At 62.4% G+C, this 56,857-nt stretch carries 53 protein-coding genes and 3 pseudogenes (1 of these 56 only partly in view); 25 read left to right on the plus strand and 31 right to left on the minus strand.

Annotated features, from left to right (window positions below; genetic code table 11):
• Positions 1–197: 197 nt before the first annotated feature.
• The 4 genes from BMX07_RS16315 to BMX07_RS16330 form a co-directional block, all read right to left on the minus strand.
• On the minus strand, positions 198–1,382 hold the full coding sequence (locus BMX07_RS16315) for a DUF5305 domain-containing protein (protein WP_090619978.1): 1,185 nt from the start codon (positions 1,380–1,382) through the stop codon (positions 198–200).
• Between the two features lie 165 nt (positions 1,383–1,547).
• Positions 1,548–2,729, minus strand: coding sequence for a signal peptidase I (locus BMX07_RS16320; protein ID WP_090619604.1), 1,182 nt, complete (start codon positions 2,727–2,729; stop codon positions 1,548–1,550).
• Positions 2,730–2,860: 131 nt separating this feature from the next.
• A complete protein-coding gene (locus BMX07_RS16325) occupies positions 2,861–4,024 on the minus strand; it encodes a CARDB domain-containing protein (protein WP_090619607.1) in 1,164 nt (387 codons plus the stop codon).
• 55 nt (positions 4,025–4,079) lie between these two features.
• Positions 4,080–4,607, minus strand: coding sequence for a hypothetical protein (locus BMX07_RS16330; protein WP_245742137.1), 528 nt, complete (start codon positions 4,605–4,607; stop codon positions 4,080–4,082).
• A 556-nt stretch (positions 4,608–5,163) separates the two neighbouring features.
• Between BMX07_RS16330 and BMX07_RS16335 the strand changes: the two genes are divergently transcribed.
• From BMX07_RS16335 to BMX07_RS16360, 6 genes are all read left to right on the plus strand, one after another.
• The gene (locus BMX07_RS16335; protein WP_245742138.1) at positions 5,164–7,779 is read left to right on the plus strand and encodes a vWA domain-containing protein; all 2,616 of its coding nucleotides are present in this window, start codon (positions 5,164–5,166) and stop codon (positions 7,777–7,779) included.
• A 56-nt stretch (positions 7,780–7,835) separates the two neighbouring features.
• Entirely contained in the window at positions 7,836–8,885 is a 1,050-nt protein-coding gene (locus BMX07_RS16340; RefSeq protein ID WP_090619612.1) for a hypothetical protein, read from the plus strand.
• A 213-nt stretch (positions 8,886–9,098) separates the two neighbouring features.
• Positions 9,099–9,671, plus strand: a complete 573-nt coding sequence (locus BMX07_RS16345; RefSeq protein ID WP_090619617.1) for a DUF7344 domain-containing protein — start codon at positions 9,099–9,101, stop codon at positions 9,669–9,671.
• A 1-nt stretch (position 9,672) separates the two neighbouring features.
• Positions 9,673–10,971 carry a hypothetical protein gene (locus tag BMX07_RS16350; protein ID WP_090619619.1) on the plus strand — a complete coding sequence of 433 codons (1,299 nt, stop codon included), beginning with the start codon at positions 9,673–9,675 and terminating at the stop codon, positions 10,969–10,971.
• A 91-nt stretch (positions 10,972–11,062) separates the two neighbouring features.
• Positions 11,063–11,377, plus strand: coding sequence for an EMC6-like membrane protein (locus tag BMX07_RS16355; protein ID WP_090619621.1), 315 nt, complete (start codon positions 11,063–11,065; stop codon positions 11,375–11,377).
• Position 11,378: 1 nt separating this feature from the next.
• On the plus strand, positions 11,379–13,193 hold the full coding sequence (locus BMX07_RS16360; protein ID WP_090619624.1) for a ribosome biogenesis/translation initiation ATPase RLI: 1,815 nt from the start codon (positions 11,379–11,381) through the stop codon (positions 13,191–13,193).
• A gap of 47 nt (positions 13,194–13,240) precedes the next feature.
• Here BMX07_RS16360 and BMX07_RS16365 read toward each other — a convergent pair whose 3' ends face one another.
• A complete protein-coding gene (locus BMX07_RS16365; protein ID WP_090619627.1) occupies positions 13,241–13,762 on the minus strand; it encodes an archaemetzincin family Zn-dependent metalloprotease in 522 nt (173 codons plus the stop codon).
• A 39-nt stretch (positions 13,763–13,801) separates the two neighbouring features.
• Between BMX07_RS16365 and BMX07_RS16370 the strand changes: the two genes are divergently transcribed.
• The 3 genes from BMX07_RS16370 to BMX07_RS16380 all read left to right on the plus strand — a co-directional run bounded on the left by BMX07_RS16370 (position 13,802) and on the right by BMX07_RS16380 (position 15,899).
• Complete coding sequence (locus BMX07_RS16370) at positions 13,802–14,209, plus strand: UPF0146 family protein (RefSeq protein ID WP_175480176.1); 408 nt, start codon at positions 13,802–13,804, stop codon at positions 14,207–14,209.
• Between the two features lie 80 nt (positions 14,210–14,289).
• A complete protein-coding gene (locus BMX07_RS16375; RefSeq protein ID WP_090619630.1) occupies positions 14,290–14,955 on the plus strand; it encodes a metalloprotease family protein in 666 nt (221 codons plus the stop codon).
• A gap of 62 nt (positions 14,956–15,017) precedes the next feature.
• Entirely contained in the window at positions 15,018–15,899 is an 882-nt protein-coding gene (locus BMX07_RS16380; RefSeq protein WP_090619633.1) for a TIGR01548 family HAD-type hydrolase, read from the plus strand.
• 55 nt (positions 15,900–15,954) lie between these two features.
• Here the strand turns inward: BMX07_RS16380 and BMX07_RS16385 are convergent, their stop codons facing one another.
• The 3 genes from BMX07_RS16385 to BMX07_RS16395 all read right to left on the minus strand — a co-directional run bounded on the left by BMX07_RS16385 (position 15,955) and on the right by BMX07_RS16395 (position 18,548).
• Positions 15,955–17,235 (minus strand): RNA-guided endonuclease InsQ/TnpB family protein, encoded by a 1,281-nt coding sequence (locus tag BMX07_RS16385; protein ID WP_090619635.1) that lies wholly within the window; start codon positions 17,233–17,235, stop codon positions 15,955–15,957.
• A gap of 195 nt (positions 17,236–17,430) precedes the next feature.
• Complete coding sequence (locus BMX07_RS16390; protein ID WP_090619638.1) at positions 17,431–17,880, minus strand: response regulator; 450 nt, start codon at positions 17,878–17,880, stop codon at positions 17,431–17,433.
• A gap of 116 nt (positions 17,881–17,996) precedes the next feature.
• A complete protein-coding gene (locus BMX07_RS16395) occupies positions 17,997–18,548 on the minus strand; it encodes a Rieske (2Fe-2S) protein (protein ID WP_090619640.1) in 552 nt (183 codons plus the stop codon).
• A gap of 126 nt (positions 18,549–18,674) precedes the next feature.
• Between BMX07_RS16395 and BMX07_RS16400 the strand changes: the two genes are divergently transcribed.
• The 4 genes from BMX07_RS16400 (at position 18,675) to BMX07_RS16415 (ending at position 22,175) form a co-directional block, all read left to right on the plus strand.
• Complete coding sequence (locus BMX07_RS16400; RefSeq protein ID WP_090619643.1) at positions 18,675–18,914, plus strand: hypothetical protein; 240 nt, start codon at positions 18,675–18,677, stop codon at positions 18,912–18,914.
• Between the two features lie 123 nt (positions 18,915–19,037).
• Positions 19,038–20,696, plus strand: coding sequence for an acetate--CoA ligase (locus tag BMX07_RS16405; protein WP_090619646.1), 1,659 nt, complete (start codon positions 19,038–19,040; stop codon positions 20,694–20,696).
• Between the two features lie 94 nt (positions 20,697–20,790).
• Positions 20,791–21,213 (plus strand): universal stress protein, encoded by a 423-nt coding sequence (locus BMX07_RS16410; protein ID WP_090619648.1) that lies wholly within the window; start codon positions 20,791–20,793, stop codon positions 21,211–21,213.
• Between the two features lie 128 nt (positions 21,214–21,341).
• Positions 21,342–22,175, plus strand: a complete 834-nt coding sequence (locus BMX07_RS16415; protein ID WP_090619651.1) for a GNAT family N-acetyltransferase — start codon at positions 21,342–21,344, stop codon at positions 22,173–22,175.
• A 70-nt stretch (positions 22,176–22,245) separates the two neighbouring features.
• Here the strand turns inward: BMX07_RS16415 and BMX07_RS16420 are convergent, their stop codons facing one another.
• The 5 genes from BMX07_RS16420 to BMX07_RS16440 all read right to left on the minus strand — a co-directional run bounded on the left by BMX07_RS16420 (position 22,246) and on the right by BMX07_RS16440 (position 27,425).
• Positions 22,246–22,752 carry a DUF2391 family protein gene (locus BMX07_RS16420; protein ID WP_090619654.1) on the minus strand — a complete coding sequence of 169 codons (507 nt, stop codon included), beginning with the start codon at positions 22,750–22,752 and terminating at the stop codon, positions 22,246–22,248.
• Between the two features lie 50 nt (positions 22,753–22,802).
• A complete protein-coding gene (locus BMX07_RS16425) occupies positions 22,803–23,543 on the minus strand; it encodes a hypothetical protein (RefSeq protein WP_090619656.1) in 741 nt (246 codons plus the stop codon).
• A 51-nt stretch (positions 23,544–23,594) separates the two neighbouring features.
• Entirely contained in the window at positions 23,595–24,980 is a 1,386-nt protein-coding gene (locus BMX07_RS16430; protein ID WP_090619659.1) for a sodium:calcium antiporter, read from the minus strand.
• Positions 24,981–25,049: 69 nt separating this feature from the next.
• Positions 25,050–25,715, minus strand: a complete 666-nt coding sequence (locus tag BMX07_RS16435) for an AIM24 family protein (RefSeq protein WP_090619661.1) — start codon at positions 25,713–25,715, stop codon at positions 25,050–25,052.
• 114 nt (positions 25,716–25,829) lie between these two features.
• Complete coding sequence (locus tag BMX07_RS16440; protein ID WP_090619988.1) at positions 25,830–27,425, minus strand: GMC family oxidoreductase; 1,596 nt, start codon at positions 27,423–27,425, stop codon at positions 25,830–25,832.
• Positions 27,426–27,581: 156 nt separating this feature from the next.
• On the opposite strand from BMX07_RS16440, the gene BMX07_RS16445 reads away from it, so the two are divergent.
• Both BMX07_RS16445 and BMX07_RS16450 read left to right on the plus strand, forming a co-directional pair.
• A complete protein-coding gene (locus BMX07_RS16445; protein ID WP_090619664.1) occupies positions 27,582–28,610 on the plus strand; it encodes an LEA/WHy family protein in 1,029 nt (342 codons plus the stop codon).
• The gene (locus BMX07_RS16450; RefSeq protein WP_090619670.1) at positions 28,607–29,068 is read left to right on the plus strand and encodes a pyridoxamine 5'-phosphate oxidase family protein; all 462 of its coding nucleotides are present in this window, start codon (positions 28,607–28,609) and stop codon (positions 29,066–29,068) included. Before BMX07_RS16445 ends, BMX07_RS16450 begins: the two co-directional genes overlap by 4 nt.
• A gap of 102 nt (positions 29,069–29,170) precedes the next feature.
• Here BMX07_RS16450 and BMX07_RS16455 read toward each other — a convergent pair whose 3' ends face one another.
• Together BMX07_RS16455 and BMX07_RS16460 are read right to left on the minus strand one after the other, a co-directional pair.
• Entirely contained in the window at positions 29,171–30,553 is a 1,383-nt protein-coding gene (locus tag BMX07_RS16455) for an FAD-dependent oxidoreductase (RefSeq protein ID WP_090619673.1), read from the minus strand.
• A gap of 446 nt (positions 30,554–30,999) precedes the next feature.
• Positions 31,000–31,836, minus strand: a complete 837-nt coding sequence (locus BMX07_RS16460; RefSeq protein ID WP_090619675.1) for an ion transporter — start codon at positions 31,834–31,836, stop codon at positions 31,000–31,002.
• A gap of 301 nt (positions 31,837–32,137) precedes the next feature.
• On the opposite strand from BMX07_RS16460, the gene BMX07_RS16465 reads away from it, so the two are divergent.
• The 5 genes from BMX07_RS16465 (at position 32,138) to BMX07_RS16485 (ending at position 37,911) form a co-directional block, all read left to right on the plus strand.
• A complete protein-coding gene (locus BMX07_RS16465) occupies positions 32,138–32,776 on the plus strand; it encodes a class I SAM-dependent methyltransferase (RefSeq protein ID WP_090619677.1) in 639 nt (212 codons plus the stop codon).
• A 693-nt stretch (positions 32,777–33,469) separates the two neighbouring features.
• Complete coding sequence (locus BMX07_RS16470; protein WP_090619680.1) at positions 33,470–34,720, plus strand: hypothetical protein; 1,251 nt, start codon at positions 33,470–33,472, stop codon at positions 34,718–34,720.
• 371 nt (positions 34,721–35,091) lie between these two features.
• Positions 35,092–35,436: a hypothetical protein gene (locus BMX07_RS16475; protein ID WP_217643697.1), complete on the plus strand. Its 345-nt coding sequence runs from the start codon at positions 35,092–35,094 to the stop codon at positions 35,434–35,436.
• A gap of 486 nt (positions 35,437–35,922) precedes the next feature.
• Positions 35,923–36,885, plus strand: coding sequence for a GDP-mannose 4,6-dehydratase (locus tag BMX07_RS16480; RefSeq protein WP_090619682.1), 963 nt, complete (start codon positions 35,923–35,925; stop codon positions 36,883–36,885).
• 24 nt (positions 36,886–36,909) lie between these two features.
• Positions 36,910–37,911 (plus strand): lysylphosphatidylglycerol synthase transmembrane domain-containing protein, encoded by a 1,002-nt coding sequence (locus BMX07_RS16485; RefSeq protein ID WP_090619684.1) that lies wholly within the window; start codon positions 36,910–36,912, stop codon positions 37,909–37,911.
• Positions 37,912–37,958: 47 nt separating this feature from the next.
• Here BMX07_RS16485 and BMX07_RS16490 read toward each other — a convergent pair whose 3' ends face one another.
• The 8 genes and pseudogenes from BMX07_RS16490 to BMX07_RS16515 all read right to left on the minus strand — a co-directional run bounded on the left by BMX07_RS16490 (position 37,959) and on the right by BMX07_RS16515 (position 45,581).
• Entirely contained in the window at positions 37,959–38,978 is a 1,020-nt protein-coding gene (locus BMX07_RS16490; RefSeq protein ID WP_090619687.1) for a glycosyltransferase family 2 protein, read from the minus strand.
• Positions 38,979–39,140: 162 nt separating this feature from the next.
• A complete protein-coding gene (locus BMX07_RS16495) occupies positions 39,141–40,691 on the minus strand; it encodes a glycosyltransferase family 39 protein (RefSeq protein WP_090619689.1) in 1,551 nt (516 codons plus the stop codon).
• Positions 40,692–40,704: 13 nt separating this feature from the next.
• Complete coding sequence (locus tag BMX07_RS16500; protein WP_090619692.1) at positions 40,705–41,466, minus strand: glycosyltransferase; 762 nt, start codon at positions 41,464–41,466, stop codon at positions 40,705–40,707.
• A 405-nt stretch (positions 41,467–41,871) separates the two neighbouring features.
• On the minus strand, positions 41,872–44,145 hold the full coding sequence (locus BMX07_RS16505; protein ID WP_217643698.1) for a DUF2298 domain-containing protein: 2,274 nt from the start codon (positions 44,143–44,145) through the stop codon (positions 41,872–41,874).
• Between the two features lie 286 nt (positions 44,146–44,431).
• A pseudogene (locus tag BMX07_RS25675) lies at positions 44,432–44,524 on the minus strand (hypothetical protein); the annotation flags it as partial.
• Between the two features lie 15 nt (positions 44,525–44,539).
• A pseudogene (locus tag BMX07_RS25680) lies at positions 44,540–44,683 on the minus strand (hypothetical protein); the annotation flags it as partial.
• 80 nt (positions 44,684–44,763) lie between these two features.
• Positions 44,764–44,931, minus strand: a pseudogene (locus BMX07_RS25685) (hypothetical protein); the annotation flags it as partial.
• 158 nt (positions 44,932–45,089) lie between these two features.
• The gene (locus tag BMX07_RS16515) at positions 45,090–45,581 is read right to left on the minus strand and encodes a hypothetical protein (RefSeq protein WP_139210929.1); all 492 of its coding nucleotides are present in this window, start codon (positions 45,579–45,581) and stop codon (positions 45,090–45,092) included.
• A 262-nt stretch (positions 45,582–45,843) separates the two neighbouring features.
• Here BMX07_RS16515 and BMX07_RS16520 point away from each other — a divergent pair, with 262 nt between their 5' ends.
• Both BMX07_RS16520 and BMX07_RS16525 read left to right on the plus strand, forming a co-directional pair.
• Positions 45,844–46,137, plus strand: a complete 294-nt coding sequence (locus tag BMX07_RS16520; protein ID WP_245742139.1) for a WYL domain-containing protein — start codon at positions 45,844–45,846, stop codon at positions 46,135–46,137.
• A gap of 2 nt (positions 46,138–46,139) precedes the next feature.
• Entirely contained in the window at positions 46,140–46,493 is a 354-nt protein-coding gene (locus BMX07_RS16525; RefSeq protein ID WP_090619704.1) for a hypothetical protein, read from the plus strand.
• A 40-nt stretch (positions 46,494–46,533) separates the two neighbouring features.
• Here the strand turns inward: BMX07_RS16525 and BMX07_RS16530 are convergent, their stop codons facing one another.
• Positions 46,534–47,565, minus strand: a complete 1,032-nt coding sequence (locus BMX07_RS16530; protein WP_090619991.1) for a DUF7961 domain-containing protein — start codon at positions 47,563–47,565, stop codon at positions 46,534–46,536.
• 492 nt (positions 47,566–48,057) lie between these two features.
• On the minus strand, positions 48,058–48,276 hold the full coding sequence (locus BMX07_RS16535; protein WP_090619706.1) for a hypothetical protein: 219 nt from the start codon (positions 48,274–48,276) through the stop codon (positions 48,058–48,060).
• Between the two features lie 297 nt (positions 48,277–48,573).
• Between BMX07_RS16535 and BMX07_RS16540 the strand changes: the two genes are divergently transcribed.
• Complete coding sequence (locus BMX07_RS16540; RefSeq protein WP_090619709.1) at positions 48,574–49,263, plus strand: glycosyltransferase; 690 nt, start codon at positions 48,574–48,576, stop codon at positions 49,261–49,263.
• Between the two features lie 11 nt (positions 49,264–49,274).
• Here BMX07_RS16540 and BMX07_RS24580 read toward each other — a convergent pair whose 3' ends face one another.
• Entirely contained in the window at positions 49,275–49,412 is a 138-nt protein-coding gene (locus BMX07_RS24580; RefSeq protein WP_175480178.1) for a hypothetical protein, read from the minus strand.
• Between the two features lie 98 nt (positions 49,413–49,510).
• On the opposite strand from BMX07_RS24580, the gene BMX07_RS16545 reads away from it, so the two are divergent.
• The gene (locus tag BMX07_RS16545) at positions 49,511–49,897 is read left to right on the plus strand and encodes a pyridoxamine 5'-phosphate oxidase family protein (RefSeq protein WP_281246975.1); all 387 of its coding nucleotides are present in this window, start codon (positions 49,511–49,513) and stop codon (positions 49,895–49,897) included.
• A 130-nt stretch (positions 49,898–50,027) separates the two neighbouring features.
• Here the strand turns inward: BMX07_RS16545 and BMX07_RS16550 are convergent, their stop codons facing one another.
• A complete protein-coding gene (locus BMX07_RS16550; protein ID WP_090619715.1) occupies positions 50,028–51,134 on the minus strand; it encodes an NAD(P)/FAD-dependent oxidoreductase in 1,107 nt (368 codons plus the stop codon).
• Positions 51,135–51,310: 176 nt separating this feature from the next.
• Here BMX07_RS16550 and BMX07_RS16555 point away from each other — a divergent pair, with 176 nt between their 5' ends.
• A complete protein-coding gene (locus BMX07_RS16555) occupies positions 51,311–51,628 on the plus strand; it encodes a nucleoside triphosphate pyrophosphohydrolase (protein WP_090619717.1) in 318 nt (105 codons plus the stop codon).
• A gap of 82 nt (positions 51,629–51,710) precedes the next feature.
• Here the strand turns inward: BMX07_RS16555 and BMX07_RS16560 are convergent, their stop codons facing one another.
• The 4 genes from BMX07_RS16560 to BMX07_RS16575 form a co-directional block, all read right to left on the minus strand.
• Positions 51,711–52,778, minus strand: a complete 1,068-nt coding sequence (locus tag BMX07_RS16560) for a deoxyhypusine synthase (protein ID WP_090619994.1) — start codon at positions 52,776–52,778, stop codon at positions 51,711–51,713.
• Positions 52,779–53,043: 265 nt separating this feature from the next.
• Positions 53,044–53,811 (minus strand): Nif3-like dinuclear metal center hexameric protein, encoded by a 768-nt coding sequence (locus tag BMX07_RS16565; RefSeq protein WP_090619720.1) that lies wholly within the window; start codon positions 53,809–53,811, stop codon positions 53,044–53,046.
• Between the two features lie 162 nt (positions 53,812–53,973).
• Positions 53,974–56,439 carry a cbb3-type cytochrome c oxidase subunit I gene (locus BMX07_RS16570; RefSeq protein WP_090619722.1) on the minus strand — a complete coding sequence of 822 codons (2,466 nt, stop codon included), beginning with the start codon at positions 56,437–56,439 and terminating at the stop codon, positions 53,974–53,976.
• A gap of 351 nt (positions 56,440–56,790) precedes the next feature.
• Positions 56,791–56,857: the final stretch of a glycerophosphodiester phosphodiesterase gene (locus BMX07_RS16575; protein ID WP_090619725.1), read on the minus strand. 764 nt of this gene lie beyond the right edge of the window; the window shows 67 of its 831 coding nt (coding positions 765–831); its start codon lies beyond the right edge, outside the window; its stop codon occupies positions 56,791–56,793.

A 56,857-nucleotide genomic window follows, 5' to 3' on the forward strand; every position in this document is an offset into this window, starting at 1 on the left:
CTATTCGGTCACACGAGTTCGAATCGGGGCCGAATTCACGGGCAGCGGACAGGTTCGGGGAGTACTCCTCCCGGCCGTCCGGTGCCGTCGGCACGCACTCACTGACCCAGTTCGTACCGCTGTCCCTTCCTGGTCGCGAACGGGTATCGGCTGCGAGAAGGGTTCCGCGCGGCGACCGCACACTCGGGACGACGAGCCTACAGCTGTTCCCAGACCGCTTCGTCGTCCTCGAACCCGTCCGGATCGTCGGGGGACGCGAACTCGTCGCTCGGATCGAGTCCGGAGAGCTCGTCGGCCGACAGCTCCCCGTCGCCGTCGATGACGGCCGACTGCTCCTCCAGGTCCATCTCCGGCCAGGCGGTCTCCTCCCAGAGGCCGCGATCGCTGTAGTAGTAGACGACGCCGTCGTTGACGACCGCGAACAGCCCCCGTTGGTCGTCGTGGACGACGCGCTCGTTGGTGTCGATCGCGACGTCGACGACGTCCTCGAGCGTATCGAGCGAGACGTGGTAGTCGCCGATCCACATCGGGATCGAGCCCCGCGAGATCCACTCGGCGTACCGCTGTTCGTGGACGGCCCGGCGAGCGGCTTCGATGTCGGTGGGCGACCGGCGAGCGACGAGCGCCGCTCCGGCCAGCGAGAGCGTCCCGAGCACCGACAGTCCGCCGACGAGCGCCGGACTCCGGGACTCCGTCGTCCGCTCGGTCCCGCTCCGATGGCTGTCCGAGGCCGAATTGGACAGCGAGCCGTCCAGCCAGTAGGCCTCCTCCGTGATCTCTACCGGCGCCGAACTCGTGAGCGTCCCCTGATGGCGTCCGGTGTCGTACTCGACGCGAAGCACCATCGTGAGCGTGACCGACCCGATTCCGCTCACCTCCCGCTCGAGGTGGCGCTGTCGCTGCCGGTAGGATTCCATATCGATCGTCGCCTCCGAGGTCGCGACGCCATTCTCGACCGACGGCGTGTCGCGAAGCACCCGGTGGGTCTCGTTCCAGAACGAGGCGTCGTCGCGAGTCGCTTCGAAGCGGAGCAGGAGTTCGTGGCTGACGTTTCCTTCCTCGATCGGCGTCCCACCGGTTTCGTTTCGCAGCCTCGTCACGGGCGCGACCGTCAGTTCCGGCGAGGCGTTCAGCACGTAGACGGAGCTGTCGGTGAGCCGCTCGCCCTCGGTCCAGAGCGTCCCGTTTTCGGTGACGAGGGCGCTCGTGTGTGTGTCGGTCGTGACGCGCTCCTCGCCGAACCGAGGCGTGGTCGTCGTCTCGGGGTTCGCGACGGCCCAGCCGGTCGCGGCGATCGCGAGCACGCCGACGACGACGAGCGCGATCGCGATCGCCCGCCCCTGCTTCGCGAGCAGTAACTCGAGACGCGGACTATCGATCATCCGGTATCCCCCGAACCCTGCTCCCCCACCCGAACGCACCCGCTGGCCGAACCATTCGTTTCCGAACGAGTCGGTCATCGGGACAATTCATGTGCGACTGGACGAAATCGACCACAATAAGGGTAGTGGCCCGATCGATACCGTTCGGGTCGAGACCGGCGACGATTACTCTCGGTTTCGAAACCAGTTCCGAAGCTTCCGCTCGAGTCGGGTCGAGAACGGGACGTGTGCACCCGCGGACCGAAACCGGATATCCCCGCTGCCGAAGATCGCGAGAACGATCGCGACGGCCACACCGACGATGACGCCGTTCACCGCCGCGATGGCGGCGAGCGGGTGGACGCCATGCAGCCAGACCAGGACCGACGGCGGCAACACGGCGAGATAGCGATACTCGCCGAGGTGGCGCGTGTAACTGCCCGTCTCCTCGGGTGCCGACAGCGTCACCGTCGTCTCGCCGCGGTCGCGTATCCCGACCGTCTGTCGGTCGGGATCGGTCTCAATGCCACCGCTCTCGGGTTCGTGAACGACGACGATGGGGAGGTAGCCGGCGTTATCGACGGTCCGGGTCAGTTCGGTCGTCGCTCCGGGCGCGACGATCTGGGGGTTGTCGTCGGGCGTTTCCGTGCTGACGAGTTCGTACTCGGATGTCCCCGACGGAACGACCATCGCCGCGGTCGCGAACGTGACGAATACGAGCAAGACGAGCGCGAGTGCGGTCCAGAACGCGATCACGTTGTCGCGCGACCGCGACCGGGTCACGTCGCGCCGCGCGGGGCCGAGCCGCTCGACCAGCGTTCCGAACCCGAGCATGGCGACGCCGACCGCGACCAACATGGAGCCGAGGCCGTTCGAGGACGCGGTGGACGTCAACCCGAACGCCGACGCGATCGTCCCGTACGCTCGCGCTGTGAACTGCTGTACACCCATAATGGCGGTTCCGAGATGAGGAACGGTGACGACCTCGCCGTGTATCTGCAGGGCTTCGGCGACGATCTGCCCGTCCGTGACGTGGGGCTCGCCGCCGTCCTGATCGGTAAACGGATTCGCGTCGCCTTTCGTCACGTACCCTTCATCCGTCTCGTCGACCACGCGGTGTGTCGTCAGTCCGCCGCCGTGGAGGTCCCGCGCCTGAAACACGACGACGTCACCCTCCTCGACCGGTCCCGTAACCGCGCTGGGAATCGCGACGAACCCGTCTCCGGCGTCCATCGTCGGCTCCATACTCCCGGTCGCGACGTACCCAAGCAGAATCGGCTGGCCGAGGAGTTGCCCGACGAGCAGGAGGATCACGACCAGGGCAACGACGAGCGCGACACTCCGCTTGACGAGCGCGGTCGCGGTCATCGGTCGATTGAAAGGACGATCATGGCTGACTGACAGTTCGACTGGGATACGTTTCGTTTGCAGGCGTATAAAGCTCGCGAGGGAACACACCGCGAGTCGGTCGCCCGACCCGACGGGGGCACCACTCCGTCCTATCGAACGAACGCCCACCGGCGGTTCGCGGCCACCGCGAGGAACAACAGTCCCGCCGTCGCCGGCGGCGCGAGCGCCGCCGTCGTCGCCGCCGAGAGCTCGCGGTTCCGGATCGAGATGCCGGCTCGCTCGTCGACGGTCACCGTCCCTGCAGGGACGCCGCTGACTCCGACCTCGTAGCGGCCCGACTCGTCGAATCGACGCTCGACGGTCACCGTCCGCGCGCCGTTCGCCGGAATCGAGACCGCACGGCTGTCGACGACGATGCCGTCGACCGCGAACTCGAGCGTGCGGTCGACCCGCGTATCGGTGGGGTTCCGAACGGTCGCACGAACGCGCGCCGCGTCACCAGCGGTGACGGACGGGTCGTCGACGGACGCGTTGACGACGTGAATCGGCGGTCCGTCGACCGTGACCGGTCGCGTCTCCGCCCCGTCGACCCCGACCTCGTACGTCCCCGGCCAATCCATCGCCCGGACGAAGCGGACCGATTTCGTCTCGTTCGGCTCGAGCGCGAACGATCGCCGGTCGACGACGGTGCCATCGACGGTCAACCGGGAGGTCACGTTCCCGCTGTCGCGCCCCTCGTTCCGGTACGTCGCGTTGACCGTGACGGTTTCGCCGGTCGCGAGCGTCGTCGGCGAGACGTCGAGCGACGTGAGGTTGACAGCCGGGGACGGAGGCACCGTCTCGGGCGGTCCCCCCACGGACGACCCCTCGTCTCGGTAGCGCACGTTCACTGTGAACGTCTCCGTCCCGCTCCGGGCGACGTGCGTGTCGACCGCGACACCGACGCTCGTGGTCTCGCCGGCTGCGGGCTCGAGCGGGTTCGAGTCGGTGATCGTCGCACTGGGATCGCCGCGCTCGTAGAAGGAGAGCCCGGGAACGTCGTGGTCGATCCAGATCCGTTCGACGGCGTCGTCGGTGACGGTGATCGTAAATACGTCGTCCGCGGTCGTCACCGCGCGGTCGTTGAGCGCCTCGAGATCGAGTCTGATTTCGCCGTCTTCGACCGTCGCGTACTTTCCGTTGGAACTCGGTGCCGGCTCGAGAACGACGTCCTCGGTTGGCGTATCAGTCTGGATCGTGACTGCTGCCGTCGGCACTACAAATGCGAGGATGAGTACCGAGAGTAGTAGATACGATATGTTGGGGAGGTGCATTTGGCGAAGCGACAGCCACGAGCAGTCAATAGGTTGTGGTGACTCGTTCGGTCACTTACACGGCAGCCAGGATACTGATACTGGTGATATAGCCACTGGCGGTGCTGAGGTCGAAGCTCGTTCCAGGGTCACCGACGCCGATAACGAGAGAGATCTCCTGGGTTGGATCCGTCCCGCTCTCTTCAGTGAGAGTAACCGACGATCCGGTCGAGCCGTCCCCGACGATCGAACTACTGCCGTCGGTGAACGCGTATTCGATCGTGAGGGAGTTTCCGTTGCCGTCGTTGAGGGTGTTTTCGATAACGACGGAATAATCGGTCAGAATGGACGGGCTCGTCTGAATATTCCCATCAGCCGAGTAAATGCTCAGGTTGATGCTGTTCGATCCGTTGTTTATCGCACGAAAGAGGGGGTTGAACTCCGTCTCCGCATCGACGTTGAGCCCCGAGCTCGATCCGAGCGAATCGAACGACAGCTCGAGCGTCCCGTTGCTTATCGTCGATGCTTCCGTGTATGCAGTATTACCGTCAGTGTCGTCGAGGCTGAGCGCACCAGATCCGTCTCCGGCGACGGAAACGGTCACGTCTCGTGTCGCTTCCACGCTACTAAACGCACCCGTTCCGAGCGCGGCTCCGCCGCCCGCGACGATCGTTCCCAGTCCGACTAACACATTGCGTCGATTCATTCTCATTGGTATGATCTCCGTTCCACGCCCCGGCACCCATCTACCGCCAGTGCCAGAACGCAGTTCTTACTCGCTACCACGAACGTCACCCACTTTGTATTGAGTATCCAGAACGGGCGAAAGATCGGCCATACGGCCGTTCAAGGCGTCCCTGAACGCTCGAGAGCGGTCGTCGAGCGCCCGCGGGTTCCCTGCGGGCCCCCTCGACCCACTCGATGGCTCGGACGATCGCAGCGCGAGCGTGCGTCGATCAGGTACGGGCGTCGGACCACAGCTACCCGCCAGTCGGAGCGTGGATGAAGCGACGGCAGGCCGAGGCTGCCACACGGTAGCACGGAATCGCCGTCAGCAGGTCGCAGAAGCTGCTCAAGAAGCTCTTGAGCGTCCGCCAGTCGTTACAGCAGTCTGAATAATCATACATGTTTTTATGATACGTCTCGAGTGTATACGGGTAATGGGTGAAAGAAACGGGGGCGATGGGAGTACCGCTCGGACGCAAGACCGAGCAGCGAGCCCCATTGTCGGTATCGTCTTGCTGTTCGGTTTCGTTATTGTCGGCGCACTGCTGGTGTTCGTCGCCGGATCGGCGATGTTCGACGCGCTCGAGTCGCAGGCGCACGGGGAACAGAGCGAACAGACGCTGAAACAGTTCGACAAGGACCTCACGACGGCCGGGATACAAAACGACACCTCGGGATCCGTCTATTTCGACGAACAGACGGAGAACAAGATCGTGAGCGATGGGGAGCTCAGGGTGACGGTCTCGGACGGGTACGTGAGTAACACGAGTCGGCCGATCGAGTTACGCACTCTCGTGACGACGGACGGGGGCGGAAACGAGTTTGCGTACCAGGCCGGCGGCATCTGGCGGGTGAACGACGATCGAGCGACGGCCGTCTCGGACCCGGATCTCCGGTACTACACGGAGAGCGTCAACGACGAACAGGTGGGACGGGTCGACATTTCACCGGTCACGGTCGACGGGACCGTCGGTACCGGCGAGCACGCGATCCAACAGGCCAGTTCGGAGACGTTCCACTCGTTCGGAAAAGACATCGAGTACGTGAACTACGTGACCGTCGAGGTTTCCGACACGGCCTACCATCACGGCTGGTACGACTTCCTGAAAGACGAGTTCAATGCGACCGACGAGAGCGAGGTTTCGGCGGACTGCACCAGCCCTGGGAACGTCGACGAGAACGTCATCTGTCACGACGAAGCGGGAGAGACGGTTACGGTCGTCGCGACCGTCGACGGGCAGACGCCGCTCGCGAACCTCGTGGACATCGAGCCGACGGTGTACGGCGGCCTGTATCTCGAGGGGACGTCGGACAGCCTCGACTCGACACTCGAGGTGAACGGATACGACGATAACGTGATCGGAACCAACGAGACCGAGGACCTCTTCCTCGCGAATTACAACACGTACAAGCTCGAGAACAACGCAGAGGTAACCGGGATACCGGTCGTCAACGGCGAACTCGGTTCCAGGGGGAATCCGGATATTTCCGCGATCGGATACGGTCTCACCGTCAACCCGGTGCACAACAGGGGACCGTTCGACGCGAACAACAGCGCGTACTGGTTAGGTGCGAGTGTAAACGACAGGGATGCACTCGCGACCGAGTTGTCCAGTTCGTACAGCGATATCGCCGACATCAACGGCGAGATCGACGACGTCCGGACGAACTATCTCGACGGGAATCCGACGGCCAGCGGGACCGTCACCGCGGGGATGTACGACGGAGCCGGCTCGATCGGGACTGTCGATTCCTCCGACGGAAACGTTCACATCGGCGTCGACGGAAACCTCAATCTCGCGGGCGTCACCGTGAAAGGGGACAACCAGACGAGTATCTACGTCGACGGCAACGTCGAACTCTCGGACGTCGAGATCCAACCCGACGACCGGGCGAACGCCCTCTGGGTGTACGCCTCGAACGACTCGACGATCACGATCAACGACGACTTCCAGGGCGTCGTCTACGCGCCGGGTGCCGACATCGAAATCGCCGATGGAACGACGATCGACGGCGCGATCGTCGCCGGAAACGACGTGGGAATCGGCGACAACGTCGAGATCAACTTCGATCGGTCGCTACGGTCGGACACGCCGCTTTCGCCCGCCGACGAAAACAAGATGTTCGAGTACGGGGAGACGAGACCGCCGCTCGACGCGACGTTCGTGCTCGACCGGTCCGGGTCGATGGGGCCGCACAAGTCCGTAATCGACAGGGAACGGATAGAGGGCGACGACTGGGAACCGATTCCCGTCGACCAGCCCTTCCGGAACGAGAATTACGGTCTCGATATCGAAGTTCGAAACACCACCACCGGGGACGTCAAACGCCTCGGATCCAACGACTACGCCGACCCCGATAACTGGCAGGAGATCCGCGTCATAGAGCATTGTGGCTGGTACTATTGCTACGATACCACCACCATCGAGGTGTACCAGCATCCGGGCAACGATCCAGGCAGGGTCCGCGTCGATGCGACCAGGGACTTCATCAACCTGATGAACGAGTCGAACGGCGATCGAGCCGGCGTGTACGAATTCAACGGCCGTGGAAACGTGCTTCACCACCTCGACTCGGACCTCAACGCGACCAAAGCGGACGTCGTCGGCAGGGCGAACGGCGGAACGAGCATGGGTCACGGTCTCAAGGAAGCCCTCGACGACTACAGAGTCAACGGAAAGTCGGGGCAAGAACGAATCGCGGTGCTGTTGAGTGACGGGCAAAACAACCGCGGCGGCGACTCGTACATGGATACGCAAGTCCGAGAGGCCAAAGATCTCAACGTCACGCTCTACACCGTCGGACTCGTCGGGCCGAGAGATAGCTCGATCCCGGAGGGGAAACTCGAGAACTGGGCCCAAGACACCGGGGGAGAGTTCTACAAAGCGGAAAACTCCACCGCCCTCCGTGAGATCTTCGAGACGATCGCCAAAGACGAGGTCCAGGTCGACCAGAACATCCAGATGGGCATTTCCGTCACCAACGAGCGGGAGACCACGAGCGGCTACGCGATCAGCGTATCCGAGCAGACGGTGGAGATCAGCGACTGAACGGCAGGCCCGTCCGCGATCGGTATCGGACCGTTCGAGGGAGGTGAACTAATTTCATGGGGAACGCGATCAAGCGAGCCGGGCTGCTCTGTCTGCTGCTGGGAGCGGCGACGCTACTCGCACCCACGTTCGGGTTCGATTTAGCGGCCCTCGATCGCGGTCTCGAGGCGAGCGTCGCGGACGACGAGCAAAACGCGCTTCTCGGGTTGGAATCGACGTACGACGGGACGACGATCGAGTACGAGACGGGGTTCTTCGGCTTCCCGTCGACGGATCGGAGCGCCGAAGTCGTCGCGGTAGAGAACAACGGCGAGAATCCACTCGACGTCGAGGTGACCGTATCCTCGGTTCGCTGGAACGGCGGCGACGACAGACGCGTTCTGCGCCCGGTCGACGGAACGGCGACACTCGAGAGCGGACAGCGCGATACCATCGATCTCGAGTGCAGTCGCGACGTCGCGGCCGACGCCGAGAACGCGGTCGTCGGACTGGATATCGACGCGTCCGGATCACCGGTTTCAGTGGACCGCCAGGAGTACGAGATCACGGGCGTCTCCTTCGCGTGCGAGGGAACGCAAAGCGCCGGCAGCGGCGATCCGGACGAGATCGTCCCGATCGGTGAGACCGACCTGACGCTCGTCGACGGATCGGCCACGGCCGAGACGTCGACCGGCGGGTTCCAGCAGGAAGACAGTCGAGTCACGTTCGACGTTCGAAACGACGGCACCGACGACGTGACGGTGACCGGAATCGGCGTGCGAAACACGACGAGCGACGCGAACGAGGTCTACTACTGTGCCGAGTACTGGTTCTTCGGGTGCACCGCAACGGACGACGAAGTGACGATCGACGGAACGACCAACGGAGCCAGGAACGTCGACGAGGCGATCACGATCGGCGAGGGCAACACCTACAGCCTGGACGAGAACGCGACGATCGCGACCGGCGATACCGCCACGGTCGCGCTCGAGCAGTTCCGTGAGGACGGGTTCAACAGTCAGGTCGACATGCGCGGAACGGAACTGACGGTGCTGCTCGTCGTCGAGGACCCGGCAAACCCCGGCAACGAAATCGGGATCGAAACGGAGATATCGATCCCGGCGTAGTACGCGAGAATTAGTTCCATATTGATAACTCGAATCGGAACCGGGTGGCGGCCGAAAGAATCGACAGCGTTTCGCCTCGCCCTGCTGACGGGTGTCGGTGATGCTGACGCCGAACGGTACGCAGGAACGTGCCACGGAAGACGCCGATCGGGTCGAGACGTTGGCAACAAGCGTTATGTATCAGTAGACCTGTTATTCATACTGATCAGGGGGATGGCAACGACAAGCGAGAGCCAGCCGGCCCAGACGGGGCCTGCGGCCGACGACGCCCAGTCGAGGGAAGGGGAAATTTTCGACCTGCTGAGCAATCAGCGTCGCCGGTACGCCATCCACTACTGCAAGCGCGAAGCCGGCCCCGTCACGTTGGGTGACCTCGCCGAGCACGTCGCCGCCTGGGAACTCGAGAAGGAGGTCGAGGAACTCACGTCGGCCGAACGGAAGCGCGTGTACACGTCGTTACAGCAGAGCCATCTGCCGACGCTCGAGCGAGCCGACGTGATCGAGTTCGACGACCGAACGATCGAACTCACCGACGAAGCGGCGGAGCTGGACGTCTACCTCGACATCGTGCCCGGCGATTCGGTCCCGTGGGGCGTCTACTATCTGGGGCTGACCGTGATCGGGACGATCGTGATGGCAGGGCTGTGGCTCGAGGTGTTGCCGACCGAGACGATACCGGAACTCGGCTGGGCGACGGCGGTCTTCGCGCTGTTCGCCGTGTCGGCGGTCGTCCACGTGGGACAGAACCGACGAATGCGACTCGGCGGGATGGAGCGGCCGCCGTAGTATGGCTCGACTGTGGACCCTCGTCGCGGTCTGTCTGATTACCGCTGGCCTGATCACGATGGCCGGTCCGACGTTCGGATTCTCGTCGCTCGCGGCCGATCGCGGGGTACAGGTGGCCTCCGTAGACGATCCGAACGCGTATCTGGGGGTCGTCGACAACTCGGGATCGGCCGATGCAGATATCGGAAACAGCAACGACGAGAGTTTGCTGTACTACCTCAACGACAATGCGGGCGAGTTCTCGAGTGCCAGTGCGATCAGCGCCAACGTGACCGGGTTCAACGGCGAGGCAACGAGCCTCAACGCGCGCGTCGAGGCCGATAGCGGGTCGAACGACTACGTCGTCATCGTCGACTGTGGGAGTTCGAATCGGAAAGGGGACGGAACCGTCACGGTCGACCTCGTCGCAGCGGAGGGCATCCGGGTCGAACTGGAGCGGACGACCGCACAGACGATCAGCGTGAACTGCCGCGGTGGCGGCAACGGCAAGACTGGCGACGGGTTCGACGACCTCCGAGTCGGTGACGTGGACGCGTACACCTCGCCCGGAGACGACCGACAGGAGTTCGCGTTCACTCCCTCGAGCAAACTCAACTCCGGAAACGGTGAAGTCAGAATCGACCTGAACGATGCACACCCGGACGCGGTCGACTACGAAGCGCCACCGACGTACTATCCCGACGTGACGCTCCACCAGGGCAGCGGATGGGTGGAGTACGACGGGAATACCCACGAGATCGTATATCACGCAGGTTCACAGGATAAAGCCGGAAACGAAATTCGGCTCTCGGTCGGAGATTACGCATCCTACGAGCCAAGCGGCCCACACGAAGTCACGTTCACTCGGACGAAATCGGGGGCGCAGGGGAACACGTTCTTCAGCGTCGTCGACACGGGAACCACACCACTCGAGAACGTCGACGTGAGCGACGTCCCACCGGACTCACAGTACGACGACGGTGAGTCACAGACGTTCGCGTTTACGTTTGGACTCGAGCCGAGTGGCAGTGATCAGCTCGCTATCGATCTCACGGAACCGCAAAACGGCGGCGTCGACTATTCGCAGATCGACTGGGGCGGAGACGCTCGTGGAATTACCGTCGTGAACGGCGGGGGCAGCGCGTGGTACGATTCAGATACCAACGAAATTCGGTACCAAGTCGACGGAGATTCGAAAGGAGATCGGGTCGAAATCCGGGTCAAGGGATACGCCACCGATAGCAGCGGAGGTCCGTACGAGGTCCCCATCCGCTGGGAACGGGCGGGTGCCAACGAGAGCGATTCGTTCGTGATCGGATAAGAGACAGCGTTAGTGAGCGCAAAATGCGGTCCGAACCCGTTTCGCCACCGAACCCGAACGCCTTTTTAGCGCCCGCCCCGCAGTTGCTCTCATGTCGACCGAATCGATCAGCGACCGGCGCGAGCACATCCGCTCGGTCAGCGTGACGGCGTTGTCCGCGCTGCTGGGCGTCGGTGCGGCGCTGGCCTCCGCGACCTGGGTCGGGGTGTCCGACGCGGCGGCCCAGAGCACGCAGGCGCTCGCCTTCGTCTTCGGCGCGATCTTCGTCCAGTACGTCCTCATCAACGCCGCGGGGATCTACGGCGAGGACGAGTTCGGGACGAAACATTACCTGTTCGTCGCGTTCATGACCTTCGCACTGTGGTTCGTGACGTGGGGAATTCTCCTCACCGCGGAGGCCTCCTGAAATGGCCGACGACAGCATCGCCGTCGTAGATCTGGACCGATGTCAGCCGGACCGGTGTGGCTACGAGTGCAAGAACTACTGCCCGCCGAATCGAACGGGCAAGGAGTGTATCACCCTTCGCGGCGAGGAGGCCGACGAAGGCCAGCCCGAACAGATCCACATCTCCGAGGAGATCTGTCTGGGCGAAACCTGCGGGATCTGCGTCGAGAAGTGTCCCTTCGACGCCATCGAGATCATCAACCTCCCGCAGGAGCTCCAGGACGAGCCGGCCCACCGCTACGGGGAGAACGCCTTCTCGCTGTACGGGCTCCCCGCACCACAGGACGGGCAGGTCACCGGCATCCTGGGACCCAACGGGATCGGGAAGACGACGGCCATCCGCATCCTCGCCGGCGAACTCGAGCCCAACCTCGGGCGTCACCAGGAGGAGCCGGGGTGGGACGAGGTGCTCGAAGCCTACCGCGGCACCGAACTGCAGGACTACATCGCGGACGTGCGAGACGGCGACGTCACGATCGCGCGAAAGCCCCAGTACGTCGACCAGATCCCGAATAGCTTCGACGGGAACACCCGCGAGCTGCTCGAGCGGACCGACGAGCGCGGTGCCCTGGGGGAGCTGGTCGAGCGGCTCTCGATCGGTCCCGTCATGGAGCAGTCGATCGACGACCTCTCGGGCGGCGAGCTCCAGCGGGTCGCCATCGCGGCCACGCTGGCACGGGACACGGACTTCTACTTCCTCGACGAGATCACGCCGTACCTCGACATCGGCCAGCGCGTGACGGCGGCGCGGCTGATCCGCGAGCTCGCCGAGGACGAGGACAAGTCGATGCTCGTCATCGAACACGACCTCGCCATCCTCGACCTGCTCGCGGACACGCTCCACGTCGCGTACGGTGAGCCGGGCGCGTACGGCGTCGTCACCTCGCCCAAGTCCGTCCGCAACGGCATCAACGAGTACCTCTCGGGCTACCTCGACAACGAGAACATGCGGATCCGGCCGAACCCCATCGAGTTCGAGGAACACGCGCCCCGAACCGCGACCACCGCCGACGCGCTCGTCGAGTACCCCGACCTCACCAAACAGTACGGCGACGGCGAGTTCTCCCTCGAGGTCGAGGGCGGAACGATCCGCGAGAACGAGGTACTCGGCATCGTCGGTCCCAACGGGATCGGGAAGTCGACCTTCGCGAAGCTGCTCACTGGAAATCTCACGCCCGACGCGGGCGACGCCGATCTCGATCTGGACATCTCGTACAAGCCCCAGTACGTCACCATCGACCAGCACATGCGGGTCGACGCCTTCCTCTCGTCGATCACCGACCAGTTCGGCTCCTCGTACTGGAACACCGAGATCGCCCAGCCGCTCCAGTTAGAGCGGATCATGGAGCAGAACCTTTCGGATCTCTCCGGCGGTGAGCGCCAGCGGGTCGCCATCGCGGCCTGTCTCTCCGAGTCGGCCGACCTCTACCTGCTCGACGAACCCTCGGCCCACCTCGACGTCGAACAGCGCGTCCAGGCCACCAAAGCGATCCGACGCTACGCGGAACAGCAGGACGCTACCGTGATGGTCATCGATCACGACATCTACATGATCGATCTGCTCGCGGACCGCCTGATGGTCTTCGACGGCGAGCCCGCGGTTCACGGTCGCGCCGGCCAACCGCAGTCGATGCGCGACGGGATGAACGAGTTCCTCGCGAACCTCGAGGTCACGTTCCGCCGGGACGAGCGCACCTCGCGCCCGCGGATCAACAAGCCCGACTCGCAGTTAGATCGACAGCAAAAGAGCGACGGCGAGTACTACTACGCGCCGTAAGCCACAGTCAGCGACAGCCCATAGCCGCCGAGACGGAACGCCGACCCTCAGCTTATCAGCCGCTGACAGGTCCCACAGAGGTTCTCCTCTTTGATGTCGACCTCGCGGACCGTCGGCGAGAAGTTCATCACGCAGCGGTTGTTGTCGCAGTGCTCGAGCCCGTAGGTGTGGCCGATCTCGTGGACGATTTCCTTGCGGACGCGGTCCTCGAAGATGTCGGCGGCGCTCTGGTTCGAGAAGCCGCCGTCGCTCGAGGTCTGGAGGCGGTAGGTGGAGACGACGCTGCCGCTCCCGTCGAGGTAGGCCAGCCCGAAGACGTAGTTGCGTCGCCGGTAAAAGAGGTCGTGGGGGGTTATCGCGATGTTCTTCTGGCCGCTGCCGACCCGTTCGGCCAGTTGGATGAACGTCTCGGCGGAGTACTGGTTCCGGTCGGAGTCGTAGGCGCCGTTGGGGACCGACTGCGAGTCGTTGATCGACACGTCGCAGTCGTAGACCGATCGAAGCGCCGTGGAGGCCGCCCGCTTGACCTCGGCGGGGACGTCCCCGACCGGCACGATATCGACGAGCATAGCAAGGGCTATGGCCGCGGGTGGCATAAACGTCCCGCCGTGGCCCACTCTCGCCGGAATCTCGATGTCATACTCGATTACCTAACGGAGTACGAACAGGTCGTCGAGATCGGAATCGGCCGCCGGACCGAGCTGGCTCGAGCGCTCGCGGACCGAGGCGTGTCGGTCACCGCGACGGACGTCTACGACCGCGACGTTCCGGACGGCGTCGGATTCGTCCGCGACGACGTCGTCGACCCCGATCCGTCGGTCTACGCCGGTGCGGACGCGGTGTACGCGCGGAACCTGCCGCCGGAACTCCACCGGCCGGCGCTGGCAGTCGCCCGCGACGCCGAGGCCGACTTCCTGTTCACGACGCTCGGCGGCGATCAGCCGGCGGTGCCGGTCGAACGGAAGACGGTCGAGGAGGGGACGCTGTACGTCGCTCGAGCGGTCGAGTCGCCGTAACGGTCGGATCGCGGTCGACACGACGGCGCTGACCGGTCGGTTCGAATGAGTTATCAGATCGCGGTTCGTTTCGAGGAGCGATGGCTATCGGAATCGACCACGTCTTCGTGGTTGCATTCGTGGTCGTCGTACTCGCGTGGCTCGCCGGCGTCGGCCACCTGCTGTCGATCCCGTTTCGACTTGCCGCCGCGCCCGGGACCGTCGTTCACGAATTCGCTCACAAGCAGGCCTGCGATCTGGTCGGCGTGCCCGTTGTCGAGGTCAAATACTTCGGGCTCGGAAATCCGCCGGGGTACGTCCGCCACGGCCACCCCGAACGGTATCGGGAGACGTTCGTGATCAGCGTCGCTCCGTTTCTCGTCAACACTGTCATTTCGTTCGTCACCTTTCTCGGTCTCGCCGTGGTCGTGACGACGGCCGTCGACGGTCGATCGCCGCCGCTCGGGCTTCCAGAGCTGCTCGAGGTCCTCCGGAGTGTCTCAATCACGACGCTCGCGCTGGCGATCGGGCTCGGCTGGGTCGGCCTTGCCGTTGGCGTGAAAGCCTTCCCGAGTTTCGGCGACGCGAACACGCTGTGGACTCGGTCGCGGGCGGAGTGGCGGCGGTCCCCGATCGTCCTGGTCGGAATCCCCGTCGTCGTCGCCATTTACGTCGTCAATATTCTCTCGTGGCTGTGGGCCGACCTGCTCTATGCCGTGGGAATCGGGATCGTCGCGTTCGCCGTCGTCGGCACAGTGGGTATCTGAACGCGACCCGCTCGTCCGTCGAATTCGATCCACTTTATCCCTGCCCGCCCATTTATCGGGGTATGAACGCAGATGCCGTCATTCTGGACATCGACGGCGTGCTCGTCGACGTCGCCGACTCCTACCGGCGGGCGATCGTCGAGTCCGTCGAAGCAGTCTACGACCGGACGATCCGCAAAGACGACATTCAGGAATTCAAAGACGCGGGCGGGTTCAACAACGACTGGGAGCTGACGTACGCAGCCGCGCTCTACGTTCTCGCGACCGAGGAGGGCTACGGCGAGTCGCTCGAGGCGTTCACCGACGCGATCGCCGCCGCGGGCGGCGGTCTCGAGGCGGCCGAAACCGTCGTCCGCGAGGCGACCGGCGCGCGGGCGACCCAGCGCGTGACCGAGCGCTGGGACCGCGAGCGGCTCCGCGACGTCTTCCAGCAACTGTACCTCGGCGACGAACTCTATCGGGGGCTCGAGGGCGGCGAGCCGGACCTCGACCGCGAGACGCCGGGATTCATCCACGACGAGCCGGTGGTGCTCGACGCCGAGGCTCGAGACCGATTACTCGAGCGGTACGACGTCGGCGTCCTCACTGGCCGTCCGGAAGCGGAAGCCGAAATCGCTCTCGAACGGGTCGGACTCGACGACGCGATTCCGGTCGATCACCGGTTTACGATGGACGACTGGGAGGAGGGAAAGCCACATCCGCGAGCGCTGACGACGCTCGCGGAACGGTTCGGCGCGAACAGCGTCGTCTTCGTCGGCGACACGCTGGACGACGTCCGGACGGCGGTCAACGCCGCCGAGGCAGATCCCGGCCGCGAGTACCGCGGAATCGGCGTCCTGACCGGCGGGCTGACCGGCGAGGAGGGCCGGCGGAAGTACGAGCGAAACGGTGCCGCGGCCGTCGTCGAGTCGATAAACGCGTTACCGGACTGGCTCGAGTCTTGACATCCTCCCCGCCCTGACGGGCGAGGATTCCCGACCGCGTTTGGGATATTGTGGTTTACGACGTAGCCTGTTCTCGCGGTGCGAAGCATCCGCTCTCTGAATCGAACAGGTACACCGAAGGCTGTGCCAACCAGCCGTTACTCCTATCACCGCCATCCGTGGCGAGACTCGGAGATACTTTCTGGCGAATGTTCTCAGCACCATTCACGTCCGCGTTCGCTACTGTATCACACTCGTCGCAAACGTACAGGCCGCGTTCAACACGGTTTGCATCACGCTTGCGACCACAGCACGAACACGACTTCGACGTATCCCGCTCAGACACTTGTTCGACCGTGATGCCTTCCATCTCGGCCTTGTACTCAAGCATCGACGTGAAGCGGTCAAACGCCCACGAGTGCAGATCGAGGTTGCCATGCTTGCCCCAGTTTTTCGACTCGCCGTTCTCCTTATCCTCGCGGATACCGGAGAGGTCGCCCACCACAATCGTTCCAGCACCCTCCTCGACACACCGTTCAACGATGTGCTTCGAAAGCGTATGGAAGTAGTGGGTGCGGCGACCCGACTTCTTCTGGTGCAACCGATTGGCTTGCTCAGAGTCCGAATCGTTACACTGAGCAATTTTCTTGCTGAAGTAGTAGTTGTCCTGCTTCAAGCAGTTGAGCGGATACAGCTCGCTATGACCGTCTTCGTAGGCGAGAGCGGCGAAGTTGTTAATACCGAGGTCAACACCCACGGTTTTCTCACCGGGCGATTCAGCAACCTCGATTTCAACCTTACAGACGAAGTGCAGTTCCCACTCGTCACCCGTCCAGACTGCCCGAACCTGTTGGACGCTCTCCACAGTGGAAAGGTCAACATCAAGACGAGTCTGATACTCGCAAAGGATGAAGTCCGACCAGTATTCTTTGAGGTTCGACCCCTTGGAAAGTCGGACTCTCTCGTACTTGGTGTCGAGTTTGAATCCTGCGGCTTTGAACGTGACCGTGCTTCGGGGATGTTCGTCACCGTGTTTACGGTACTTCGGCGGGTTTGCCCGTGTGTCTCCGTTTTGTCGTTTACCGTACCAGCCGGTGAACGCTTCAGCGAGTTCTTGAAGGACTCGCTGACTTGACTGAGAATGCAGGTCATCATAGCGTTCGTGCGACTTCAGGTACGAGGTGAGTTCGTTGTGACCGGGGACGTGTCCGATTTCATTCCACACGCGGTCACAGACCCACCGTCCGACGTTCCAGAGTTTCGAGGCTGAGAACCCGAGCGAATCAAGGTCGTCAGACACCCGTTTCTGGTTCCGGATGGAAGCAGTATAGGTGCGGGTGACAACCTGTTTCGCCATATGTAACCTATGTAGAAAAACCTACTTGAAGGTGTGGGTTCGAGCGTGGAATATCCAATCGTGCAATCGACGGTGGACGGTGACAGGGAATGTCGGATTCATCCCCGCCTTTCAGGGCGGGGCTTTCTCCTCGCACTTCCGTAAGCTCCGGTGGGGCCGGGACGGCTGCGCCGGCGGGCGTGTTCCGACGCGCCGTCACGTCCGGTCGCGCGGCAACCGGACGAACGTCAGCCAGAAGTCCTCGAACGATCGGCCGAGCTCGATGAACTCGTCCGGTTCGACCGGTTTCTGGACGTACGCGTTCGCGTGGAGGTCGTAGGATCGGGCGATGTCTTCCTCCGACGCCGAACTCGTCATCACGATCACGGGGATCGAACGGAGTGCCGGCTCGGACTTGAATTCGGAGAGGATGTCGGCACCGTCGACGTCGGGGAGTTGAAAGTCGAGGAGGATCATGTCCGGCCGCGGACTGTCCGCGTGCTCGTCGCGCTGGTGGACGAAATCGAGGGCCGCCTCGCCGTCGGTGACGGTGTAGATCCGGCTGGCGATGTTCGCGTCTTCGAACGACTCCGAGAAGAGGCGCGCGTCGCCGGGATTGGGTTCGACCAACAAGATGGTGATCGCGTCCTCGATGGGCGGAGACATACCAATCGTTGGCGCGAGCCGCAAAAGAAGTATCCGGTTACGTGAGACGACAGTACCGGTCGGATGCGGGTTCCGGACGACGGCCGTGACGTGAGCGAACGGTTCGGGTGGGCGGGTCAGGCGGCGGGGTCGTCCAATCGGCGGCACGAATCGAATCGCTCGTCGGTCAGGTAGACGTCCCCGTCGCGAACGGCGACGCCGATCCCCTCGAGCGCGGCCCCGCGACACGGGCCGGCCGTACAGACGCCGTCATCGCACTCGAAGCGCGCACCGTGTTCGTGACAGACCAGTTGCTCGTCGCGGACGATCGCTCCGGGGCCGGGATCGAGTCGGACGTCCGGCTCGTGCGGACAGGAGTTGCGCCACGCGGAGACGTCGTCGCCGTCCCGACGGAGGATCAGTTCCGTCCCGCGGCGGTCGCGCCGCGCCTCACACCGGAGCGTCCCGTTCGTCGGGACGGCCGCGAGCGGAGCGATACGGCGGGGGTCGTCGCCCGCGGTCTCGCCGTCGACCGCCTCGGTATCGTCGTCGCCCGAACTCCGTCGGTCTCCGTCGACGCTGAAGCGAAACGTCGCGTCGGCGGTCGACACGTCGCCCTCGTCGTCGTAGATACGGACGGACGTCGACTCGTCCGCTCCCTCGAGCGTTACCCGCACGGAATCGGTCATGCAACACTATTTTCGGCCAGCCTAAAAATACGTTCCGGACCCGCCGGCGGGGTCCGAGTCGCGCGGCCGGGTTCCGCCCTCGAAAACACGCGGTACCCCTTTAGGGATGCTCCGTGAAGACCGGGTATGGACGATTCGAACGTCACCGTCGACGTCGAGGTCGAAGTCGAAGTGGACTCCAACGAACTCGAGATCGAAGTCGGAGACGAGCGGGAGTTCGAGGGCGAACTCGAGGCCGGCGGCCTGACCATCGAGGTCGAGGCGGAGGTCGAGGTCGAAGGTGAAGGCGAGAGCGAAAGCGCCGAGGAAGCGGAGTCCGAGGAAACCGAAGAGAAGGCAGAGTCCGAGGAAACCGAAGAGGACTGATCGGTCACGTCGCAAGGCTCGACGCCCGGGTCGACGTGCCGCCGCGGTCCGCCCGAGCCAGCACGCGCTCGCGATTCTCGCGCGTGTCGAAAAACGCTTGTACTGCCCCCGGTACCTGCCAGCATGGCCTGGACGATCATGCCGACCGTCGAGGAGTACGAGCGGGCCCGCGAGACGTTCGCGTGGGACCTCCCCGACGAGTACAACCCCGCCGTCGACTTCCTCCGGAAACACGAGGACACGAGTCGGACGGCGCTACGGTACGAGACGCCCGACGACGGCCTCGAGACGTACTCGTTCGACGATCTCGACGACCGGTCCGACCGCCTCGCGGCCGCGCTCGCCGACCTCGGCGTCGAGGCCGGCGATCGAGTCGGCGTCGTGGTCCCGCAGAAACCCCAGAATCCGCTGACTCACCTGGCGAACTGGAAACTCGGCGCAGTGTCGGTACCGCTGACGGTACTCTTCGGTCGCGACGCCTTGCAGTACCGACTCGAGGACAGCGAAGCGAAAGCCGTCGTCGTCGATCCGAGCGTCCGCGAGACCGTCGACGAGATCCGCGGGGAGTGCCCGGCGCTCGAGGCCGTGATCGAACTCGGCGACGGCGACTCGGTCGCGGGTGACGCGTCCGCCTTCGACGACCTCCTCGCCGGATACGAGCCCGGAATCGACGTCTACGACTCCACGCCGGAAACGCCGACGGCGATCATGTACACGAGCGGGTCGACCGGGCCGCCGAAGGGGGTCCGGCACAGCCACGCGCTCTGGCTCGGGCGGGCCGCCGCCGCGTACAACTACTTCGATCAGGGGCTCGCCGAGGGCGAGGCCACGCTGTGGACCCCGGCAGACTGGGCGTGGGGAGCCGCACTCGGCGGGACGCTGTTCGCCGCGTGGCACCACGGCTGTACGATCGTCGGCTGGCCCCGCGACGGGTTCGACCCCGACGCGGTCTACGGCCTCATGGAGCGCCACGAGGTGACCGAGGCGTTCATGCCGCCGACCGCGCTCCGGATGCTGACGGGCGTCGACGACCCCGAAGACCGGTACGACCTCTCGCTCGAGACGTTCGCCTCCGCCGGCGAACCGCTCACGTCGGAGGTCGTCGACTGGGTCGAATCGACGTTCGACGACGTCGCGATCAACGAATTCTACGGCCAGACCGAACTCAACCTCGTCGTCGGCAACTCGGAGACGTGGTTCGACACGCGGCCGGGAAGCATGGGCAAACCGTTCCCCGGCTACGAGGTCGCGGTGCTCGACCCCGAAACGCACGACCGGCTCGAGACCGGCGAGGTGGGCGAACTCGCCGTGAAGCCGGGCGATCGGCGGGTCTTCTTCGACGGGTACCACGGCCTCCCCGAAAAGACGGCGAGCAAGCGGACGGAGAACGGGTGGTTCCTGACCGACGACCTCGTCGAACGCGACGCGGACGGCTACCTGTGGTTCGTCTCGCGGGCCGACGACGTCATTCTCACCAGCGGCTACCGCGTCGGCCCGATGGAGGTCGAGGACGCGATCCTCACCCACGAGGCCGTCGAGCAGGTCGGCGTCGTCGGCGTCCCCGACGACACCCGCGGCGAGGCGATCAAGGCGTTCGTCAAACCCGCCACCGACGAGTACGACCCCGACGCGCTCCGCGACGAGATCCGCGAGCTGGTCCGCGACCGGCTCGCCGAGTACGAGTACCCGCAACACGTCGCGTTCGTCGAGACGTTGCCGACCACGACGACCGGCAAGATCCGCCGCCGCTCCCTGCGGGATCGCGAGACGACCGGCGAGTAGCCATCGGACCCCGCGGCGAGAGTGACGCCGAACCGCCTCCGAGACGACGGGAGCCGCAGTCGGTTTTATAATCACCCCATGCGAATTTCTCCCTATGTATCGCGTCTTGATACCCGTCGACACCAACGAGGACCGCGCGCTGGCACAGGCCGAGTACGTCAAATCACTGCCGAACGCGTCGGAATCCGTCGAGGCTCACCTCCTGTTCGTCTTCACCGAGGACAGCGACGACCTGCCCCAGGAGTTCGAGAAGTTCAAGTCCGCCTCCCGGATCGGCTCCGTCCGCCGCGCACAGGAGGCCCTCGAAGAAGCCGGCATCGAGGTGACGATCCTCGAGGACAGCGGCGACACCGAGGAGGACATCCTCGAGGAAGCCGCGGCCTACGACGTCGACTCGATCGTCCTCGGCGGCCGGAAACGCTCCCCAGTCGGCAAGGCGATCTTCGGCAGCACCACGCAGGGCGTCATTCTCAGTTCGGATCGGCCGGTGGTCGTCACCGGCGGTGGCGGGTCGTAGTCGCCCGGGAGGTTCCCACGCGAATCGAGCGATCCGGGCGGGATCAGAGCCGCGGGCGAAGCGGTGTCCGTCGATCCCCATGTTCCCGCCGGCAGCCATCTTATCCGGATCGATACCGAGTATTCGGTATGGAGATTCGGGAACCGGAGCCGGACGAGGCGGCGCGGATTCGGGAGGTCGTCGATAGCTCGATGACGACCTCGTTCAGGCTCAGTCCGGGACAGATCGACGGGATCACGGACGACCAGTTCGCCGACGACGCCATCGCCGAGAAACTCGGCGACGAGAACACGCTGCTTCAGGTCGCCGAGAGCGGTGCGGACATCGAGGGCGTCGCCATCACCGGGTTCGTCGAGGGGCGACTCGAGGACGGGTGGGGCGAGGTGAACTGGCTGTTCGTCGATCCGGAACACCGCGGGCAGGGTATCGGGACGGAACTGTACGAGGCCGCGACGGACACGCTCCGCGACCGCGGTGCCGAGCACGTCTGCGTCACCGTCCTCGAGGCAAACACCGAGGGCCACCAGTTCGTCGAGCGCTTCGGCCTCGAGCACGACGGCGACCGGCGCATCGAGGTCGCCGAGGAGTCCCTCGTGAAGTACGTGTATACGGACGCGGAGGCGGACGCTGCGCCCCCGTCGACGTCGGAGGCGGAAGCGGCGGACGAGGAGGACGCAGCGGCGGCCGAGTTCCCCGAAACGGCGGAGACCGACGGCCACCTGACGGCGACCGACGACGGAAAGACGGTGTACATCGCTCGCGACGAGGCCGAGTCCGGCACCGCGGCTCCGTTCTTCGTCTCCTACGAGGACGCGGACCACGCGGAACAGTACGGGTATTACTGTTCGAACTGCGGCTCGCTCGACGTCTCGATGAACAACATGGAACGGCTCGAGTGCAGTGACTGTGGCAACTCACACGCAGAACGATCCGAGGAGTCGTACGACGACTCGCACCTCTAGGCTCTCACTGCGCGGACCCGAAATCGTCCGCTCGTCTCGAGTCGGCCGCTCGGAACCGTACTCCCCGTCGTTACTTCGCGAAGATGCTGTCGGCGGTCGCCGCGCCGACGACGCTGAAGACCGAGCCCACGGTCACGGCTTTGAACGTGGTCAGTGCGCGCTCGCAGGAGGTCGCGACGCTCTCGAGGGACGGGCCGGAGGAGCCGACCAGGAGCCCGGGGTCACAAGCGGTCGCGGCGTCCTCGAGAAACGTCCTGGGGGCACCGAACAACAGCGCGAGGACTGTCACCGAGCCGAACGTAACGACCATCAGCGAGATAAACCGGATCGGAACGCCGGCCACCTCCTGTTCGTCGTCGACGTCGCGGGTCGTGTCCGCCTTGTACAGCGCCGCGTAGCCGATCGAGAAGACGATCGCGACGATCGCGAGTGCCTGCAAAATGTGCATGTTCCCCGCGAGCACCCAGACCTCCTCCGTGACCACGAACGGGCCGGCGAGCAGGAACCCGCCGACGATCTGCTGGGCCGAGTCCGCGAGCCGGAAATCGCGCGGCCGACGCGGGCGTCGAAGCTTCATAGCGGGGGATTACGACGGAACGATAAAACGCTCCCGTTTGATGAACCCGGTTACACGAACAGCAAGAGGATAGCATAGCCACCCGCTCCGGCGGCAAACGCCCAGAACCGACTCTCGCGGTCCGCGGGTAGCTCCTCCTTGATCACGTTCAGAACGATCCCGCCGGCCAGGAACGGCACGAACACCGCGAGGAGGAGTTCGGCCTCCTCGAGGGCGTATCCACCCACGAATCCGGCGATCACCGCCGCCGACAGCAGCCACCGAGCGCGGTGGTGATACGCCGCGCCGTGGTGCTCCCGAAGGCTGTCGTCAGTGACGAGAAAGTGTAACGCCATCGCGACGAAAAACAGGAGGATGCTACCGAGTTCTCGATCCAACAGGAGGTAGCCGATTATCGCGTTGTAGACCGCAAACGACCCCACGTGGACCCAGAACACGCCCCCGTCGTCCGCGTCGTCGTTCCGTCCCGAGTCGGCGCTGGTCCGGCGAGCGAGTTGCTCGAGACCGTAGAAGGTGACGAATCCGAGGAGCGCGAGCAGATAGCCGTGGTGTTCGGCGGACGCGGTCGGTCCCCCGTAGGTCTCGAGCGTCGTCGCGGCTTCCCCGATGTCGGGGAGGAGGTGGACGAACACGTACGCGACCGAGACGCCGCCGGCGGCGGACAGCCACCGGCTACGGGGAATCCGGCCGCCGAATCCCAGGCGGCCGGCGAAGAGGTGAACGAGCGCGAGAGCGATCGCAAGCGCGGGAGTGAGAACCGCCTCGAGCGCGAACGACCCGATGGAGATCATCGTTCGATTGCGTACACCGGCGACGAAAATGTAGGTTCGTGGCGGGCCCGTTCAGTCGTCGGCACTGTGGGGTTGCTCCCCGCCGGTCGACATCGCGTCGCCGACCGTCCCCGCCGTTCGACGGACGAGCCGACCGAACGCTCGACGCCGGCTGACGAACAGCACCGTCCCGAGCACGACGTAGATCGCACTGTAGATGAGCAGGATGTCAGTGCTCGAGACCGGCAGCGCGACGACCTCGCGGATGAGCGCGAACTCGAGGAAGACCTGCGAGAGGAACAGGACGAGCAGCGTGAGCGCTTCCCGCACGGAAATCTCGAACCGGATCAGCAGGGCGATCGCGAAGAACGATTGGGCGGCGGTCAACCAGATCTCGGCCGACTGCTTGAAGTCGAAGGCGAGCACGCCGTACTGGCCCAACGCCAGCGAGTGGACGACGACGAGCGTCCCGATGAGGAGCGTCCACTGGTTGAGTTTCGACGAGATGAGCGCGTTGAAACCCGCCGTCGAGCGGGCCTTGTTCACCAGATAGACGACGACGATGAGCTCCGGCGCTTCGGAGGCCAGCGGCGCGATCCACTGGATCATGAAGAACGAGGGGATGCCGACGCCCTCGCCGAGCGTCTCGAGCCCGTGTGCGAAGGGTTCGACGGCCGTGAAGATCAGCGCGCCGGAGTAGGCGAACAGGAGGACGACGGTCGCGATCCGGGCGGGTTTCGGGAAGCGCTGGAGGTACGCCGGCACGCCGACGTGGTCCATGTCCGGTTCGACCTCGCCGCGGAGGATGACCGCGATGTAGCAGACGTACAGGCCGACCAGAAACAGCATGTCGAAGATATCGATGCCGCCGTTGAGCGGGACGAGAAACGCCCAGAGCGTCGCGAGCAGCAGGAACACGATCTCGAGGCCGATCTCCCGGTCGAGGACGACCACGTCCGAGAGGACGCCCGGTCGTTTCTCGACGGCGGGATCGGCGGCCGATCCCCGACGGAAGATCGTAAAGAGGGCGACACCGGCCCAGCCGATGCCGATGAGGATTCGGTTGGCTCCGGTCATGTTCGCGACCGCCAGGTTGCCGGCTTCGATCCCGCGCGGCGTCCCGGCGAACTGGCCCGCGTTCCAGGCGTAGAGGGCGTCGACCGCGTACTCGGGTGCGACCGCCAGGACGGCGAGCACCGCGATCGCGAACGCCTGTGGCACGTCTTTCTCGGCCGTTTCGGCGGCCCACGCGAGGAGGAACGCCGAACCGAGGACGGCGAGTCCGGTGACGATCACCGTCTCGAGCGTGGCGAGCGTGGCGAGCAGCGCCGGCGCTCGGTACTCGAATCCCGCAGTCGTCGCCAGCCAGGGGAGGAGATCGGTGGCCCCTACGACGACGACCCAGGGGAGTGTTAGTGCGACCGCGGCCGAAATCGCGCCAAGCGCTCGTCGTCTCATGGAAATCGTCTAGAAACGCGTACTGGTCGACCGAACATACGTAACGCGGTCTGATGCCGATGGTGCCTGCTACTGCTGCGGCGTGGTCTCCTCGTACGGCTGCACGACCACGAACCCATCCGAGCCCGTAAATTCGAGTTGATAGGTCTCGTCGGAAGACTGGCCGATCATGTTCGAGAAGGCGTTGTCGACGTGGCTCCCGGGCGTCGTCCCACTCCAGGCGACGGTGGCGCTGGGATCGGTCCTGACCGGCGGCCGCAGGACGAGCGGCTCACCGTGGGTCGTGATCGCGACGCTGCCCGGCCCCTCGAGGAAGACGTTAGTCATCCCGCCGGCCGAGAAGCCCGCGATGCTCTTGATGGTCCGGATCTCGTAGTTCACGCTCGACTCGAACGCGAGCACGTCGTTCCCGTTGACCGAGATCGACTGGCCGGCGTCGAGGTCGAGGAGCTGGATCTTCTTCTCCTGATCCGCGAGGTAGAGGTGGCCGGTTCCGGTCGCCTCCATCACCGGCGTTCCCTCGCCCGTCGCCTTCTCCTTGAGGAATCCCGTGATCCCGCCTTCGGCGGACGATTTCCCCTGGAAGGAGACGTCTCCGTCGTAGGCGATCATCGATCCGGCCTTCGCGATCACGGTCCCGTCGAGGTCGATGTCCAGCAGCTTCCCGTTCTCGAGCTGAAAGGTCTCCCCGCCCGCTTTCGGTTCGTTCGTAGTAACGAATTCGTCGACGTTCATGATAGGTGGAGCCGAGTGGCTCTACCCACCGTTGGAACGGTTCGACTAAATAGGTATGCACGAGCCACTGTCACGCCGAGACGAACGATCGTCGCCCGCCGAGCGCGGTTCCGATCACGCCACGTTCCGAACGAAATCGGCCGCCTTCTCGGCGATCATCGTCGTCGGCGCGTCCGTGTTCCCGCTCGTGATCGTCGGCATCACCGACGCGTCGACGACGCGTATTCCTTCGAGGCCGCGGACCCGGAGTCGGTCGTCGACGACGGCCAGTTCGTCGTCACCCATCTTGCAGGTGCCGACCGGGTGGTACAGCGTCTCGGCGGTCTCGCGGATGTGCTCGATCAGCCCCTCGTCGGTCCGGACGTCCGGCCCCGGCAACAGCTCCTCGCCACGGTACTCGTCGAACGGCTCGGCCCGCATGATCTCCCGGGCCAGTTTGACGCCCTCGAGCAGCACCTCGAGGTCGTCGCCCGCGGTCAGATACTGCGGGTCGATGGCCGGCTCGTCGAAGGGATCGGCGGAGTCGAGCGTGATCCGACCCCGGCTCTCGGGTCGAAGCTGGAGGGCATTCAGCGAGAACCCGTGGCCGTCGGGGTTGTCGAACCCGTGTTCGACGAAGTGCGACGGGGCGAAGTGGAACTGTACGTCTGGCCGATCGGCGTCCTCGGCGACGGTCGCGAATCCGCCGGCCTCCCCGACGTTCGACGTCAGCGGACCCCGTTTCAGCACCAGGTGTTTGAGGACGTTCCACAGCGAATCCGCGTCGGCGAGACTGATCGGCTTCTCGCACTCGTAGCCGACGCTGGCCTGCAGGTGATCCTGCAGGTTTCGACCGACGCCGGGCAGGTCCGCGACGACCGGAATATCGTGCTCCGCGAGGTGATCGGCCGGGCCGACCCCGGAGCACAACAGCACCTGCGGCGAGTTGATCGCCCCGGCCGAGAGCAGCACTTCGTCCGTCGCGTCGACCGTCGCCCGACTGCCGTCTCCGTCGTCGCGAGCGTACTCGACGCCGACGGCCTCGCGCCCGTCGAACCGAACGCGCGTCACCCGCGCGCCGGTTACCGCGGTCAGGTTCGGCCGGTCCAGCACCGGCTTCAGATAAGCATCTGCTGCGCTATGGCGGCGACCGCCTTCTTGTGTCACCTGATAGCATCCGACCCCCTCCCTCTCGCCGGCGTTGAAGTCCTCGTTGTGCGGCAGCCCGACCGCCTGGCCGGCCTCGACGAACGCCTCGCTGAGTTCGTTCGGCGACCGGAGATCGGCGACGTTTCGCGGCCCGCCGGTACCGTGGTACTCCGACGGTCCGCGCTCGTTGTGCTCGGCGCGTTTGAACGACGGGAGCACGTCCTCGTACCCCCAGCCCTCGTTGCCCAGTTGCGCCCAGTGATCGTAGTCGTCGGGCTGACCCCGGATGTAGATCATCGCGTTGATCGAACTCGAGCCCCCGAGAGTCTTCCCGCGCGGCCAGTAGAGCTCCCTGTCACACAGCGCCGACTGCGGCTCCGTGTGGTAGTTCCAGTCGACAGCCGACCGAAACAGCTCCGAGAACGCCGCCGGAATCTCGATCTCGCGCTTCTCGTCCGGCCGTCCGGCCTCGAGTAGCAGGACATCGGTGTCGCCGTCGGCCGACAGCCGATTCGCGAGGACACAGCCCGCCGGTCCCGCCCCGACGATCACGTACTCGTACGATCGCCCACCCTCAGTCATGGTATCCCATACCATGTGGAGGTGGAGACATAGTAGTATTCCTCGACGAGGGTCGCCCGTACCAACACCTGTCCGCTCTGGTACCGAAGCCCCGCCTTCAATGGCCTGAACGTGTAACGCGCGGGACGAACTACCGCCGCGGCGGAACGTCGGTAGATGGGACCCGGCCGCAGGACGTGGACGGTGGTTCTCGTCGCGATCGCGTTGGTCGTCGCAGCCGCGACGTACGGACTGCTTGCGGTGGACCGACCCCAGGTCGAATCTGTCGACAGCGAGTGGGGCACCGTGACGAGCGATCGGACCGAAGTCGAAACGCGCGTCGGCGTCGACAATCCGCGGCTGCTTCGCATCGGCGACGGCGCGGCGGACCTCTCGTATACGGTCTCGCTGAACGGTATCGAGGTCGCCGCGGAGCGCGACCAGCGCGTCGCCGTCGGCGGTCGCGAGAGCGAACTCACCGTCTCGACGTGGATCGACAACGACGAGATCCCGGCGTGGTGGGCGTCCCACGTCAACAGAAACGAAACGACGACGGTTCGAATCGAACCCGACGTCGTCGTCGAGTACGCCGGCGTCCGACTCCCGGCGGAGCGGTGGACGCGGACCCGAACCGTGCGGACGGATCTCCTCGAGCCGCTGCGAACGAACCGGAGTCGGGACGTGCAGGCCGGCGGCCGGACGCTGGTCGTCGTCGAGGAGACGACCGCCCAGTGGGGGACCGCCACGCCGAACCGGTCGCCGATCGACGCGACGGCGACCGTGACGAACCCAACGTCGATTCCGATACCGATCGCGAAGATCCGCTACACCGTGCAGTTGAACGACGTCGTCGTCGGACAGGGCGTCGCCGGCGAACGGACGGTCGTTCCACCCGACAGCACCCGACCGATCGAGGCCGGCGCAGCCATCGACAACACCAGACTGGACGAGTGGTGGGTCACGCACCTCCGAAACAACGAGACCTCGACCCTGACCGTCGACTTCACCGCGACGCTCGAGTACGGCGGTCTCGAGCAGGACGTGCCGCTCGACGCCCTCTCGTACGAGCGGACGTTTCGGACGGATATCCTCGGATCGGCGGACACCGACGCGGGCGGCCCGTCGGGCGGAGACGAGCCGACCCCCGAGCGAACCCAGCGCCGGGTCGAGCTTTTTCAGCCTGCCGCCCGAACGTTCCGCGTATGACCGAGTTCCGCGGGACCTGGACCGAGGACGACGTCGAGACGTTTCTACAGGAAACGACGGTTCCGATCCGGATCGCTACCCGCAGGCCGGACGGATCGCCGTGGATCGTCACCCTGTGGTACCGCTATCGCGACGGCGCGCTCGAGTGTGCGACGCAAGCGAACGCGGATCTGGTGCGGTTCCTCCGTCACGAACCGGCGATCGCCTTCGACATCTCGACGAATCGAGTCCCCTACCGCGGGATCAGAGGGAACGGGACCGTCGAAATCGACTCCGACGGCGGACCGGTCCTCCGGGACCTCGTCGAGCGATACCTCGGCGGCACGGACTCCCCGCTCGCCGAGTGGTTACTCGACGAGGAGCGCGAGGAGGCCCGGATACGAATCGCTCCCGACGAGATCTACAGTTGGGACTACAGCGATCGAATGGGGGCGGGCTCGAGCGATCGCACGGCATAGCGACGGACGTGCACGGAGCGACGACGGTACACTCGGACAGTTCGAACGGGCAGCCGTCACGCGACAGATGGAGGGACACGAGCCACGGCCGACTCCGACCGATCAGTCGTCGGCGCCGGGCTTGACCATTCGTTTGCCGTCCGACTCGTCGGCGCGCGGGAAGTTGTCGATCGTCTCCGCTCGGAACGCCGACTCGTCGAACTCGTACTCGCCGTCGAGGAACTCGAGCAGCGTGTGCGTGTCGCGCATGGCGTTTTTCAGACACGTGGAGGCACCCGGCGACGGAGTGATGTTGAAGATGATGTCGTCGCCGACGATCTTGGCCTCGCCCATGTCCAGGGACTTGTTCCTCGTGTCGACGATCTGCGGGCGGACGCCCCCGTAGCCCTTCGCGCGTTCGATGTCCTCGAGTTCGACGCTCGGGACGACCTTCTGGACGTGCGGGAGGAACTGTTTCCGGCCGACGGAGGGGAGATCGTAGACGAGGTTCCGGAGCACGTACGGCAGGAGGATCCGATCCGCGAGGATGTTGGCGTAGCTCAGGAACGCCGCCGCGTTCAGCCCGAACACGTCGAGGAAGTCCTTCACGGTCGAGATGCGGCCGCGCTCGAGCGTCGGGACGAGTTTGGCGGTCGGACCGAACCGCGTGATACTGCCGTCGTGGACGTCCGCGTCGCCGTGAACCGCGGCGAACGGCAGCTTCTTCATCTGGAGCGTGTAGACCTTCCCGTTCAGGAGGTCGTCCGCGAGGAAGAAGCTCCCGGCGATGGGGAGCAAGACCTTGTCCTGCCCGTAGCCGAGTTCCTTCGCGATCTGGAGGCTGTGCGAGCCGGCGGCGACGACGGCGGCGTCACAGTCGAACCGACCGTCGCTCGTCTCGATCGTGTACCCGTCGAGCGTCGGCGTGATGTCCGTGACTTTCGTGCCGGTGAAGACGTCGACGGTGGCCTCTTCCGCCGCCTCGTCGACGAACGACTTCGTCGTCTCGCCGTAGTCGACGACGTAGCCGTCCGGGGTCTGCAGCGCGAGCATCTCCTTCGAGGGATCGCGACCCTCCACGACCTTCGGCTCGAGTTCGGCGATCTCCTCGCGGTCGATCGGCCGGAGCTTCGGATAGAGGTCGCCGAACCCGTCGTCGTCGTACCGCTGCTCGAGTTGCTCGACCTCCTCGTCACCCACGCCGAGCACCATCTTGCTGCGCTTGGCGTGCATCTCCCGGTCGGGGTCGTGGTTCTCCAGATACCCCGCGAGGAGTTCCGCACCCTCTTTGACCTCTTCGGCCTTCTCGAGCGTGTAGTTGGTCTCGATATCCCCGAAGTGAAGGGTCTGGGAGTTGTTCGTGTGGTGGGAGTTGATCGCTGCGATCTCCGATTCCTTCTCGATCAGCGCGATCGAGTCGATATCAGTGAACTTTGCGGTCGTGTACAGAAGGGATGCACCACTGATACCGCCGCCAACGATTACGAGGTCGTATTTACCAGACATTATTGGGTTGTGTGAGTCGGTAGTACATACGCTCGACTCCAGACTGATAACTCATATTTTTTCGATCGAACATTCGGCAATCGTCGAACCTTCCATCGACGACTGTAGGTTCGGGTTCGGCATCGCGGACGCGGCCATCCGGGATACCCGACAGATAGTCCGTTTCAGCGGTTCTCGAGGAGGTCTGTCGATCCCCACGCAACGGCATTCGTGCCGTCGATCTCGTCTCACACCCCGGCAATCCCGGTCGTCACCACCCGAAATAGTATCGACAGTCGACGTACCGACGACCGGCCGGGGCTCGAGTTCGCGAGCGATTCGGACGCGATATCTCTCACGGATCGCCCCGATTTCGCGGTATCTGGATAAACTATCGCGGAGTTTTCAGCACCCCACTCGAGGCGGCGACTCGGCGCGACCGTTTCGCCGCCGGCAGTGACGCTACGTTACTCGTGGGACTCGAACTCCTGATAAATGACCTGCCCGCAGGCCTTGCAGTGTGACGCGTCCCGGTCGTGAGCCGACAGGCCGCAGTTCGGACAGGTGACGTCGACGTTGTCCCTGCGACTCCACTCGCGGACGATCTTGCCGGCCTGCCAGGGAATGATGACGATCCCCGCCAGAATCGCCGCGACGGTCGTCCACCGCCCCGCGGTCGTGACCGGAACGATATCGCCGAACCCGGTGGTCGATAGCGTCACGACGACGTAGTAGAAGGCGTCGGCGAACGTGGTGACTTCCGGATTGGCAGCGTGTTCCGCGCTGTAAAACAGGCCGGCGGAGACGAACAACAGTACCAGCACCGTCAACAGCAGCTTCAGCGCGCGCAGGGCGTTGTCGGAGATCGTCCCGAAGAAGAACTCCGCGTCCTGGGTGAACCGATAGAACCGGAGGACGCGAACCACCCGGACCACGCGGAGGAAGCCGACGTTCGCGACCACCGCCCCCGGCAAGAACAGTACGAGAAACGTCGGGAGAATCGCGATCAGGTCGACCACGGCGTACGGATCGCTGAACTCCTCGAGCCGGTTCGAAGCGCCGTACAGCCGAAGGACGTACTCCACCAGAAACACGACGGCGATCGCGACTTCGCTGGTCCAGAGGACCGACCGGACCTCGGCGGAGAGGGGGAACGTCTCCGCGACGAAGACGGCGACGAAGACGAGGTTGAGGACCAACAGCGCGATGTCGATCGCCTTTCCCAGCGGCGTTCGATGATCCAGCAGGTAGAAGCGAACGAGTTCCCGACGGCTCCGGGTCCCGGGCGACGACTCACCGGGCATTCGACGGTCCTACTCCTCGATCGGGACGCGGCGGCCGGCGAATCGGCAATCGGTTCGTCGCGGGGTTCGAAGCGGAACGTCTCATACGCCGATAGATGGGTCGTTCGCCCGAAGTGTAGAAGGTGTTTCGCTCGCAGACGACGGCGCCACCCCGAACCCGGTGTCAGTTCGCCACTGCGGTGCGTCGACGGCGACGCCCCACCGACAGTCCTCGGTGCGGACGGGTGGACCGCGCACGAAGCGGACGAACGGCCGAGCGGGAGTCCGACTAGACTTTAGGTGTCCGCCGGCAACGGTACACGTGAATTCTAACGAGGTCCGCCGCCAGTGGGCAGAACGGACCGGAGCATACTCGCCGGAATATTACGCGTACTACGGTCCGGACCAGCGGAGCGAGTCGATCCGCGATCTCCTCGATCGGTTCGTCGACCGCGACGCATCCGTTCTCGAACTCGGCTGTAGTTCGGGCAGGCACCTCGCACACCTCCTCGAACACGGGTTCGAAGAGCTGGCCGGAATCGACGTCAACGACGACGCGTTCGACGTGATGGCCGAGACCTATCCCGAGCTCGCCGACGCCGGAACGTTCTATCACGACACGATCGAAAACGTCGTCACCGACTTCGACGCCGACCGGTTCGACGTCGTCTACTCGGTGGAGACGCTCCAGCACCTCCACCCGGACGTCGAGTGGGTCCTCGAGGACCTGACCCGGATCACTGCCGACGTCCTCATCACGATCGAGAACGAGGGCGAGGGCGAGGGCGAGATCGAAGACTCGGACTCGGCGTCGGACGAGCCCGACGTGAGCTACGTCAACGACGACTTCCCGCTGTACCACCGGGACTGGAACCGCGTGTTCACCGAACTGGGCTTCGAGCAGGTCGAGGCCACCGCCGGCGAGCGAGACACCGTCCGAACGTTTCGCGCTACCGAATAACCCGGCCGCCGCGCATCTCGAGTGTCGACTGCAACGCCCGGACTCGCCGAAACGGACCCGATTCCTCGAGCGACAGGCACCCGACGCTCACAAACGAGGAGTCGCGGAGACGAACGTCAGTAGTCCGAGTACAGGCGCAACTGCGGACGGATCGCATCGTAGTCGCCGGCCATCACGAATTCGTAGACGAGCGTGTCCGCATCGTAAAAGACGTGGGAGAGGACGTCTCGGAACTGCTCGTCTCGAAGGCGTCCGATTCGATCTCCGCGACGAGTGCGTCACAGCGGGACACGTATCGCGGCAGGAACTCGCCGTCGTAGTCGAACACCCCGCGACAGACGAGGTGTGCGAGTTCGTCGGGTGCAGCCGGGACGTAGAACGGACCCGCTTCGTTCCGACGAGCGCCGGCTCACTGGTATCTCTTCCCTCGTCGCTGCGACTCCTCGAACTGCCTTCGATACCGCGAAAGACGAGGGGATGTGCACGGAAGTGAAGGGCACGGCACTCGGACGGAGACGATATACTCGTACCACTCACCGAATCTACCACGCTGTCACGTGTTCGTCTGACAGTGCCGAACGCGATAGCAGTACGCGACGAATGCAGCAACGTTGGGCCGGCCTGTCGCACAGTACTCAGACGGAGACAGCGCCACCAGCCGTTAAGATTGTTCACGATGAACCGTCAGCCGTGATGCGTCGTTCTCGATCGGGCAACCACGACGATCCGACGCTAGTGGCGGCCGAGCGCGAGGGAGCAATCGAACTGCAGATTCACGTGGGGGTACTGGTTGCGCACGCTCCGGAAACCGACCCGGATCAGCTCCAGACGTTCGCGACGCAAGTTGCCGAAGACACGGTCGACGAACTCGCGTCGGCCACGGAGGTCACCTGGCGGTTCTACCTCGAGGACGCTAGCAACCTCCCCGACCACGATCAGCGACGGCCCTCGGAATTCCTCGATCACGCCACTCATCAGATGGTCGAGGGGCCGTACGACTTGATCGTCGTCGTGACGGACGTACCACTCGTCTCAAGCAAGGAGCAGTTCGTCCCGGGACTGGCGTCGCCGCTCTCTCGCGTCGCCATCGTCTCGACGGAGAACCTCCGCAGTGCGCCCCGCAACGAGCCCCGACGCTCACTCGAGGACGACGCCGTCCGCTGGAATACAGCGACGCTCGTGGTCCATCTCGTCGGGCATGTGCTGGGCGCTCGCCACCGTGACGCCGACGGGGGCGTCATGGAACCGTTCCGGTTCGATCCGGAGCGACGGGCCGTTCCACCGATTGACGCAGACATCGAGCGGGACCTCCATCGGATTGCCGCAGAACTCTCCGCGGCCGAGGCCCGCCCGCGGGGTCCGATAGAGCGCTTCGCCTTCCACGTGGCCAGTGCTGCCCGAAACCCCGGACAGATCCTGCAGGCGCTCGGTAACAGCCGGGCACCGTTGTTGCCGCTCTCGTTACCGAAGCTGTCGACAGCCGCGCTGGCACCGACGCTCGTCATCGTCTTCAGCGCCGAATCATGGGACGTCGGTTTCCATATGACAAACGTGACGGCAGCACTTTTCGCGGCCGTAAGTGTCCTCACTGCAGCGCTCTACCTCCTATTCGTCCAGAACCTCACCTTCCCGCGAAAGCGACATCAGATCGTCACCGAACACACGGCCCTGGTCAACGTCACAGTCTTTTTCGTCCTTCTTCTGGCGATGGTCGGCTTATTCGGGCTCGTGTGGACGATCATCCTCGTCATCGAACTGGTCGTCTTCCCGCCGAATCTGATGTCAAACTGGCCGAGCCTGGAGGAGCCAGCCGTTGGCTTCGTCGATCTCGTCCGGACTGGTGCGTTCATCAGCACCGTCGGGGTACTCTCGGGTGCGTTGGCGGGCGGGCTGGAGAGTCGGGTTATCATCAGCCACCTTGCGCTGTTCCCCGACCGACCGTAGCCACCCCGCTCCAACTGGAGTACGCTGATTTCCCTAGAAGAACGAGAAGTGGTACGTGGAAATCGATGGCCTCGGCACTCATACCGCGCGGAATTAGCATTAGATGATACGTTCGTGGTAGATCGGCATAGGGGTAGTTTATTACCACGTCTGTGGTGGATCACTGGTAGGGTGGTCACTCACATGACTGATACAAGGCGTGGCCGCCCTATCTAATGTATGATGACCGATCGACCGCAGTGGGAAGAATCGATGGGACTGGCAGAGGGGTCGACACGGGTCACGCTCACGTGTAGCAAGAAGGAACGCGAAATCTGGAGTAAAGAGGCTGCCAAGGAGGGTTCAGCAGCCGATCCAAATATCTCTATATCTTGATCCAGGAGGCACGGGCGTACCGGGAGCATGGAGTGTTCGCTGATCGGAGTAGTGAGGAGCGGATTGAGGAATTAGAGACGGAAGTTGAACTACTGGAGAATCGATTGGAACGGGAACAAGTGAAACGGAGTGCTCGCGTCGAAGTCGACGATGCGAGGTTCCTTGAACGCTATTTGGAGGATACGTACAAGACGCAGTCCGAGCTGCTACAGGAGATTGTGGAGTCCGGGGCGATGGATGACCTGATCCGAAAACGGATTGAAGACGAGCTGTACGTCATGGCCGGTAAGGGCCAAGTTGAGTATGAACCCGGATGGGGCTGGAGACTCAGCACCGATTAGAGCAAACACCATAGGTTCGTAAAATGGTGTATTTCACACCGTATTTCTTCCATCAATAGTACATCGATACCAATTAGTACTCGTCATTAAAGTTGGACGAGACTGAGTACGTGGAGTATATCAAGCAGCCCCCTCATTTATCGTCATATTTGAATATTCATACGGGAGACCGGTGTTACATACTATCCGTTTAGAATATACAAACGCAAAATCATACAGGTAGAAATCTGCGTTTTTATCACGTCATCTAGCACTGTAGGCCACATTTAGGGGGATTGACGGTGAAGGTCATACGTTACCAATGTTTAGAGCGAAGGCAGCAAACCAGAGAATAGGTGATACATCCAAATTACAGAACATTCAGATTGCTCCTATTCGTTTCTCGAGGATAGGCCTCAAGAGGTTTGTTTCCAGTACGAACTGTGATCCAGTTACTGTGGCGATTCCACTATATAAAGGAGAGATTAGCTCCAATGGTTTCCATCTATGACGAGACTTGTTACGGGCGGTGCAGGCTTCGTAGGTAGCCACCTGTGCGACTCGCTACTTAACAGTGGGAAGCAAGTGATTTGTCTCGATAATATAGGAAGCGGACAGTACCGAAATATCGAGCACCATCTGGACAAAAAAGAGTTCGAATTCATCAACGGAGACGTGAGAGATGATATTGGGAAGTCTCTTTCTACAGAATCCGTAAATCCTGACTCGATCGACCGAATTTATCACCTGGCCTCGCGTGCGTCACCGAAAGACTTCAGATCTCACCCGATCGAAATTGCGACGACGAACAGTCAGGGGACGTACAATATATTCTCGTTTGCGAACGACGTTGATGCTCGTGTTCTGTTCGCCAGTACGAGCGAAATATACGGTGATCCCGAAGTTCACCCCCAGCCGGAGTGGTATGCTGGCAACGTCGATCCACGTGGCCCACGGTCATCTTATCAGGAGGGCAAACGACTTGGTGAATCATTGGCAGTTTCCTTCTACAAAGAACACGGACTTGACGTCCGGACAGCACGCCTTTTCAACACGTATGGACCAAGAATGCGACCGAACGATGGCCGAGTCGTCCCTACCTTCATGTTCCAGGCAGTAGAGGGTCGTAATCTCACAGTTTACGGAGATGGTACACAGACACGGTCTTTGCTCTATATTGCGGATCAGATCCATGGCCTACGTAGGTTGATGGATGCAACCGGATTTGCGGGTGATGTCGTGAACATCGGTAGCACAGCCGAGATCACCATCAACGAACTCGCGAAAATGATAATCCAGCTAACCGGAACGAGGTCCGGAATTACTTACGAGCCGCTGCCAGAAAACGGGCCCCCTCGGCGCAGACCGGATATTTCGAAAGCAGTCAGAAGATTAGGTTGGAAACCCACTATCGACCTCGACTACGGTCTTGACCAGACGTTACTGTACTTCGAAAACCAGATGAGATGATCTCACGGACTTGATTGAAGTCAGATGGTAAGGGGCTCTCCTAGTGGAAGGAAACTGCGGCAGGCTCTTTCATTCGTTTTTGGATCCGTAATTATCGCGCTACTCGTGTGGTATACGGGCTATCGTGAATTCGTTACTGCCTTGAATAGCGCCTCACTTCCACTGATTCTATTGGGAGTCATAATTTACCTCCTTAGTTGGCCCGTTCGGATAATCCAGATGTATGTCTGCCTACTAGTACTCCGTTCCAAACTCGGAGCGAGGGACTTATTCGAGATTAATATCGCGGGATACGCGATCAATGTGATTCTCCCCGCAAAAATCGGCGACGTTGCACGCGCTGTCTACCTTACTCAGGAAGGGGTTCCGATAGATCGCGCCGTTGCCACGATCACGTACATCAGGATCGCAGACCTAGCCGGTGTCACGTGTCTTGCTCTTTTCACCGCGTCGTTTATCGAGACAGCGTTATTCCCTTCGTGGCTTCAGCGAACGTTCATCGGGGTAGTAGCGTTACTTATGATGGTACTCACTTTTGCGATCATCAGCCGTTACGCAGACGGTACAGTCACACTGACCACCACTTGGACGAGAATGATCGGTCTTATCGAATCGCGACTTTTCCATAACATCGTCCACATCGGAGGGCAGATAACCGTTGAATTCGATCGACTTGTTTTCTCTCCCTATTCGCTTTTCACCACAGCTATCACAAGCGTTATAATCTGGATTCTCGAGGCGCTAACTGCCTACGTGATTGCCCTGTCACTTGGTTTCCACACTCCAGTGATCACTATCGTGTTTGCGGTCAGCGTCGCTAATATGACAAACGTTCTCCCGCTGACTCCGGGGAGTCTCGGCGTCTACGAGGCGGCATTCACTGCGTCACTTGGACTCTTCGGCCTTACGACCGGTGCAGTCGTCGCCGTCGCACTTCTCGAACATGCGTTGAAAAATCTGTTTCTCGTTGCCGTTGGGATCCCCATCGCGACGCAACGTGGAACCGGGGTCGTTCTGGAATGGTAGCCAGCCGAACGGTTCATGGTTCGAGTGATGCGAGCATCTATTTCTGTTTAGCGTCTTTCTTCGATGCGATCCAATCGGGTACGTATTTGTTCACTCGCGAGAACTGGAACGAGTGTCTGGAACGCAAGGATCAGGAACAGCACCGTGAGAAGGGGATAGAAGTCGTGTTGTACATCACCTGTTCGTACTACGTCGACGATCGAAACGATACCGGTGTACCCCCCCACGACGAGGAATACGGAACTAAGCGCCATCGCCGTTTGTAGCAGTGGCGATGATTCGTAGGCGAGGATCGTAAGAATCGTACGTATCATACGCCACCCGTCCCGAATAGGGCGAAGTTTGGTTTCGCCCACCCGCGTTCGGTAATCGATAGGAATCTCGGCGATTCTATATCCCTGTTTCGCAGCGTGTAACGTCATCCCCGTCTCGAACTCCAGATTCGCCGTGTACTCCGAATCTAGCATCTCGAAATTTTCGCGTTTCATGGCCCGCATACCGGTCTGGGCGTCAGTGACCGAAACACCGCCAAAAAAGGACACTATAAACGAAAATAGTCGATTTCCGATCATATTGATCGGTGGAATGTTCCTCGTTCCGCGGGAGACCCGTGACCCGAGAACGAGATCAGCACCTGCGCGAATCTTCGCTCTCATATCGGAAATATGATTAGCAGGGTACGTCGCATCGGCATCAGTAAAGACGACGATGTCACCAACAGCGTTCGAAACGCCCGTTCGAAGCGCGTTGGCTTTCCCCCTATTCTGTTCGTGAGCGACGTACCGGACGTTCTCGAGCGACGACGCGAGTGCCTTGCCGATCCTGGGAGTATCATCGGTGCTTCCGTCGTCGACGACGAGTAGTTCGTCCGAATACTCGAGGTATTCCTCGACGACCGATCGCAAAGCTTGCTCCTCGTTGTACGCCGGAATCACGGTAGTGACCGTTGATCCGTTTCGGTGCGTTCGATGGTGATCGTTCGTCTGTCGAGCAGGCGATTCATTACTGGGGTCCCCGTCGGTATCGCCTGTATCGTCGACAGCGAAATCGGTCACGGTGAGCTGCATATCGAATCGTGAACTCTCCACTCGCGTAGCGACTACGTCGACAAAACCAATAATACCGAAACCCCCCGAGTAGATTCGATCAATTCCGGTTGTGAGAGGGGAAAGCGGTTACCGGTCTCAGTGAAAGCTATCGTCGGTTCCGACCGTCGCGCTTCTGAACACCTACGTTTTTCGAAATAAAATACCCCCCGATTTGAACCGTTTCACAGGTTCGTACTCCTCTTCGAAGGCCGGATTGTTCAGGTACTCCGTTCTGACGTCCTCGTTGAACGCGTTTTCCTCGTCGAAATAGCGGTAATAGCCGCTAACATACACGTATTCAACACCGGAGATGCGGTTCCTCATCTCTTCGTACTGGGCGGGAAGCCACACTGACGGGCGATCCGCGTACCATGCGACCACCCACGGTGCATCCGATACGATAACGGCGTCCTCGTCCGTGTGCTCGCGAATGAATTCGAGATCCTCGTTCTCGGCATACTCGGACGCATCATCGTCGGTGACGACGTTTGACGGCTGTTGAGCAGAGAGGCTGCTGAGCACGACGACGTTCGGGGCGAGCAGGACGATAATGAGCACGACAGCAAGCAACGGACGACCGTACTCACGTCCCTGTTCGAACTTCCGGTAGACGAACGCGCTCGCGAAGATGACGACAAAGGGAGCAAACGGCACGAAGAGACGGGTGTGGGGAAGAAAGAACGAGAGTGCAATCAACTGAGACACGATCATGAGAACGATTCCGAGGACGAGATTTCGATGTTTGCTCGGATAGAACTCGAGAAAGCCGCCGATGGCCAATGCCGGAACGAGGAAGTTTCTAAAGAGAGTCGGAATATCGACCGACAGCGCCATGGCGTTAGTTGCCGCTTTTCGCAGCATTATCCCCGGATACGTGAGGAAGAACCCAACCGGATCAACCGGGTCAAACATTCTGTAGAGGGTATCATACGGGTAGATCGCAGTGTACATGAGGAGTTCGTATCTGTAGAGTGAGAACAACGGATCGCCGGTCAGCAAGTAATTTCGTACGAGCCACGGCGAAATCACGATACTGAATCCGGCGGCGAGTTTCGTCATCGCCCGTTTCCAATCGTCGTAGTGGAGGGAGACGAACACGAGAAATCCAGGAAGGAGAAGTAACACGTTGTATCGAGTGAGGTACGCTAAACCGAGGGCAACTCCGACGAGCGCGCCGTTGGACCGTCTATACGCCAAGTAGAGTGCGATCGTGAACAAGAAGGTGAACAGCGGTTCGCTTAGTCCGGATAACGCGTACTCGATGGACAGTGGAGACGTAGCAACAATAATCCCGGCCAACAGCCCGACAGGCTTTTCGAACAGTGCCTTTCCGAAGTGGTACACGACGGGGACGAGTAGTACATAAAAGAAACCCGAGATAGCGTAGACGGCATAGTGATTGACCCCAAAGAGAACGAACGAGGCAGCGACGGCCAACGGAAACAGCGGCGCGCGTTTGAAACTCGGATGGTGGACGAGAGAATCGTCGAACGCGAGGGAGAGCGGGTAGATCTCCTTCGTCGTGAAGCCGTCACCACGGTATATATTTCGAGCGATTTGTGCGTAATCGATGGAATCAACCGTTCGTAATCCGTCCATCTGCAGTACGACCGTTCCAAACAGGATCGCCGCAAAGAGGGTTAGACCGATCGTGTGGAACGTTTCTCTGGACGCGCCCGGAGAGTTCACCATACCTCGTCCTCAGTTACGTTTCCGGCTCGAGAAGCCTATAAGCTGTCCACCGCCGCCTGAACCACGACGTCGCATTCTCTATCCACTCCCGAAGTCTAACCCGTATCAAGCCTCGGAGCAGCTCCACTACCGTGCCGACGGGTGCGACCGTCGTTTCGGGTGAATCGCGCCACGTGATCGGTACCTCCGTGATCCGGCCGCCTCGAGCCCCAACCCGGGTAACGAGGTCGACGTCCCAGGCGAACCCCGGTTCGATGAGGTCCGACCGAACCTCGAGCCACATCTCCCGCGTGATCGCTTTGGCACCGCACTGGTAGTCCGAAAGCGACACCTCGAGTAGCCGCCGGGCGAGCCACACGAATCCCGTCCCGAGCCAGCGTCGCAGTCGGGGTTGCGGCGTCTCGATAACCGCGTTTGGGTGACGCCGTGAGCCGACGGCGAGATCCGCGCGCCCCTCGACAACGGGTTCCAGTACTGCCGCGAGCGATTCGGCCGGCGTGCTGGCGTCGGCGTCGACGAAGGCGAGGACGTCCGTCTCGAGGTGATCGAAGCCACAGGAAACGGCCGCGCCCTTTCCGCGGCGCGTGTCAGCCGCGTGAACGAGCGCTGGCATCGACCGGAGCCGGGAGACCGTCGTCCGGTTGGCTGCTTCCAACTCGACGAGGATCGTCTCCGGGCGTATCCGCTTCTCGAGCGAGCGGACGTAAGACTCGAGCACCGAAACGTTCGGATGATACGCGGGGACAACGACGCCCACAGACGATGCCTCAGTCATGGAGTAGCTCAAATAGGGATTCCCTCCCCATCAGGGCGTAGGTTCAGGGGTGGGAGTCGAACCACAGTTGACGTTCTTGTTCTTCTCCTCAACCGTGTCTGCGGAGTCTGCCGGGACGGACCACGCTTCACCGCTCTGTTCGTTCACGCAAACTACCCTCTCCTCGTCGGTATCCGGCGCAGTCGGCGCAGCTGCGGCAAATCCAGCGAGAAGGCTGATCAAGAGCATACCGACGACGGCAACTTCTAACCAGCGTTCAAATGTCATACGTTGGGCCATTTTGATTCCTCGTCAGACGACACGCTCATAATAACTCGGTGTGCTGTCCTTGCTAGAGAGAGGATTGCAGCGTATATAAACAAATTTCAGTCTATTTGGAGTGATATCTACAATTGACTTACTGCGTTATTCACCGTCGACGAGAGACTCTCGATCGACCTTGTAGATGGTAACGTGGTCATCCTCGTAGGCGGTCGAAATTCCCGGCCGTCGCTCGAATTCGACTACGTCGTAGCGCTCTCGCTCTTCCGGGCCGACGTAGATGTACTCCACGTCGTACTTCTCGAGGAGACGGGCCTGGACGGCCGGCTCCGCGGTATACATGAGTCTCACTTCGACGATGCGGACGACGTACGCTTCGGGATCACGATACCCGATCTGGTGTGCCCACCCGGCCACGGTCGGTACTCCAGTCAGCGACGACGGTGCATTTTCCCACCGATACCGTTCTAGACCGGGTGCGTCCACGATGGTGGGTTGCCCCTCTCGCTGATCGATCCACGTGATTGCGTCGGCCTCCTCCGGATGTTGCGTCTCGACGAACGCGAGCGCGTCGAGCGTGGGGTCGTCGGTCCGCGCGGGCGGTGAGTCCCTCGTGAAGTGCGTCCCGAGCGCCAGACCGCCGTACAGTGAGAGCGTAAGGAGTAATCCGACGACGGCGACCGGCGCTAGTTTCCCCCGAAGAGGGACACCCTCCCACGAGCGGCGATGGACAAGCGAGGGAGGGATGAATCCTGAGAGGATGACGCCGGCGGCGAGACTCCAGAGGATCCACGTCTGAAAGTACGTCTTGAAGACGGTGTTGATCCGGCCGGGGCCGGCACCGTCCTGGAGGTACACGAATTCGACGAGGAGTATCAGGCCCGCACCAGCAACGAAGAGGACTCCCTCGTAGTCGACGTTGTCCGTCTCCCACTGTAAGAGCGCCGCGATCGCGAGGAGCGGACCGACCAGAACGAGTACGCCGACGTTCGCGAACCAACCGACCCCCATCAGGAGGGCGAACAAGACGAGGAGGCGACGGGTTCCCTCTGGGTCAAGAAAGGGTCTAACGCGAGGTAGAAAATAGAGCGCGAAAATAAGCAGAAATGCACCCTGAACGAGAAGAAATTCGCCGATCAGACTTCGTTCGGGAAGGAATCCAATCGGGCGCGAACTCGCCGTCTGAATGACGAACGGCAGGACCGACGCCAAACTGCTCAGCCCGATCGCCGACGTGACGATGGCACCCAGTGCGAACTTGTTTCCTGCACTTATGAGTGGCCGCGTTATCCCGCCATTCGCGTCAGTAGCCTTGGTTGCGGTCCGAATTCGCTGCGGAAGAAGAGTAAACGGGTGCGCCGGAGCGAACAGGAGTGTTACGAACACTAGTCCGCAAGCCGTTGGAAAGCTCCACGTATCGATCAGCATCGTTACTCCGATTACTGGAACGGTACTCCCGAGGAGCAGCCACCGTCGCTGACGGGCGGAAACGGGGGTCTGGTAGTATGCGAGGAGAAGTGCAACAGTGAGAACGAGAAATGGGGTACTCGTAAGATATGCGTGCAAATCACCGTGAACGAAACCATAGAGCGGGAATTCGTTGATCGTATCGCCGATCACGCGCGTCGGGGGGCCTATGTCAAATGGATAGAGCGTCGGGACGATGTTCGGATCCACACCGAAGAAGTCGATAAGTCGGTCGGAAGGCGTGTCCGGAAGTAGCCGCAACAGCAGACCTACGGGTGTGTAGAGATTACTTGCGAAACCGACGAAGAACGCAGCAAAAACACCTGCTGTACGTGGCGGAACCCCACGGGTGTCGGCGATCGCTCGTGCAACACCATATGCACTCGTCACGAGCATTGCATAGAAGCCGGCGAGAGCGAGATTGTACGAGTACCGTCCTGGCGTTCCGGTGAGCCTCGAAAGGAGGGCTGTGATCAGATGCCCACCGTAGTAATACTGAATCGGTTCACCGGCGAACCACATGTCTTCGGGTGGAAGTTGCTCCGACCGTAGCAACGATTGCAAAATTCCGAAGTCGAGAAACGCTTCTCCTCCTTGCGGAGTCACTGCCGGATCGACTGCTCGTATTGCGATTAAAAAGCTGAACGCGACCGTGAACACCAGCAGCGATTCGATATATGACCGCCAATCGAGCATGGGTCTCTGTCCACGCCGAACCGCGACAGCGATTACGAGACCGAGTCCGAGGAGTCCACCACCCAGTGCCATATTGCTGAAAGTGATCTGTCCGATCCAGAATGCGAGTAGTGTGAAGATCACGAGCGAAAGCGGGAGAGCGACGGTCAGTCCTCGGTCGGGAAAGTGCGGAAGCAACCAAGCAGCTAGTGGTGCTCCCAGAAGCGTCAATAATTGAAAAGCCGCCAACCAGAGAATCACTAACCCCCATTCCATCACTCTTGTGTAGGATGATTGTAACAATAGATTCATCGGAAAAAATCCCTCCTTTCCTTCGCTGTGTCTTATAGTAGATCACCAACACCCAATTGTACTGAGTACGGAAGAAACGGTAACAGCTATTCGTGGAACTCGAACGGCCACAGTAATAATAGAAACCCGGTAGATCGAGCGTTGGTGCGCAGCAGCATTCAAACCGGCCGCAAAACCGTAGACGATCTTGGAAGCAGGGCACGCGGTAGGATTCTTCTGGGCTGAATTCGCAGACATCCTCCAGAGGACAGTCCTCACAACGTGGATTCGTCGCCGTACAGACCTCAGCACCGAAATCGATGAGCGCGTGAATGTAATCGCTGCTTCGTCCCGAGGGCAGCAGTTCTTCGGCTAATTCTCAGTTCTCGCTCGCCTCTGGTTTATCACCGCAGTCGAGACCGAAAACGCGTGAGAGAATTCGAGCTACGTTCGTATCGACGGCGGCGACGTCCTTCTTGAACGCATGGGCGAGAACCGAGGTAGCGGTGTATTCTCCGACGCCCTGTAGTTCGAGTAGTTCCGACCGAGTATCGGAACAGTACTATTGTGGTCCTCGACGAGCTGTTCAGACGTCTCTCGGAAGTACCGAGTGCGCTTCCGTAGCCCGAGCGATTCGATATCGTCCGCAAGTTCCTCTTGGGGAGTATCGAGTATCGGTTCCGGTTTCGGATACTTCTGGACGAGATCACCGTAGACATCCAACACTTGGCCTGCTGAGGTTTGCTGGAGCATGAATTCAGCGACGAGCATATTGAACGGTGTAGCATCGTCCGAACGCCAAGGAAGGTCGTGTCGCCCTCGTTCTTCGTACCAGGTGAGTAGATTTTCGACGAAGAAAGCGGACCGGTCTGATGAAGGTATAGACACCTCTGGTCCTACTTTCCCATTTAGAGATTAGGACGCCGATGTCACTCCTCAAAAGGATACCAATCGCAGTCATAAGGCGAATCCTCGCCTTGTCCTCCAACTGAGAGCGTAACAAAGACACCAAAATCGTATTCTAATTCCTCTACATAAGCCGTGAGCTTCTCACGGTCGTACTCGCCTGAACTCCCCGATTTCTTTGTTTCAATCACTAGAAGATTCTCATAGTGTTCTCCCCGTTTGTGAACGATGACATCCGGATAGACCGTCTTAGCATCGAGGTCTTCCGGGTCGACGTCATCAGAGATTTTACTCTTGAGGTACTCCATCGGGATAGCTTTGCTCACGTCGTCCTCGCCGACTCGATTATACTCTACATCAACATCCCATTCCTCGTCTACTTCCTCGCGGAGATAGACGGCCAGTTTATGAGTTATACTCCTCTCGTTGACATCGTACTCCAGTAGGTCGGCATCCTCTTCAGCGACTCTCTCAAGCGCATCGGAGACCACCTGTCGGACCTCTTCTTCGTTCATGTGCTGGTGAATGGGTTATGCGTGAAAATTTTTCTTTTCGCAATTTCGACAGGTATCCCATTGTCCCGTCTTCACTTTCTGCTTTTCACCGTACTCTGAGCACTCACGCCAAACTGAGCGATTTCCGTAGGACATACCCTCACTAACAGAATCCTATGGTAAATCTCTGACTCATAATTCGAGCGTCCACCTTCTGAACTACTTTCACCCCGGTTGGATGACCTTCTTGACAGTCGGTTTCAAAGTATGGACCACACTCAATATGAGCGAGATTATCTGTAAAGCGATCCGGGAGCAGAAAGTTCTCGAATTCACCTACGACGGGCATCATCGAAAGGTCGAACCTTACTGTCACGGCCAAAGCAAGAAGGGCAAAGAGTCACTTCGAGGCTACCAAATCGCAGGAGGGAGCAACTCGCGACGAGTTCCATTCTGGCGTCTCTTTACCGTAGCGAAGATGGGGAACCTAACGCTGACAGACGAGACGTTCAACGGGAACCGGCCCCACTACAACCCGAACGACAAGGACCTATCCCCGATTCACTGCAACATCTAACGATGGACAAGGAACGTGCGAAAGAACTGATGCTCGAAGAACGAGAAGGCGACGAGGGATTCAAAGACTCGATTGTCGTCCTCGAGATGGACCTCATTGAGGACGACGCGGGCATCATCCGAGGTGAGCTGATAATCGAAGGCGAAGTTGATACTACCGGGAGTCTCCTCGTACCGGTCAACGAGCCGAAGCCGGAGAGTTGGCGAGACCTCGACGTCGGAGAGACGAAAGCGTACGGCCTCCGAGTTGATTCTCGGAAGGAGACGCTGCGGGAGAAGATGAGTTCCATCTTCAGTCGCAGTTTAGAGGAAGGACGCGTGCAAGATTTCGTCCCAGGAACGCCACCAAGGACGTAGAGGCCTTCTCTTCCACTCAGGTAAGATATCGACGGATATGCTAGTACTGGTGTTCGAAGCTCAACTCAGCGTGCTCATAGGAGTACGATTTGATACCGGACTCTTCACAGTGAGAGCTAAGCTCTGCCGGAGGGACATATACTTGCTTTTCCGATTCCTCATCGAAATGGTGAAGGAACGCGATAGAGACATTTCGGTCCACCTCGCTGACATCGACGACTACCGCTAAATCTGGGTCGTCGTAGTCGGGCTTGATGACGTAGTCGCCCGGTGTGAATGGGTTCTCCGCAAACTCCAGATTTGTGTGCTTGTAGGTGTAGAGCTTGATATCTTGGTCGTCGCAGTAGGATGCAAGCTTCGCCGGGTGGATTTCGCGCCAGTTCCCGGGACCCTCATCGAGCATATTCGGGAACGCGACATTGACTGCCTCACCGTCCATCTCCTGCCCGTAGGCGGTGGTATTTTTCTCGGGTGGCAAGACCTCTACGACCACCGCGACTGACGCATCATCATCGCCTTTCTTCACAACACGGTCGCCAGGTGAGAAGGGGTTCTCGGGTTTCTGGTTGAGGTGGGCTGTGTTCGGCCCGAGGTCGTGCAGTTCATTCATTGGACGAGAAGCCAAGTGTGCGATCTTCTCAGGTTCCTCACCGGAGTAAGCTTCCTGAGTCTTCACCTTCGACTTGAGCGTTTCAGTCCGTTCCCACCCGAGGAGGATGAGTGCATCTTCGTTATCTCGATGCCATACCATCACGATGACATCATCATCCGGGTCGTTCTCGAGGAGGTTCGCAGGGCGAAAGGCGGAGACGTCACGGGAGGTTTTCACGTCTATCTCATATCCAAACACCTCGAAGTCGTGTCCGGAGAAACTCTCTGGATTGCACCGACGGATGGCCTCCTCATTTTGCCATTCCCACATCTCGACGGGAAGATATTCGCGACAGAACTGTTCAAAGGCGAGTTCACCGAGATTCCCGATGCGCTTGACGTCAAGATTGTCAGCACCTTGGATGACCGCCTGATGATGGGCTCGCTCTCTGTCGATTTCGTCCGGCGTATACAGATACATGATATCCAGATTATCTGATTTTATAATATATCTTTCCATTAGGTTGATGTCAAGGGTGACCAACCGAGGTACAACCGGTGGTCAGAACGCTGGTTCCTTCTGAAGCGTACTCTGTAGTAGAATACTCCCTGACGAAAGAAATCTTCAACGCCATAATCATCACCTCTACGTCTCACCCGAATCTTTCCACTCGTTCTCGAACCTGCTCAATTTCGTTAAACGTGCACTCGTAGGAGGGAATCTATGTACTCGAGGCCCGCCCGACGGCGAGCGCATTCAGATTTAGGCTTTGTCCTCTCCTGCCCGAGTTGTTTGTTTTTTGATTGGTGAAACAAAGGGTCGGTAATAGTTGGGCCTCGGCACTCATAGGGCTCGTCACGACCGGATGCCGAGTCCGGCTCGGAGCGGGTGCGTCGTCATCGGCCACGCGAGGATACGGCAGTCGCTCCAAAGACGGTTTGGATTCCCGGGAGAACGACGCCGCGCGCCGGCTTAGGCCGCTTCGTCCGGTGTCTCGTTCGCGAACGCCGCGTTCCACTCGTCGATCAGGTTCTCGAGTCGCGTCGCGTTCCGGTGGGAGAACGTCCGCGGGGCGCGGTCGGTGGCCGTCCGCGGGGTGGCGGCACTCGAGCGGGGTCGGTGCGTGTGGGGTGTGGTTCGGTCGGGCGTCGGTTCGGTCTCGGTCGGTGGCTGCGGTTGGTGTGTGCTCATGTCGGTCGGGTGGTGGATATCGTCGAAAATCGGTACTCGTCGTCGGCAACGAACTCAGGCTACTACGTGTACGACCGACATCTGTACTCACCCCTATTCGCCCCTCCATTATAAAAGTTCATGATAGATATGGGCTCTGTTGGATGGTGTCTGAAACCAAGTACCGTGGTTATAGATAGCACGATTCCCTGCGGATACGGACCGGAATGAACCCGCGTTCCGCGGGCGGCACCCGTCGTCACCGGTTGCGACTCCGATAGTTTGAGAAGCCGTCGCCGAGTCTCCCCGAGCAATACGATGGCCAGCGACGAACGGGGCGGTGGCGACCGCGGGCCGGATGTCAGCTTCGTGGTGCCGGCACGAAACGAGGCCGACTACCTCCGGGGAGCCGTGGCGAGCCTCGCCGCCCTGGACACGGACTACGAGTACGAGGTGATCGTCGTCGACGGCGGCTCGAGCGACGACACGCCGGCGGTCGCCCGCGAGTACGGCGCGACCGTCGTCGACGAGGGCGGCTCGAGCATCGGCGCGGCGCGGAATCTCGGCGCCAACCGCGCGGCCGGGGAGTGGCTGGCCTTCGTCGATGCGGACACGCGAGTGCGGGCGAACTACCTCACCGAGTTGCTCGGCTTCGCCGAAGCGAACGGGCTCGCGGCCGCGAGTTCGCGCTGTCGGATCACCGGTCCCCGACGAGCCGCGCTGATGGCGGTGACGATCAATCAGGTCTTTTCGCGGCTCGAGCGACCGATCATGCCGGGGTTCAACTGTCTGGTCCACCGCGAGGCGTTCGACGCGGTCGGTGGCTTTCCCGACGTGCCGAACGAGGACACGGCGTTCAGTCGGCGGCTCGCTCGCCGTTACCCGACGGCGTACTGCCCGACCGTGCTGGTCGAGAGTTCGGGCCGGCGGATCGCAGACGACGGGCTGACGGGGACGCTGTGGCACTACCTGCGGCTGGACCTCGAGCGACTTCGGGCGGAGTACTGAAGACCCCCGACTCACGGCCCGTTTCTCGGGCCCGCGGCCGAACCGACGAGACGGTCGACGCCGTCCACGCCGACCCGTTCGAGCGCCCGCGGACTCTCGAGTCCCGTCACGGACCCGTCGCTGACGGAGACGGCGACGATTTCGCCCACGGCAGTAGCTGCCGATATGGCAACCCACAATGGGATCGACGGCCACACCGGCACCGTCATGGCGACCGCTTTTTTCGGTGCGCGTCGCCGGAACGTCCGTGTCGACGGTTCCAGCGACGGCGGAACGACTGCTCGAGAGCGAGCCGCTGATGGCGCATCTGGGGACGAGCGTCGAGGGACGACCGCACGTCGCGCCGGTCTGGTACCGGTACGCAGACGGAGTGGCCGAAATCGTCACGACGGGACGGAAGCTGGCGAACGTCAGGCGGAATCCGCGGGTCGCCCTCTCGATACAGAAAGACGACGCGGGACAGACGGAGTGGATGGTTTCGCTGCTCGGCACAGCGACGGTCGTCGAGGACGAGGCCGAGACAGTCGCGGCCCGCCGTCGGATCAACGAGAAGTACGACGCGGACCCGGACGCTTACGCCGGCAACACGCTGGTCCGGATCGACGTCGGCTCGGCGACCTACCGGACGTACTGATTCCATCTCCCGTCTCGAGACGGTGGAGACGGCGAGCGGCTCAGGCCCGAAACAGAATCCCGGGGAGCTCCCCGGACCCCCGCCCTCGTAGCGGCGCGGCCCAGCCGGCGTTCTTCGCCCCGTCGATCCATCACTGCCGACCCGGCGACGGCTCGCGCAGCCCCGGATGCGTCCGCAGCTCGCGCACGCGTCGCATCTGTGCACGGAGATCGGACCGGCTTCCGGGCACCGACTCCTCGAGGGCGTTCTCGTCGCCGTCACCGTCGCCCTCGAGTTCGTCCAGCGACTTCAGGAACGTCCGGAGGTCCTTGTGGATCGCCAGTCCGGCGTAAGCGCCGTCGCCGATGGCGATCGTCGTCTGGTTCTGGCCGTGGGTGACGTCGCCGACGGCGGAGACGCCCTCGACGCTGGTCTGCCGGTTCTCGTCGACCGCGATCGCGCCGTCGTCGGCCAGTTCGCAGCCCAGTTCCGCGGCGAGGTCGGCGTTGTACGCGGAGCCGTACATCGCGAACCCGCCGAGGTAGTCGCGCTCCGTTCCGTCGGCGAACGAGAGACCGCCGAGCCACGGCGGTTCGTCCGCATCGATGCTCTCGTCGGCGTCCGCCGAGACGACGGCCGTGTCGATCCGATCGACCGGGTGGGCCTCGAGTCGCGCGGCGGTCTCGTCGTCCCACTCCGGCTCGCGGTCGTTCAACAGGAGGTCGACGTCGTCGGTGAAGTTGCACATCGTCATCGCGACGTGGGCCGCGCTCTCCGTGTGGCCCAGCACGAAGACCGACCCGTCGCCCAGCGTGTACGCGTCGCAGTGGAGACAGTAGTGCAGGCCGCGACCCGTAAAGCGCTCGAGTCCCGGCACCTCCGGACTGCGGTCGCGGAAACCGGTCGCGAAGACGATCCTGTCGGCGTCGACCGTGGAATGGACGGCCTCGAGTCGGAATCGGGGCCCGTCCCCGCCCCCGTCCAGTTGGCTGACCGACTCGACCGCGTCGGGGTAGAAGTCGCCGCCGTAGTGCTCGAGTTGCTCGACGGCGTGGGCCGCGAGTTCCTCACCGGAGACGGTCTCGGAGACGCCCAGCAGGTTGTGGACGTGGTCGACCGCCGCGTGGCGGCCACCCTCCTTCTCGAAGACGGCGGTGCGGTGGCCCAGCCGCGTCGTGTACAGGGCGGTCGTCAACCCGGCGGGACCGCCCCCCACGACGGCGACCTCGTACGCGAGTGGCTCCGTCGGTTCGCTCATCGTACGCGTACTCCCGCCCCCAGCGGGTTGAGGCTGGGCCGTGAATATGCGGCCGCAGCGATCGACCGACAGTCGACCGTCGACAGTCGACCTCGAGTTGCCGACCGACGCGAAGGCGAGCCTCGAGTACGCTCGTCCCTCCGAACGTTCAATACGCCGTCGTCTGAACCCCGACTGTGGCACGAGAATACGACAAGCTCGTCCGCGATCGCATCCCGGAGATCATCGAACGGAACGGCGAGGTCCCGGTCGTTCGCACGGCGAGCGACGACGGCGAATACGAGGCCTCCCTCGTCGAAAAGCTCCGGGAGGAGGTCGAGGAGTACGCCGAGAGTCGGGAGCGCGAGGAACTCGCCGATATCCTGGAGGTCGTCCGCGCGATCCGGGAGGTCGAGGGGCTCTCCGATCGAGAACTCCGCGAGCTCCGCAATCGGAAGGCCGAGGAGAGAGGCGGGTTTCGAGAGCGGGTCATCCTCGAGCGCGTCGAGTCGTAGCGCGGGTCGCCGTTCCAGTACCAACTGAAGCGACTCACACACCGATCGCGCAGCCGTCGTGCGATCGGGTGTGCAGTGACCGTCAGTGGCTACTCGAGTCGTCCTTCTCGAGTCGCTCCCGAGCCGCCGCGACAACCAGCGGGAGCGTGATCGTCGCGTCGGCGTAGACGGAGACGTTGTCGGCGTCCTTCTCGAGTTTGCCCCACGAGCGGGCCTCGTCCAGGGTCGCGCCGGAGAGGCCGCCGGTCTGTTTCGGGTCCATGGTCAGCTGGACGGCGTAGTCGTACGCGCCGGGCGTGACGAGCATCGTCTGGAGGGTGAAGTTCTTAGGGACGCCGCCGCCGACGACGAACGCGCCGGCCTCGTCGGCGTCGTAGGCGATGTCGGTCAGCGGCGTCATGTCCGCCAGCGCGTCCAGCGAGAACGCCGAGGTCTGGGAGTACATCCACGCCTGCAGGCCGAGCACGGAGTCCTGAATCGCGGGGCAGTAGATCGGCACGTCGTTCTCGTAGGCCGCGGCGGCGATGCCGGCGTCCTCGTCGACGTCGTCGCGCTCGTTGACCTCGGCGTTGGCGCGGCCGAGTTCCTCGGTGAGCCGCTGAATGGGGACGATGCCCTCCGCTTCCAGGGGCGGGAAGACCTCCTCGCGCAGGTGCGATTCGAAGGTCGCGAAGAACTCCTGTGGGAGGTAGACGTTGTAGATGCGGTCGACGCCCTCGTCGCGCAGCGTCTCGTCGTGTTCGCGCTCGGTCTTCCCCTCGGCGTGGACCGCGCCGTGGTGGTGTTTGCCGCCGATAGCCTCGATGGAATCGTGGGTGAGGTTCGCCCCCGTCGTCACGAGGACGTCGATGTGGCCGTCCCGGATCAGGTCCGCGACGATCCGACGCATTCCCGTCGGCACCATCGCGCCCGCGAGGCCGAAGAAGACGGTCACGTCGTCGTCGAACATCGACTCGGTCACGTCCACGGCCTCGTGGAGGTCCGCCGCGCCGACGCCGGCCGACCCGTACTCGTCGGCGAGTTCGCCGACGGTCATCCCGGCTCGAGCCTCGGCGTGGCCGACCGGGTCGTGCGAGAAGGTCTCCCGTTCGGGGTGGTGGCTGTCCGCCTCGTCGTCGGCGTCGCCGCCGTGATCGTGCTCGTCGCTCATGTCCACGCATCCGCGAGCCAGCGGTTTGAACGCCGCGGTTCGGTTCGATCCGCCGTCTCGAGCTGTCCGCAAGTACGCCTCGGCAGGCACCGTCGAAGCCCCTTCAGCAGGGTCTCCCCTCGCGAACTGGCCGCTCGCGACGGATGCGAATCGAACGAGGGCCGAACGTGTGTCGATCCGTGGTCGAGACCGATCGCTGAGACGACCGGGTTTCTGCCGAAGGGTCACCGGACCGTCTCGGAACCGCTCGGATCGCGGGTCACCCTTACAGCCCCGTCGGTACGTCGAGGAACGTCGTCTCGAGCCCCCACGCTTCGACTAACTCTTGCAGCGCCCGCACGCCGACGGTCTCCGTCGCGTAGTGGCCCGCGAGGAAGACGTGGGTCCCGGCCTCCTGCGCCTCGTGGTAGGCCTTCTGTTTCCCCTCGCCGGTCACCAGCGCGTCGGCGTCGGTCGCGACGGCCTCGTCCAGCCAGTCCGTGCCGCTGCCGGTGACGATCGCCACGTTCTCGATCTCGTCCGGGCCGAAATCGAGCGCCTGAACCGGTTGCTCGTCGGTCTCGAGGTGCTCCTCCAGGCGCTCGCGCAGTTCGTCGGGACCGTAGGGGTCGGCCGCCGTCCCGCGCTGGCCGATGTGCTCGGGGCCGAGTTCGCCGAAGGGGGCTCGGTCCTCGAGTTCGAGCAGGTCGGCGACGCCGGCGGCGTTGCCCAGTTCCTGGTGGCCGTCCAGCGGGAGGTGGGAGACGTACAGCGCGAGGTCGCCCTCGATCAGCGGGGCGATCCGGTCGTAGGTTCGGCCGGTCACGCGGTCGAAGCCGCCCCACGAGAGCCCGTGGTGGACGACCAGCAGATCGGCATCGGCCGCGATCGCCCGCTCGAACGTCTCGCGGACGCCGTCGACCGCGAACGCGACGCGCTCGATCTCGCCCTCGTCCGGGCCGACCTGCAGCCCGTTGGCGCTGGCGTCGAGGTCGGCGTAGTCGGCGGTTCGCAACTCCTCGTCGAGTCGCTCGGTGCACTCCGAGAGATCCATTGTCGTACGCGGGTCTTCGCGTCGAAGGCTCTGGACGTTTACGGTCCGTCGACGGCCGAGAGTACGGGCCGCTGTCAGCGCCTCGAGCGGAGCCTGTTCGGAGCAGCCGCGTCGGTCCCGTTTGGATCGTCGATTCGAAAAGCGACCCTGCGTCGGTCCCCGCTACATCAGGTAGAACAGCGGGAACAGGAACACCCAGACGATGTCGACGAAGTGCCAGTAGAGCCCGAAGTACTCCACCGGCCGGTGGTCCGTGAGATAGGCGTCGACGCTCGCGACCCGGTAGATCATGAACGCGGCGATGAGCAGACCGAGGATGACGTGCAACGCGTGCAGCCCCGTCGTCACGAAGTACATCGAGTACTGGAGTTCGGTGAACCAGTAGATCCCGTGGGCGAACTCCTGGCCCCACTCGTAGCCCTTGACCGCGAGGAACGTGAGCCCGAGTAGTAACGTGGCCCCCATCGACGCTAGCAATCCGCGCTTGTTCTCGCGTTCGGCCATCACCAGCGCGAGGACGACGGTGAAACTCGAGGTCAGCAGGACGTACGTATTGATCAGACCGACGGTCGCAGACGGCGGCACGGTCTCGAAGTTGCCCCAGCCGCCGTGGATTCGCATGAAGATGTACGCCCCGATGACGGCCCCGAAGACGATCACGTCCGATGCGAGGAAGAACCAGACGCCGGTCTTGGTCGTTCCGACGCCCTCGAACGGCCACCGCTCGGCGATCGTCATTTCGGGCGCGTCGAACCGCTCGCGGCCGTATTCGAAGAGCGAGTACCCGAGGATTCCGACGCCGACGAGCGAGAGAACCGGATAGAGGACGTTCGCCGATCCGACGCTGCCCGGGAGCTCCGCCCCTCGAGCGCTGGCGAAGTCGGCGACGTAGGGAGTCAGTCCCGACAGCCCGAGGAACATGACGAACATCCCGAGTCCGATGCCGAACGGCCAGATGCTCGCGTGATCCTCGTGATCCACCTCGAGCGCGTCGACCTGCCCGGCCCGCTCGTGCGTGGCCGCGCCGCCGTCAGTCGCGGTCGCGTCGTCGACGAACTCGAGGCGGCCGCTGGCGTAGCTCGGCCGGTCCGGCCAGTTCTCGAGCGGTGGGGGCGAGGTGGTCGCCCACTCGGCAGTCCGGGAGTAGGACCACGGGTTGTCGGGCGCGTCGGGGCCCGAGACCAGACTCTTCGCGAGCGTGACGAAGACGAGCAGGACCGACGTGGCGAGGACGAACGCCCCGACGGTCGCGGCCCGGTGGTAGATCTGGAAGCTCTCGCCGTAGTGGAAGACGCGCCGGGGCGTCTCCCAGGCGAGGAACATCGGGAAGTACAGCAGGTTGAAGCCGAAGAAATAGACGGCGAAGCTGAGCTTGCCGAGCCGTTCGGAGTACATCTTTCCGGTGATCTTCGGCCACCAGTAGTAGAGGCCGCCGATCAGCGCGGTGACGCCCGAGACCATCACGTAGTGGAAGTGCGCGACGACCCAGTAGGTGCCGCGGAACTCGTAGTCGAGCACGACGGCGCCGAGGAAGACGCCGGTGATCCCGCCGAGGATGAACAACACGAGCGCGCCGAGGACGAAGAGAAACGGCGTCGTAAACCGGACCCGTCCCTTGACCATCGTGTAGATCATCGAGAAGACCATCAGGTCGAAGGGAAGCGAGATCCCGATCGTCGTCGCCATGAACAGCGTCTTGATCGGGAGGTTGATCGTCGTCAGGAACATGTGGTGCATCCAGACGAGGAACGACTGCACGGCCACGAGGACCATCGCGATGATGACCCACTTGCGGCCGACCAGCCGCCGGCCGGTGAACGTCTGGATCACTTCGAACATGATCCCCAGCGCGGGGAAGAAGACGATGTACACCTCCGGATGACCGAAGAACCAGAACAGGTGGCCCCACAGGAGACTCGAGCCCTGTTCGGTCGCGAAGTACTGCGTCAACAGGAGCCGGTCGGTCGACAGCAACAGGAGTGCGGCGAGCAGTGCCGCGAAGGCGTACAGCATCATCCAGACGGTCAACAGGGTCCCCCACGTGAACATCGGCATGTTCCACAGCCCCAGTCCCTCGGCGCGGCAGCAGTGGATCGTCGTCAGGAAGTTCACCGAGCCGAGGGTGACCGACATAACGAACAGGATCAACGCGAGGATCGTCGTATTCCCGCCCATCGTCAGCGTGTAGCCGGGGTTGTAGATCGGGACGTTCAGCGGTGCGTACAGATACCAGCCGTTGGCCCACGAGGCCCCCTGGAAGAACGAGAGCAGAACCAGAATCCCGGAGAACAGATAGAACCAGTAGCTCAGCGCGTTCAAGCGCGGAAACGCCAGGTCCTTCGCACCGATCTGTAACGGAACGACGTAGTTCGCGAAGGCGAAGCCGAGCGGCGAGATAAACCAGAACACCATCAGCAGGCCGTGAATCGAGACCGACTGGTTGTACTCGGCGTTCTCCAGAAAGCCGGTGCCGCCGGCCTCCCACAGGTGCGTACGGAACAGCAGCGCGAGAATGCCGCCGGCGACGAGGAAGAACAACGCCGTCACCAGGTACAGGATGCCGACGTCCTTGTGGTTGGTCGTCACCAGCCACCGTTTGATCGTCGTCCGCGGTGGAAAATCACTCATCAGCACACACCTCCCGCGTAGCCGGGCGTCTCGAGTCGAGGACGTCGCGGGCCGGGACACGGCCGGAGCGAGTCGCGAACGGCCGACAACGGCGACCGCACGGAGATGCGACGAGATGCATGGACAACACATCCTCAGTACGATTCGCCGTATCAAGGTGTCCGGCGCGTCTGCAAGCACTACTTGTACGGTCCGACCGCGAATCCGTCCCGAACCGGCGGCCCGAAGGCGCGACCGGCAGGCGGCGAGAGCGGCCGAGTCGACGGTGCCGCAGCCGTCCGAGCGGTGATCGAGCGATTGCCGCGAGCTGTCGCCACGAGACCAACACGCGACCGCCGTGGATCGTCGGTGCTATCGGTCGGAGACGACCCGGCCCAACCCCGGGTAGTCGGCGATGACGCCATCGACGCCGGCCGCC

This window comes from Natrinema salaciae, assembly GCF_900110865.1.
Taxonomy (GTDB): domain Archaea; phylum Halobacteriota; class Halobacteria; order Halobacteriales; family Natrialbaceae; genus Natrinema; species Natrinema salaciae.

Excerpts from the sequence above, each read along its gene's own strand:
- BMX07_RS16435 (WP_090619661.1), bottom strand. The coding sequence starts at position 25,715 with ATGAACGTCGACGAATTCGTTACTACGAACGAACCGAAAGCGGGCGGG.
- BMX07_RS16445 (WP_090619664.1), top strand. The coding sequence starts at position 27,582 with ATGGGACCCGGCCGCAGGACGTGGACGGTGGTTCTCGTCGCGATCGCG.
- BMX07_RS16525 (WP_090619704.1), top strand. The coding sequence starts at position 46,140 with ATGGACAAGGAACGTGCGAAAGAACTGATGCTCGAAGAACGAGAAGGC.
- BMX07_RS16335 (WP_245742138.1), top strand. The coding sequence starts at position 5,164 with ATGGGTGAAAGAAACGGGGGCGATGGGAGTACCGCTCGGACGCAAGAC.
- BMX07_RS16505 (WP_217643698.1), bottom strand. The coding sequence starts at position 44,145 with ATGGAATGGGGGTTAGTGATTCTCTGGTTGGCGGCTTTTCAATTATTG.
- BMX07_RS16515 (WP_139210929.1), bottom strand. The coding sequence starts at position 45,581 with ATGAACGAAGAAGAGGTCCGACAGGTGGTCTCCGATGCGCTTGAGAGA.
- BMX07_RS16320 (WP_090619604.1), bottom strand. The coding sequence starts at position 2,729 with ATGACCGCGACCGCGCTCGTCAAGCGGAGTGTCGCGCTCGTCGTTGCC.
- BMX07_RS16315 (WP_090619978.1), bottom strand. The coding sequence starts at position 1,382 with ATGATCGATAGTCCGCGTCTCGAGTTACTGCTCGCGAAGCAGGGGCGG.
- BMX07_RS16385 (WP_090619635.1), bottom strand. The coding sequence starts at position 17,235 with ATGGCGAAACAGGTTGTCACCCGCACCTATACTGCTTCCATCCGGAAC.
- BMX07_RS16550 (WP_090619715.1), bottom strand. The coding sequence starts at position 51,134 with ATGAGCGAACCGACGGAGCCACTCGCGTACGAGGTCGCCGTCGTGGGG.
- BMX07_RS16395 (WP_090619640.1), bottom strand. The coding sequence starts at position 18,548 with ATGACCGATTCCGTGCGGGTAACGCTCGAGGGAGCGGACGAGTCGACG.
- BMX07_RS16485 (WP_090619684.1), top strand. The coding sequence starts at position 36,910 with ATGGTAAGGGGCTCTCCTAGTGGAAGGAAACTGCGGCAGGCTCTTTCA.
- BMX07_RS16340 (WP_090619612.1), top strand. The coding sequence starts at position 7,836 with ATGGGGAACGCGATCAAGCGAGCCGGGCTGCTCTGTCTGCTGCTGGGA.
- BMX07_RS16450 (WP_090619670.1), top strand. The coding sequence starts at position 28,607 with ATGACCGAGTTCCGCGGGACCTGGACCGAGGACGACGTCGAGACGTTT.
- BMX07_RS16360 (WP_090619624.1), top strand. The coding sequence starts at position 11,379 with ATGGCCGACGACAGCATCGCCGTCGTAGATCTGGACCGATGTCAGCCG.
- BMX07_RS16440 (WP_090619988.1), bottom strand. The coding sequence starts at position 27,425 with ATGACTGAGGGTGGGCGATCGTACGAGTACGTGATCGTCGGGGCGGGA.
- BMX07_RS16560 (WP_090619994.1), bottom strand. The coding sequence starts at position 52,778 with ATGAGCGACGAGCACGATCACGGCGGCGACGCCGACGACGAGGCGGAC.
- BMX07_RS16355 (WP_090619621.1), top strand. The coding sequence starts at position 11,063 with ATGTCGACCGAATCGATCAGCGACCGGCGCGAGCACATCCGCTCGGTC.
- BMX07_RS16420 (WP_090619654.1), bottom strand. The coding sequence starts at position 22,752 with ATGAAGCTTCGACGCCCGCGTCGGCCGCGCGATTTCCGGCTCGCGGAC.
- BMX07_RS16425 (WP_090619656.1), bottom strand. The coding sequence starts at position 23,543 with ATGATCTCCATCGGGTCGTTCGCGCTCGAGGCGGTTCTCACTCCCGCG.
- BMX07_RS16470 (WP_090619680.1), top strand. The coding sequence starts at position 33,470 with ATGCGTCGTTCTCGATCGGGCAACCACGACGATCCGACGCTAGTGGCG.
- BMX07_RS16390 (WP_090619638.1), bottom strand. The coding sequence starts at position 17,880 with ATGTCTCCGCCCATCGAGGACGCGATCACCATCTTGTTGGTCGAACCC.
- BMX07_RS16490 (WP_090619687.1), bottom strand. The coding sequence starts at position 38,978 with ATGCAGCTCACCGTGACCGATTTCGCTGTCGACGATACAGGCGATACC.
- BMX07_RS16430 (WP_090619659.1), bottom strand. The coding sequence starts at position 24,980 with ATGAGACGACGAGCGCTTGGCGCGATTTCGGCCGCGGTCGCACTAACA.
- BMX07_RS16415 (WP_090619651.1), top strand. The coding sequence starts at position 21,342 with ATGGAGATTCGGGAACCGGAGCCGGACGAGGCGGCGCGGATTCGGGAG.
- BMX07_RS16500 (WP_090619692.1), bottom strand. The coding sequence starts at position 41,466 with ATGACTGAGGCATCGTCTGTGGGCGTCGTTGTCCCCGCGTATCATCCG.
- BMX07_RS16365 (WP_090619627.1), bottom strand. The coding sequence starts at position 13,762 with ATGCTCGTCGATATCGTGCCGGTCGGGGACGTCCCCGCCGAGGTCAAG.
- BMX07_RS16405 (WP_090619646.1), top strand. The coding sequence starts at position 19,038 with ATGGCCTGGACGATCATGCCGACCGTCGAGGAGTACGAGCGGGCCCGC.
- BMX07_RS16535 (WP_090619706.1), bottom strand. The coding sequence starts at position 48,276 with ATGAGCACACACCAACCGCAGCCACCGACCGAGACCGAACCGACGCCC.
- BMX07_RS16460 (WP_090619675.1), bottom strand. The coding sequence starts at position 31,836 with ATGCCCGGTGAGTCGTCGCCCGGGACCCGGAGCCGTCGGGAACTCGTT.
- BMX07_RS16480 (WP_090619682.1), top strand. The coding sequence starts at position 35,923 with ATGACGAGACTTGTTACGGGCGGTGCAGGCTTCGTAGGTAGCCACCTG.
- BMX07_RS16350 (WP_090619619.1), top strand. The coding sequence starts at position 9,673 with ATGGCTCGACTGTGGACCCTCGTCGCGGTCTGTCTGATTACCGCTGGC.
- BMX07_RS16570 (WP_090619722.1), bottom strand. The coding sequence starts at position 56,439 with ATGAGTGATTTTCCACCGCGGACGACGATCAAACGGTGGCTGGTGACG.
- BMX07_RS16345 (WP_090619617.1), top strand. The coding sequence starts at position 9,099 with ATGGCAACGACAAGCGAGAGCCAGCCGGCCCAGACGGGGCCTGCGGCC.
- BMX07_RS16410 (WP_090619648.1), top strand. The coding sequence starts at position 20,791 with ATGTATCGCGTCTTGATACCCGTCGACACCAACGAGGACCGCGCGCTG.
- BMX07_RS16565 (WP_090619720.1), bottom strand. The coding sequence starts at position 53,811 with ATGGATCTCTCGGAGTGCACCGAGCGACTCGACGAGGAGTTGCGAACC.
- BMX07_RS16380 (WP_090619633.1), top strand. The coding sequence starts at position 15,018 with ATGAACGCAGATGCCGTCATTCTGGACATCGACGGCGTGCTCGTCGAC.
- BMX07_RS16540 (WP_090619709.1), top strand. The coding sequence starts at position 48,574 with ATGGCCAGCGACGAACGGGGCGGTGGCGACCGCGGGCCGGATGTCAGC.
- BMX07_RS16375 (WP_090619630.1), top strand. The coding sequence starts at position 14,290 with ATGGCTATCGGAATCGACCACGTCTTCGTGGTTGCATTCGTGGTCGTC.
- BMX07_RS16520 (WP_245742139.1), top strand. The coding sequence starts at position 45,844 with ATGAGCGAGATTATCTGTAAAGCGATCCGGGAGCAGAAAGTTCTCGAA.
- BMX07_RS16455 (WP_090619673.1), bottom strand. The coding sequence starts at position 30,553 with ATGTCTGGTAAATACGACCTCGTAATCGTTGGCGGCGGTATCAGTGGT.
- BMX07_RS16530 (WP_090619991.1), bottom strand. The coding sequence starts at position 47,565 with ATGTATCTGTATACGCCGGACGAAATCGACAGAGAGCGAGCCCATCAT.
- BMX07_RS16495 (WP_090619689.1), bottom strand. The coding sequence starts at position 40,691 with ATGGTGAACTCTCCGGGCGCGTCCAGAGAAACGTTCCACACGATCGGT.
- BMX07_RS16325 (WP_090619607.1), bottom strand. The coding sequence starts at position 4,024 with ATGCACCTCCCCAACATATCGTATCTACTACTCTCGGTACTCATCCTC.
- BMX07_RS16400 (WP_090619643.1), top strand. The coding sequence starts at position 18,675 with ATGGACGATTCGAACGTCACCGTCGACGTCGAGGTCGAAGTCGAAGTG.